This window comes from Isoalcanivorax indicus (assembly GCF_003259185.1).
In the GTDB taxonomy this organism is placed as follows: domain Bacteria; phylum Pseudomonadota; class Gammaproteobacteria; order Pseudomonadales; family Alcanivoracaceae; genus Isoalcanivorax; species Isoalcanivorax indicus.
Window position 1 is genome coordinate 111,598 of record NZ_QGMP01000003.1, and the last position, 56,805, is coordinate 168,402.

Annotated in this window: 53 protein-coding genes (2 of these 53 cut by a window edge); 30 read left to right on the forward strand and 23 right to left on the reverse strand. The window is 63.8% G+C overall.

The genetic code is table 11. From position 1 onward, the window contains the following. The 5 genes from aroB to hemE all read left to right on the forward strand — a co-directional run. Window positions 1-232 carry the end of a 3-dehydroquinate synthase gene (gene aroB / locus DKW65_RS13980; RefSeq protein WP_111658042.1) on the forward strand. 845 nt of this gene lie to the left of the window's left edge, so 232 of the gene's 1,077 nt are visible here — the last part of the coding sequence; the start codon falls outside the window, past its left edge; its stop codon occupies window positions 230-232. Beyond that, window positions 223-1,560 (forward strand): SPOR domain-containing protein, encoded by a 1,338-nt coding sequence (locus DKW65_RS13985; RefSeq protein WP_162925881.1) that lies wholly within the window; start codon window positions 223-225, stop codon window positions 1,558-1,560. The genes aroB and DKW65_RS13985 overlap by 10 nt, the downstream gene beginning before the upstream one ends. A gap of 153 nt (window positions 1,561-1,713) precedes the next feature. Further along, window positions 1,714-6,177 carry a glutamate synthase large subunit gene (gltB, locus tag DKW65_RS13990; protein ID WP_111658044.1) on the forward strand — a complete coding sequence of 1,488 codons (4,464 nt, stop codon included), beginning with the start codon at window positions 1,714-1,716 and terminating at the stop codon, window positions 6,175-6,177. Window positions 6,178-6,197: 20 nt separating this feature from the next. After that, entirely contained in the window at window positions 6,198-7,619 is a 1,422-nt protein-coding gene (locus DKW65_RS13995; RefSeq protein ID WP_111658045.1) for an FAD-dependent oxidoreductase, read from the forward strand. Window positions 7,620-7,691: 72 nt separating this feature from the next. Continuing rightward, window positions 7,692-8,753, forward strand: coding sequence for a uroporphyrinogen decarboxylase (gene hemE / locus DKW65_RS14000; protein ID WP_111658135.1), 1,062 nt, complete (start codon window positions 7,692-7,694; stop codon window positions 8,751-8,753). 14 nt (window positions 8,754-8,767) lie between these two features. On the opposite strand, the gene DKW65_RS14005 is transcribed toward hemE, so the two are convergent. Both DKW65_RS14005 and DKW65_RS14010 read right to left on the reverse strand, forming a co-directional pair. Further along, window positions 8,768-9,448 (reverse strand): acetoacetate decarboxylase family protein, encoded by a 681-nt coding sequence (locus DKW65_RS14005; RefSeq protein WP_111658046.1) that lies wholly within the window; start codon window positions 9,446-9,448, stop codon window positions 8,768-8,770. Window positions 9,449-9,452: 4 nt separating this feature from the next. Next, window positions 9,453-9,911, reverse strand: coding sequence for a YiiD C-terminal domain-containing protein (locus tag DKW65_RS14010; protein ID WP_111658047.1), 459 nt, complete (start codon window positions 9,909-9,911; stop codon window positions 9,453-9,455). A gap of 98 nt (window positions 9,912-10,009) precedes the next feature. Between DKW65_RS14010 and DKW65_RS14015 the strand changes: the two genes are divergently transcribed. Further along, window positions 10,010-11,092: a polysaccharide deacetylase family protein gene (locus DKW65_RS14015; RefSeq protein ID WP_111658048.1), complete on the forward strand. Its 1,083-nt coding sequence runs from the start codon at window positions 10,010-10,012 to the stop codon at window positions 11,090-11,092. Window positions 11,093-11,098: 6 nt separating this feature from the next. Here the strand turns inward: DKW65_RS14015 and DKW65_RS14020 are convergent, their stop codons facing one another. The 7 genes from DKW65_RS14020 to DKW65_RS14050 form a co-directional block, all read right to left on the reverse strand. Beyond that, on the reverse strand, window positions 11,099-11,887 hold the full coding sequence (locus DKW65_RS14020) for a glucosaminidase domain-containing protein (protein WP_162925882.1): 789 nt from the start codon (window positions 11,885-11,887) through the stop codon (window positions 11,099-11,101). Window positions 11,888-11,982: 95 nt separating this feature from the next. Then, the gene (locus DKW65_RS14025; protein ID WP_425451955.1) at window positions 11,983-12,318 is read right to left on the reverse strand and encodes a 4a-hydroxytetrahydrobiopterin dehydratase; all 336 of its coding nucleotides are present in this window, start codon (window positions 12,316-12,318) and stop codon (window positions 11,983-11,985) included. A gap of 46 nt (window positions 12,319-12,364) precedes the next feature. Continuing rightward, window positions 12,365-13,072 carry a hypothetical protein gene (locus DKW65_RS14030; RefSeq protein WP_111658050.1) on the reverse strand — a complete coding sequence of 236 codons (708 nt, stop codon included), beginning with the start codon at window positions 13,070-13,072 and terminating at the stop codon, window positions 12,365-12,367. 108 nt (window positions 13,073-13,180) lie between these two features. Next, window positions 13,181-14,425 carry an acyl-CoA dehydrogenase family protein gene (locus DKW65_RS14035; RefSeq protein ID WP_111658051.1) on the reverse strand — a complete coding sequence of 415 codons (1,245 nt, stop codon included), beginning with the start codon at window positions 14,423-14,425 and terminating at the stop codon, window positions 13,181-13,183. Between the two features lie 95 nt (window positions 14,426-14,520). After that, a complete protein-coding gene (locus DKW65_RS14040; protein WP_111658137.1) occupies window positions 14,521-15,195 on the reverse strand; it encodes a 2-phosphosulfolactate phosphatase in 675 nt (224 codons plus the stop codon). 34 nt (window positions 15,196-15,229) lie between these two features. Then, window positions 15,230-15,766 (reverse strand): hypothetical protein, encoded by a 537-nt coding sequence (locus DKW65_RS14045; protein WP_111658052.1) that lies wholly within the window; start codon window positions 15,764-15,766, stop codon window positions 15,230-15,232. Window positions 15,767-15,873: 107 nt separating this feature from the next. Further along, complete coding sequence (locus tag DKW65_RS14050) at window positions 15,874-16,563, reverse strand: ComFC family protein (RefSeq protein WP_111658053.1); 690 nt, start codon at window positions 16,561-16,563, stop codon at window positions 15,874-15,876. 128 nt (window positions 16,564-16,691) lie between these two features. Here DKW65_RS14050 and bioB point away from each other — a divergent pair, with 128 nt between their 5' ends. From bioB to DKW65_RS14085, 7 genes are all read left to right on the forward strand, one after another. Next, window positions 16,692-17,840, forward strand: coding sequence for a biotin synthase BioB (bioB, locus tag DKW65_RS14055; RefSeq protein ID WP_111658054.1), 1,149 nt, complete (start codon window positions 16,692-16,694; stop codon window positions 17,838-17,840). A 21-nt stretch (window positions 17,841-17,861) separates the two neighbouring features. Beyond that, window positions 17,862-19,037 (forward strand): 8-amino-7-oxononanoate synthase, encoded by a 1,176-nt coding sequence (bioF, locus tag DKW65_RS14060; protein WP_111658055.1) that lies wholly within the window; start codon window positions 17,862-17,864, stop codon window positions 19,035-19,037. Further along, window positions 19,034-19,861, forward strand: coding sequence for a pimeloyl-ACP methyl ester esterase BioH (gene bioH, locus DKW65_RS14065; RefSeq protein WP_111658056.1), 828 nt, complete (start codon window positions 19,034-19,036; stop codon window positions 19,859-19,861). The genes bioF and bioH overlap by 4 nt, the downstream gene beginning before the upstream one ends. 28 nt (window positions 19,862-19,889) lie before the next feature. Further along, window positions 19,890-20,711: a methyltransferase domain-containing protein gene (locus tag DKW65_RS14070; protein WP_245932522.1), complete on the forward strand. Its 822-nt coding sequence runs from the start codon at window positions 19,890-19,892 to the stop codon at window positions 20,709-20,711. A gap of 1 nt (window position 20,712) precedes the next feature. Further along, on the forward strand, window positions 20,713-21,378 hold the full coding sequence (gene bioD / locus DKW65_RS14075) for a dethiobiotin synthase (protein ID WP_111658057.1): 666 nt from the start codon (window positions 20,713-20,715) through the stop codon (window positions 21,376-21,378). Window positions 21,379-21,418: 40 nt separating this feature from the next. Further along, complete coding sequence (locus DKW65_RS14080; protein ID WP_162925883.1) at window positions 21,419-21,679, forward strand: helix-turn-helix domain-containing protein; 261 nt, start codon at window positions 21,419-21,421, stop codon at window positions 21,677-21,679. Between the two features lie 68 nt (window positions 21,680-21,747). Beyond that, complete coding sequence (locus DKW65_RS14085; RefSeq protein WP_111658059.1) at window positions 21,748-23,103, forward strand: hypothetical protein; 1,356 nt, start codon at window positions 21,748-21,750, stop codon at window positions 23,101-23,103. 7 nt (window positions 23,104-23,110) lie between these two features. On the opposite strand, the gene DKW65_RS14090 is transcribed toward DKW65_RS14085, so the two are convergent. After that, entirely contained in the window at window positions 23,111-23,902 is a 792-nt protein-coding gene (locus DKW65_RS14090; protein ID WP_111658060.1) for a TraX family protein, read from the reverse strand. A 234-nt stretch (window positions 23,903-24,136) separates the two neighbouring features. Here DKW65_RS14090 and DKW65_RS14095 point away from each other — a divergent pair, with 234 nt between their 5' ends. After that, complete coding sequence (locus tag DKW65_RS14095; protein WP_111658139.1) at window positions 24,137-24,910, forward strand: SDR family NAD(P)-dependent oxidoreductase; 774 nt, start codon at window positions 24,137-24,139, stop codon at window positions 24,908-24,910. A 6-nt stretch (window positions 24,911-24,916) separates the two neighbouring features. Here DKW65_RS14095 and DKW65_RS14100 read toward each other — a convergent pair whose 3' ends face one another. Together DKW65_RS14100 and DKW65_RS14105 are read right to left on the reverse strand one after the other, a co-directional pair. Beyond that, window positions 24,917-25,516 (reverse strand): OmpA family protein, encoded by a 600-nt coding sequence (locus tag DKW65_RS14100; RefSeq protein ID WP_162925884.1) that lies wholly within the window; start codon window positions 25,514-25,516, stop codon window positions 24,917-24,919. 197 nt (window positions 25,517-25,713) lie between these two features. Then, a complete protein-coding gene (locus tag DKW65_RS14105) occupies window positions 25,714-26,181 on the reverse strand; it encodes a flavodoxin family protein (protein WP_111658062.1) in 468 nt (155 codons plus the stop codon). Window positions 26,182-26,303: 122 nt separating this feature from the next. Between DKW65_RS14105 and DKW65_RS14110 the strand changes: the two genes are divergently transcribed. Further along, window positions 26,304-28,076 (forward strand): SLC13 family permease, encoded by a 1,773-nt coding sequence (locus tag DKW65_RS14110; RefSeq protein WP_245932523.1) that lies wholly within the window; start codon window positions 26,304-26,306, stop codon window positions 28,074-28,076. Here the strand turns inward: DKW65_RS14110 and cueR are convergent. Continuing rightward, a complete protein-coding gene (cueR, locus tag DKW65_RS14115) occupies window positions 28,058-28,465 on the reverse strand; it encodes a Cu(I)-responsive transcriptional regulator (protein ID WP_111658063.1) in 408 nt (135 codons plus the stop codon). The two genes, DKW65_RS14110 and cueR, sit on opposite strands and share 19 nt — an antisense overlap. Next, entirely contained in the window at window positions 28,462-30,738 is a 2,277-nt protein-coding gene (locus DKW65_RS14120) for a heavy metal translocating P-type ATPase (protein WP_111658064.1), read from the reverse strand. Before DKW65_RS14120 ends, cueR begins: the two co-directional genes overlap by 4 nt. A gap of 102 nt (window positions 30,739-30,840) precedes the next feature. On the opposite strand from DKW65_RS14120, the gene DKW65_RS14125 reads away from it, so the two are divergent. The 4 genes from DKW65_RS14125 to DKW65_RS14140 are packed head-to-tail and all read left to right on the forward strand — an operon-like array spanning window position 30,841 to window position 34,604. Then, window positions 30,841-31,200, forward strand: a complete 360-nt coding sequence (locus DKW65_RS14125; RefSeq protein ID WP_111658065.1) for a hypothetical protein — start codon at window positions 30,841-30,843, stop codon at window positions 31,198-31,200. 47 nt (window positions 31,201-31,247) lie between these two features. Continuing rightward, a complete protein-coding gene (locus tag DKW65_RS14130; RefSeq protein ID WP_111658066.1) occupies window positions 31,248-32,693 on the forward strand; it encodes a TolC family protein in 1,446 nt (481 codons plus the stop codon). Then, window positions 32,693-34,060, forward strand: coding sequence for a multicopper oxidase family protein (locus tag DKW65_RS14135; RefSeq protein ID WP_111658067.1), 1,368 nt, complete (start codon window positions 32,693-32,695; stop codon window positions 34,058-34,060). The genes DKW65_RS14130 and DKW65_RS14135 overlap by 1 nt, the downstream gene beginning before the upstream one ends. Before the next feature lie 25 nt (window positions 34,061-34,085). After that, the gene (locus DKW65_RS14140; protein WP_245932524.1) at window positions 34,086-34,604 is read left to right on the forward strand and encodes a DUF411 domain-containing protein; all 519 of its coding nucleotides are present in this window, start codon (window positions 34,086-34,088) and stop codon (window positions 34,602-34,604) included. Here the strand turns inward: DKW65_RS14140 and DKW65_RS14145 are convergent. The 3 genes from DKW65_RS14145 to DKW65_RS14155 all read right to left on the reverse strand — a co-directional run bounded on the left by DKW65_RS14145 (window position 34,588) and on the right by DKW65_RS14155 (window position 38,072). Next, entirely contained in the window at window positions 34,588-35,262 is a 675-nt protein-coding gene (locus DKW65_RS14145; protein WP_111658068.1) for an alpha/beta hydrolase, read from the reverse strand. The two genes, DKW65_RS14140 and DKW65_RS14145, sit on opposite strands and share 17 nt — an antisense overlap. Before the next feature lie 79 nt (window positions 35,263-35,341). Beyond that, on the reverse strand, window positions 35,342-37,405 hold the full coding sequence (gene roxB, locus DKW65_RS14150) for a rubber dioxygenase RoxB (RefSeq protein ID WP_245932528.1): 2,064 nt from the start codon (window positions 37,403-37,405) through the stop codon (window positions 35,342-35,344). Window positions 37,406-37,691: 286 nt separating this feature from the next. Next, entirely contained in the window at window positions 37,692-38,072 is a 381-nt protein-coding gene (locus DKW65_RS14155; RefSeq protein ID WP_162925885.1) for a hypothetical protein, read from the reverse strand. Window positions 38,073-38,165: 93 nt separating this feature from the next. Here DKW65_RS14155 and DKW65_RS14160 point away from each other — a divergent pair, with 93 nt between their 5' ends. From DKW65_RS14160 to DKW65_RS14170, 3 genes are all read left to right on the forward strand, one after another. After that, window positions 38,166-39,845, forward strand: a complete 1,680-nt coding sequence (locus tag DKW65_RS14160) for an alkaline phosphatase D family protein (protein ID WP_111658070.1) — start codon at window positions 38,166-38,168, stop codon at window positions 39,843-39,845. After that, window positions 39,842-41,893: a metallophosphoesterase gene (locus tag DKW65_RS14165; protein ID WP_111658071.1), complete on the forward strand. Its 2,052-nt coding sequence runs from the start codon at window positions 39,842-39,844 to the stop codon at window positions 41,891-41,893. Before DKW65_RS14160 ends, DKW65_RS14165 begins: the two co-directional genes overlap by 4 nt. A gap of 72 nt (window positions 41,894-41,965) precedes the next feature. After that, window positions 41,966-42,400, forward strand: coding sequence for a hypothetical protein (locus DKW65_RS14170; protein WP_111658072.1), 435 nt, complete (start codon window positions 41,966-41,968; stop codon window positions 42,398-42,400). Between the two features lie 52 nt (window positions 42,401-42,452). On the opposite strand, the gene DKW65_RS14175 is transcribed toward DKW65_RS14170, so the two are convergent. Together DKW65_RS14175 and DKW65_RS14180 are read right to left on the reverse strand one after the other, a co-directional pair. Beyond that, window positions 42,453-43,622: an alpha/beta fold hydrolase gene (locus DKW65_RS14175; protein WP_111658073.1), complete on the reverse strand. Its 1,170-nt coding sequence runs from the start codon at window positions 43,620-43,622 to the stop codon at window positions 42,453-42,455. A 120-nt stretch (window positions 43,623-43,742) separates the two neighbouring features. Further along, a complete protein-coding gene (locus DKW65_RS14180) occupies window positions 43,743-44,237 on the reverse strand; it encodes an Lrp/AsnC family transcriptional regulator (protein WP_111658074.1) in 495 nt (164 codons plus the stop codon). Between the two features lie 298 nt (window positions 44,238-44,535). On the opposite strand from DKW65_RS14180, the gene DKW65_RS14185 reads away from it, so the two are divergent. Beyond that, on the forward strand, window positions 44,536-46,209 hold the full coding sequence (locus tag DKW65_RS14185; RefSeq protein WP_111658075.1) for a 2-isopropylmalate synthase: 1,674 nt from the start codon (window positions 44,536-44,538) through the stop codon (window positions 46,207-46,209). A gap of 44 nt (window positions 46,210-46,253) precedes the next feature. Here the strand turns inward: DKW65_RS14185 and DKW65_RS14190 are convergent, their stop codons facing one another. The 4 genes from DKW65_RS14190 to DKW65_RS14205 all read right to left on the reverse strand — a co-directional run bounded on the left by DKW65_RS14190 (window position 46,254) and on the right by DKW65_RS14205 (window position 49,637). Then, window positions 46,254-46,970, reverse strand: a complete 717-nt coding sequence (locus tag DKW65_RS14190; protein WP_111658076.1) for a type 1 glutamine amidotransferase — start codon at window positions 46,968-46,970, stop codon at window positions 46,254-46,256. Between the two features lie 110 nt (window positions 46,971-47,080). Further along, entirely contained in the window at window positions 47,081-47,878 is a 798-nt protein-coding gene (locus DKW65_RS14195) for a hypothetical protein (protein ID WP_111658077.1), read from the reverse strand. A gap of 78 nt (window positions 47,879-47,956) precedes the next feature. Continuing rightward, window positions 47,957-48,664, reverse strand: a complete 708-nt coding sequence (mtgA, locus tag DKW65_RS14200) for a monofunctional biosynthetic peptidoglycan transglycosylase (RefSeq protein ID WP_111658078.1) — start codon at window positions 48,662-48,664, stop codon at window positions 47,957-47,959. 28 nt (window positions 48,665-48,692) lie between these two features. Beyond that, window positions 48,693-49,637: an alpha/beta fold hydrolase gene (locus DKW65_RS14205; protein WP_162925886.1), complete on the reverse strand. Its 945-nt coding sequence runs from the start codon at window positions 49,635-49,637 to the stop codon at window positions 48,693-48,695. 194 nt (window positions 49,638-49,831) lie between these two features. On the opposite strand from DKW65_RS14205, the gene DKW65_RS14210 reads away from it, so the two are divergent. The 7 genes from DKW65_RS14210 to DKW65_RS14240 all read left to right on the forward strand — a co-directional run. Continuing rightward, on the forward strand, window positions 49,832-50,416 hold the full coding sequence (locus DKW65_RS14210; protein ID WP_162925887.1) for a DUF2796 domain-containing protein: 585 nt from the start codon (window positions 49,832-49,834) through the stop codon (window positions 50,414-50,416). 11 nt (window positions 50,417-50,427) lie between these two features. Continuing rightward, window positions 50,428-51,141 carry an ABC transporter ATP-binding protein gene (locus tag DKW65_RS14215; protein WP_111658081.1) on the forward strand — a complete coding sequence of 238 codons (714 nt, stop codon included), beginning with the start codon at window positions 50,428-50,430 and terminating at the stop codon, window positions 51,139-51,141. After that, window positions 51,138-52,397: an ABC transporter permease gene (locus DKW65_RS14220; protein ID WP_111658082.1), complete on the forward strand. Its 1,260-nt coding sequence runs from the start codon at window positions 51,138-51,140 to the stop codon at window positions 52,395-52,397. The genes DKW65_RS14215 and DKW65_RS14220 overlap by 4 nt, the downstream gene beginning before the upstream one ends. A 16-nt stretch (window positions 52,398-52,413) precedes the next feature. After that, window positions 52,414-52,959 (forward strand): DUF3299 domain-containing protein, encoded by a 546-nt coding sequence (locus tag DKW65_RS14225; RefSeq protein ID WP_111658083.1) that lies wholly within the window; start codon window positions 52,414-52,416, stop codon window positions 52,957-52,959. A gap of 12 nt (window positions 52,960-52,971) precedes the next feature. Continuing rightward, window positions 52,972-53,709, forward strand: a complete 738-nt coding sequence (locus DKW65_RS14230; protein WP_111658084.1) for a sulfite exporter TauE/SafE family protein — start codon at window positions 52,972-52,974, stop codon at window positions 53,707-53,709. An 85-nt stretch (window positions 53,710-53,794) separates the two neighbouring features. Further along, on the forward strand, window positions 53,795-56,662 hold the full coding sequence (locus DKW65_RS14235; protein WP_162925888.1) for a PAS domain S-box protein: 2,868 nt from the start codon (window positions 53,795-53,797) through the stop codon (window positions 56,660-56,662). Window positions 56,663-56,664: 2 nt separating this feature from the next. After that, window positions 56,665-56,805, forward strand: partial view of a response regulator gene (locus DKW65_RS14240; RefSeq protein WP_111658086.1) — the start only. Its footprint extends 252 nt past the window's final position; only the first 141 of its 393 coding nucleotides appear in the window; it begins with the start codon at window positions 56,665-56,667; the stop codon falls past the right edge of the window.

A 56,805-nucleotide genomic window follows, 5' to 3' on the forward strand; every position in this document is an offset into this window, starting at 1 on the left:
GCCCCGGGCAGCGGTCACTGAGCTGGATCAGTTGTTGCGTCTGGCGGGCCTGCCGGTGGCGCCACCGCAGGGTATGGCGCCCGACGACTTCACCGCGCTGATGGCGCTGGACAAGAAGGTGCATGACGGCACCCTGAGGCTGGTGCTGCTCAAGGCCATCGGGCAGGCCGTGGTTACGGCGGATTTTGATCAGGCGACACTGAAGCGCCTGTTGGAGACGATGTGTCACTGAGCGCAGACGACGAAATGATCTTTTTCAGCGGCGCCGGTCGCGGCGACGCGCTGGATGTGCTGTGTGATGCGGGGCTGCGTGGCGGCCTGGCCGCAGTGTATGGCCCCCCGGGTGCCGGTGTTTCCACCCTGCTGGGGGAGGCGGCCATGCGTCTTGTGGATGCCGCAGCGGTGGTCCGGATCGATGGTAGTCAGACGCCATCACGCAACGCCCTGTTATCGGCGCTGCTTCTGCATTTCGGTGTCAGCAAGGAGGAGTTCGCGGCGGCGCTGGAGCGTGCACTGGCCAGTGAGCCGCTGGTATTGATTATCGACGAGGCAGATCAGCTCGGCGAGGAAGCCCTGACGACACTCGCCGCGCTGCGCCAGCGGCTTGGCGCCGGATTTGCCGTACTGCTGGGCGGCACCCCGGAACTGCCGTCGATGCTCGCTGAGGCGGGGTTGTCCGTGTCCGACGATGTGGCGCTGGCGCCGCTGGACCGGGACGAGGCTGCGCTGTTTCTGGACGACGTCACGGCGGTCGCGCTCGATGATGATGAACTGGACGCCCTGTGTGCCGATGACGGTGTATGGCCGGGCGCCCTCATGGAGGCCTTGCCCCCGCCAACGCTGAAACCGGGCCTGCTGACCGGATTCGCCCTGCCCTGGCGGCACGTGGCGGCGGTCGGTGGCCTGATTCTGGTGGTCGTGATCCTCTGGCCCCGGGATCGTGCGGCTGAGCAGGATGTGCCCCTGACATTGCCGGCACGGCCTGTGCCGGAAACCGTTACGGCGGCGCCGGACGAGCCGCCCGTGCGCGCCCCTGCCCGGCAGCAGGCGCCGGAACCCGAGCGCGAGCCGGAGCCGGCTCCGCGTCCCCGGCCGCAGCCTGAACCCGAGCCCGAGCCCGAGCCTGAACCTCCGCCACGCCAGCCTGAGCCGCAGCCAGAACCCGAGCCAGCGCCGCCGCCCGAGCCGTCGCCCGCCACGCCGCCGGTGGTGCGGGCGGACACGGCCCCGGCCATGTCCGGTATGGACGCCGAACTGGGGTATCGCCGTGAGGAGTGGTTGCTGACGGCGCCGCGCGACCAGTGGATGTTGCAGGTGACGCTGGCCACGACCGAGGATTCCGCCCGGGCCCTGGCAGACAGGCTCGGAACCGAGCGCAGTGCCTACTATCGCGCGCGCCGCAATGAGCGTAATGTCTTCATCGTCCTGGCTGGCCCCTATGCCAGTCGTGAACAGGCTGCGGCGGGCCGTGCTGATCTGCCGTCTGATCTGGCCTCGGCAGGGCCCTTTCCGCGCCAGATAGGGGCGATTCGCGACGAACTGGGTGACCGGGCGGACTGAGGTCCGTCCCGGGCAAGCCCACCCTTCACGCCAAGCGCTATTTGTCGGTCATGGGTCCAGTGTGTAAAATGATCGCCCTTTTCGCCGTCGCCGTTTTGCCGGTCGCAGATCGCCTTCGTCTAAGTCTCTGAATTTTCAAGAGGAAAGGTTTTGATGCAGCAGAATTCAACGCTGGTGCGGGGTCTCTATGAGCCCGGAGAATTCCGGGACAACTGCGGCTTTGGTCTGATCGCCCATACTGAGGGCCAGGCCAGCCATGAGCTCCTGCAGACCGCAATCGAAGCACTGACATGCATGACTCACCGGGGCGGCATCAACGCTGATGGCAAAACCGGTGACGGCTGTGGTCTGTTGCTGAAGAAACCTGATTCCTTCTTTCGCAAGGCGGCGGCCGATCTGGGCATCACGCTGACCGACAGCTATGGCGTCGGCATGCTGTTCCTGAGCCCGGATGCTGCGCGTGCCGCCGAGCAGCGTCAGATCGTGGAAGAAGAACTGGTGCGTCAGGATGTTGCCGTGCTGGGCTGGCGTGACGTGCCCACCGATCCGGACTGCCTGGGTCCGATTGCCCTGCAGAGTCTGCCCGGCTTTGCCCAGGTGCTGGTCGGTGTCGACGGCCTGTCTGATCTCGAGCTGAACCGTCGCCTGTTCTTTGCCCGTCGCCACGCCGAGCAGCGCATTGGCGCTGACGAGCATTTCTATGTCTGCTCGCTGTCGTCCACCGTCGTGTCCTATAAAGGCCTGATGATGCCGGTGGACCTGCCCGCCTTTTACCCGGATCTGGGTGACGAGGCGATGGAAACGGCGATCGTGATCTTCCATCAGCGTTTTTCCACCAACACGATGCCGCGCTGGCCGCTGGCGCAGCCGTTCCGCTATCTGGCACACAACGGCGAGATCAACACCATCCAGGGCAACCGCAACTGGTCCGTGGCGCGGACGCCGAAGTTCGCCAACGACCTGTTGCCGGGCCTGGACGAGCTCAAGCCGCTGGTCAATCGTACCGGCTCCGACTCCTCAAGCATGGACAACATGCTCGAGATCCTGCTGGCTGGCGGCATGGACCTGTTCCGTGCGGTGCGCATGATGGTGCCGCCTGCCTGGCAGAACGTGGAGACCATGGATGCGGATCTGCGCGCCTTCTACGAATACAACTCCATGCACATGGAGCCGTGGGACGGTCCTGCTGGCCTGGTGCTGACCGACGGTCGTTATGCCGTGTGTATGCTGGATCGCAATGGCCTGCGTCCGTCGCGCTGGGTCATCACCAACAACGGCTTCATCACCGTGTCGTCGGAGATCGGTGTGTACGGCTATGCGGCCGAAGACGTCGTCGCGAAGGGCCGTGTCGGACCGGGCCAGATCCTGGCGGTGGATACTGAAACCGGCGAATTGCTGCACACCAACGAGATCGACGACAAGCTCAAGGTGCGTCAACCTTACCGCCAGTGGCTGAAAGAAAAAGGCCTGCGCATCGAAGCGGATTATGACACCGAGGTGGAGCGCATCGACGAGGTCCAGCAAAGCGAGCTGCTGGCCTATCAGAAACTGTTCCAGGTGACCTTCGAAGAGCGCGATCAGGTGCTGCGCCCGCTGGCGGAAGCCGGCCAGGAAGCCGTCGGTTCCATGGGTGACGATACGCCCATGGCCGTATTGTCGACGCGCGTGCGCCCGGTGTACGACTATTTCCGTCAGCAGTTCGCCCAGGTGACCAATCCGCCGATCGACCCGCTGCGCGAAGCGATCGTGATGTCGCTGGAAACCTGCGTGGGTGCCGAGCGGAACGTGTTCGAGGAAGATGCGGCGCATGCAGATCGGGCCATCCTGTCGACGCCGATCCTGTCGCATTCCAAGTTCGCCAATCTGCTGAAGATCGAGCGCCCTGGCTATGCCCATGAGCGCCTGTCGCTGCATTACGCGCCCGAGACGGGTCTGAAGCAGGCCATCGAAGCACTGTGCGACAAGGCAGAGGCGGCGGTGCGTGCGGGCAAGGTGCTGATGGTGCTGTCTGACTACGGTATCCAGCAGGGCCAGTACACCATACATGCCGCCATGGCGACGGCGGCGGTGCATCATCACCTGACCGAGCGTGGTCTGCGTTGTGATGCCAACATCATTGTTGAAACCGCTACCACTCGCGATCCGCACCATTTTGCCGTGCTGTTCGGTTTCGGTGCGACAGCCGTCTATCCGTACCTGGCCTACGACGTGATCGCCGACATGGTCGGCTCCGGCGAACTGCTGGGCGATGCGGTGGAGCTGCAGAAGAATTTCCGCAAGGGCATCAACAAGGGCCTGCTGAAGATCCTGTCCAAGATGGGTATTTCGACCATCGCCTCCTATCGCGGCGCGCAGTTGTTTGAAGCCGTCGGCGTAGGCCGGGAAGTCGTGGACCTGTGCTTCCGGGGTGTCGCCAGCCGTATCGGCGGTGCGGACTTCAGTGATTTTGAAGAAGACTTCCGCCTGCTCTCGGTAGACGCCTGGAAGCAGCGCAAGCCGATTGATGCCGGTGGCGTGCTGAAGTTTATCTACGGCAAGGAATATCACGCCTTCAACCCGGATGTGATACACACCCTGCATGATGCCGTGAACAGCGGTGACTATGAGGCGTATAAAAAGTACGCCGCGCTGGTGAATGATCGCCCGGTGGCCACGCTGCGTGATCTGCTGGCCCTGCGTGATGACGTCGACCGCATCAGCATTGATGAGGTCGAGCCGATCGAGAAGATCCTGCCGCGCTTCGATTCGGCGGGCATGTCCCTCGGCGCGTTGTCGCCGGAAGCCCATGAAGCCATCGCCACCGCGATGAACCGGCTGGGCGGGCGCTCGAACTCCGGCGAGGGCGGCGAAGACCCGGCCCGTTACGGCACCGAGCGTGTGTCCAAGATCAAGCAGATCGCGTCCGGCCGTTTCGGCGTGACACCGCATTATCTGGTCAATGCCGAGGTCCTGCAGATCAAGGTGGCCCAGGGCGCCAAGCCCGGCGAAGGGGGGCAGCTGCCCGGCGGCAAGGTGAACGAGCTGATCGCGCGCCTGCGCCACTCCGTGCCCGGCGTGACCCTGATTTCGCCGCCGCCGCACCATGATATCTATTCCATCGAAGATCTGGCGCAGCTGATCTTTGACCTCAAGCAGGTCAATCCGGAAGCGCAGGTGTCGGTGAAGCTGGTATCGGAGCCGGGCGTGGGTACCATCGCCGCTGGCGTGGCGAAGGCCTATGCCGACCTGATTACCATTTCCGGCTACGACGGCGGTACCGCGGCCAGCCCGCTCACGTCGATCCGTTATGCCGGCTCCCCGTGGGAACTCGGTTTGTCCGAGGCGCACCAGGCGCTGCGCAGCAACGACCTGCGCGACAAGATTCGCCTGCAGACCGACGGCGGTCTGAAGACCGGTCTGGATGTGGTGAAGGCGGCGATTCTCGGCGCTGAGTCTTTCGGTTTCGGCACGGTGCCTATGGTGGTGCTGGGCTGCAAATACCTGCGTATCTGTCACCTGAACAACTGCGCCACCGGCGTCGCCACCCAGCGTGAAGACCTGCGCAAGGAGCACTTCATCGGTGCGCCGGAAATGCTGATTCACTACTTCACTTTCGTGGCCACGGAAGTGCGTGAACTGCTGGCTCAGCTGGGCGTGAAGTCGCTGGCCGAACTGATTGGTCGCACGGACCTGCTCGCCATGCTGGAGGGCAAGACGGCCCGGCAGAAGAAGCTGGATCTGCTGCCCATGTTGCGCAACGACAATGTGCCCGCAGACAAGCCGCAGTATTGCCAGGTGCGCCGCAACGAGCCGTTCGACAAGGGCGAGCTGGCGGAGCAGATGGTGGCGGATATGCTGCCCGCCATCGAAAACCGCAGCGGGGGGTCGTTCCATTACGACATCACCAACTGCAATCGCTCCATTGGTGCGCGGATTTCCGGTGAGATTGCCCGTCGCTACGGCAATCTGGACATGGAGAACGCGCCGATTCGGGTGCGCTTCGTCGGTACGGCGGGGCAGAGCTTCGGCGTGTTCAACGCCGGTGGCCTGCACATGTATATCGAAGGCGATGCCAACGACTATGTCGGCAAGGGCATGGCCGCAGGCAAGCTGGTGATCCGTCCGCCGAAAGGCAGTCCGTTCAAGAGCCAGGATACCTCGATCATTGGTAACACCTGCCTCTACGGCGCCACCGGCGGCAAGCTGTTTGCGGCCGGTCGTGCCGGTGAGCGTTTCGGGGTGCGTAACTCCGGTGCGCACGCGGTGGTGGAAGGCGCGGGCGATCACTGCTGCGAATACATGACTGGCGGTTGCATCACCGTGCTGGGCGATACCGGCTACAACTTCGGTGCCGGGATGACCGGCGGCTTCGCCTATGTGCTGGATCAGAACAACCAGTTCTTCGATCGCATCAACCCGGAGCTGATCGAGCTGCACCGGATCAGCACCGAAGCCACCGAGGCACACCGCAGCCATCTGCGCAGCGTGCTGCGCGAGTATGTGGAAGAGACCGGCAGCGAATGGGGTCACTATATTCTCGACAACTTCGATGCCATGAGCCGCAAGTTCTGGCTGGTCAAGCCGAAGGCCGCAAGCCTTGAGAACCTGCTCAAGAGCACCCGTGCCAACCCGGCCTGATCGACAGTGAGAGGTAGACAATGGCTGAGCGTCTGAACAACAGCTTCCAGTTCCTCGATGTTCCGCGTCAGGACCCGAAGAAGAAGCCGGCGGAGGACCGTCGCGTCAAGTACGAGGAAATCTATTACCCGTACGAAGTGCGTGAGGTCGAGCACCAGGCACACCGTTGCCTGGAGTGCGGCAACCCCTATTGCGAATGGAAATGCCCGGTTCATAACTATATTCCGAACTGGTTGAAGCTGATTTCCGAAGGCAACCTGATGGAAGCCGTGGAGCTCAGCCACCAGACCAACTCGTTGCCGGAAGTCTGCGGCCGGGTGTGCCCGCAGGATCGTCTGTGCGAAGGCGCCTGCACGCTGAATGATGGCTTTGGCGCCGTCACCATCGGCGCGACCGAGAAGTATATTACCGACACGGCGCTCGCCATGGGCTGGCGGCCGGACATGTCCAAGGTGGTATGGACCGACAAGAAAGTGGCGGTGATCGGTGCCGGCCCGGCCGGTATCGGTTGTGCTGACGTGCTGGTGCGTAATGGCGTCAAGCCGGTGGTGTTCGACCGCTATCCGGAAATCGGTGGCCTGCTGACCTTCGGCATTCCCGAGTTCAAGCTGGAAAAGCCGGTCATGGCCAAGCGCCGTGAAGTGTTCGAGGGCATGGGTATCGAGTTCCGCCTGAACACCGAGGTGGGCAAGGACATCACCATCGACGAGCTGCTGGAAGAATACGACGCCGTCTTCATGGGTATGGGCACCTATACCTACATGAAAGGCGGGTTCCCCGGTGAGGAGCTGGAGGGCGTGCACGACGCGCTGCCGTTCCTGATCTCGAATGTGAACCGCAACCTCGGCTTTGAAAAAGACGCGGCGGATTTCATCGACATGGCTGGCAAGCGTGTGGTGGTGCTGGGTGGCGGTGATACCGCGATGGACTGCAACCGCACCTCCATTCGCCAGGGTGCGGCCAGCGTGACCTGCGCCTATCGTCGCGATGAAGAAAACATGCCCGGCTCACGCCGTGAAGTGGCCAATGCCAAGGAAGAGGGCGTGCAGTTCCTGTTCAACCGGCAGCCGATCGAAATTGTCGGCGAAGGGGGCAAGGTGGCCGGTGTGAAAGTGGTGGAAACCCGCATGGGTGAGCCGGATGCCAATGGCCGTCGCCGTCCGGAACCGATTCCGGGTTCCGAGGAAGTGCTGCCCGCGGACGCCGTGATCATCGCGTTCGGTTTCCGCCCCAGCCCGGCGGACTGGTTCGAAGGCAAGCAGATCAGCATGGACGATTCCGGTCGTGTGGTGGCCCTCGAAGAGCAAGCCTTCCCGTTCCAGACCAGCAATGCGAAGATTTTTGCCGGGGGTGACATGGTGCGCGGTTCGGACCTGGTCGTCACCGCCATCTGGGAAGGCCGCGAAGCTGCCAAGGGCATTCTCGACTACCTGGACGTCTGAGAGACCGGCGTCACCGATGATCCTGATTCACGGGCCTGCCATGCAGGCCCGTTTTGCACTTGAGGCACGATGATGAGCTTTCCTGCACTGAAGAACGACCGTTTTCTGCGCGCGCTGATGCGCCAGCCTGTGGACCGTACGCCGGTATGGATGATGCGCCAGGCCGGGCGCTATCTACCGGAATACCGCGCCACGCGCGAGCAGGCGGGCTCGTTCATGGATCTGTGCATGAATGCGGAGCTGGCCTGCGAAGTCACGCTGCAGCCGCTGCGCCGTTACGCCCTGGACGCGGCCATCCTGTTTTCTGACATCCTGACCATTCCCGATGCCATGGGGCTGGGGCTGTACTTCGAGGCCGGCGAAGGTCCGCGTTTCCGCAAGACCGTGCGCACCGAAGCCGATGTCGCCGCATTGCCGGTGCCGGATGCCGAGCGTGATCTGGATTACGTGATGCGTGCGGTCAGCACCATTCGCCGCGAGCTGAATGGCCAGGTGCCGTTGATCGGCTTTTCCGGCAGCCCCTGGACGTTGGCCACCTATATGGTCGAAGGCGGTTCGTCGAAAGATTTTCGCCACCTCAAGGCGATGGTCTACAGCCAGCCCGAGCTGGCGCATCAGTTGCTGGACAAGCTGGCGCGCAGCGTCACGGATTACCTGAATGCGCAGATTCGCAGTGGCGCCCAGGCGGTACAGATTTTCGATACCTGGGGCGGTGCCCTGTCGGCAGAAGCCTACAAGGTGTTTTCCCTGCGTTATATGCAGCAAATTGTGGATGGCCTGATTCGCGAGCACGACGGTCGCAAGGTGCCGGTTATCCTGTTCACCAAGAATGGCGGTTTGTGGCTTGAAGACATCGCCGCCAGCGGCTGTGACGGCGTCGGCGTGGACTGGACCATCAATATTGGCGATGCACGTCGTCGTGTCGGTGATCGGGTGGCGTTGCAGGGCAATATGGACCCGGCCGTACTCTACGCCTCACCCGCTGCCATTCGTGCAGAAGTGCAGCGTATTCTGGATGACTTCGGACCGCACAATGGCCACATCTTCAATCTGGGTCATGGCATTACGCCACAGGTAGACCCGGCCCATGCCGGGGCCTTCATCGAAGCCGTCAACGAGCTCAGCACCCGCTGAGCCCGTCGCGTCGCTCAGGTGGGCCAGTCGCTGATCCGCGCCAGCGGGAACGTCATCCGGAACGATGACAGGTAACCGCCGGTGAGCGCTTTGCCTGCCTGAATCTCGGGGAAGTGTTCGCCATCGGCCCAGCCATCCAGCAGTGTCCCCAGGCCCAGCCGACCACTGGCGCCGGGAGTGTAGAGGAACCGCTTGCCGTCACGCACCTGACCCAGCGTCCGCAGCCGGGCCGGGATCAGGCCGCCGGGTAGTGGCACACCCAGTCGGCCACGCTTCAGCGTCAGTCGACAGAAGACCTTGCCTTCGCGCGCCACGCTGATGTGTTCCACACGCCCCGCCTGCTCGACGCTGAACTCCGCCTGATCTTTCGGGATGCCCCAGTTGAGGCGACCGTTGATGACGCTGTCGTGGCTGGACACATAGATACGACCGATAGAACGATGGCGCTCACGGCGACCGCTATCATCCGGGCCCAGGTCATAGGTGCCGGGAATGAACAGCAATTCGTGATAGGGCCCTACGTCGGAATCACTGTAATCCACGAACATCATTACGCTGTAGCGCCCGCGTGGCGTGCCCAGCGTTTCGGGCACACCGGACTGCGCGATACGCTGGGTATCGGGCAGGCGCAAAGGGATCGCGTAGGCGCGTCCGGTCAGGGTCCACGGTGGTGGGGCGGGGTGATAGTCAGTCATCGGTTTACATGCCGATCTTGCGCAGTTGATACAGGTTGCGAGAGATCGCCACGACCTCACCACTGGCGTCTTTCAACTCGCACTCCCATTCATAATCCGCCTTGCCATTGGCGTCGGCTTCGGCCTGGATGCGCTGGACCTCTTCCTCACTGATACGCACCTCCACGGTAATGTCGGTTTTCGCCGGGCGCCGGAAGCGGATCTGCATGTCCTTGACGATCGGGTAGTAGTGGCGGGTGTCAAAGCTGGACAGGAAGATCACGCCGCCCGGGAGTTCGGCCAGCGTAAACAGCGCACCGGCGTACATGGTGCCCACGTGATTGACGTTGGGCTCGAACGGCATGCGCATCCGGCAGTAGCCACGTTCCAGTTCCTCCACCGTGGAACCGCAGCGGGTGGCAAACGGAAACGGCGTGGAGGCCGCCGTCTTGATGGTGTCGAGTTGTTCCTTGCTCAGGGACATGGCAGGCTCCAGACTGATTATGCTGCTCGGGTTTCGGGTGTGCACAGGATGCTAGCACCCGGCCACTGCAGGCCACACTAACCGAAACTGACAGGTGCATGATGCAAACCATCAAACTGAGGCTGGCGAGTCTGCTGGTGCTGGCCCTGGCGCTGACATTGTCACTCGCGCTGACCCTGCCGCGTCCGGCGCAGGCGGCGGTTATCCTGCTGTATCACCATGTCAGCGAACAGACCCCGGCAGCAACCTCCGTGACCCCGGATCAGTTCCGGGAGCATCTTGACCGTCTTGATAAGGAAGGCTTCGAGGTTGTGCGTCTGGACGAGCTGGTCGAGCGTGTCCGTGATGGTGCTGACCCCCGGGAAAAGCTGGCCAGCATCACCTTCGATGATGCCTATGTCAGCATCATCGACAACGCCATTCCGATGCTTGAAGCGCGCGGCTGGTCGGCTACGGTCTTCGTGGCGACAGCGCCGGTGCTGGAGCGCCGCCGCCCGATGATGAGCGTGGCTCAGGTGAAGGAACTGCATGAACGCGGGCATCTGGTGGTCAACCACAGTCATACCCATCTGCACATGGTGCGCCGCCAGGACCGTGAGTCGGCACGCGCCTGGCGAGCGCGTTTGCGCGGCGACATCGAACGGGCTCAGGCACTGCTTGAGGAATGGACCGGGGCGTCCCTGCCGAAATTCTTTGCCTACCCTTACGGTGAGCATGACCCGGCCGTGCGAGCTCTGCTGGCCGACATGGGCTACAAGGGGTTTGCCCAGCGAAGTGGTGCACTGGACGGTAACGTCGACTGGCTTGATGTGCCGCGTATCCCGGTGAACCGGCAGTTTGCCGACTGGAACGGCCTGGGTGACAAGGTGCGCGCACTGCCCATGCCAGCGCGCGGGATCACGCCGGAGAGCGGCATCACGGATGAGGCTCGACCGGCGTTTACGCTGACCTTGCCGGCAGGATGGCACCGGCGCGGGCTGAACTGCTTTGCCCGTGGGGCGCCTGCAGAGCTGGACTGGACGCGGGGTGAGGAGCAGGACCGGGTACAGGTGAAGCCCGCGCGGGACCTGATGCCAGGGCGCAGCCTGATAAACTGCACCGCCAGTGCGGGAGAGGGTCGCTTCTACTGGTATTCGCACCTGTGGATGCGCCGTGACAGCGGGGGCTGGTACAGCGAATGAGCGCGCTCAGATATCGCTGAAGGCTTCCAGATCGTTGGCGCGGATAACGGAACGGATGTGGCGGATATAGGTGTCGCCGATTTCCGCGTAACCGCCCAGGCCTGCCGCCAGCGTGCGTCCGCTCGGCTTCAGCCCCTCTTGTCGCTGGCGCTCGCGCAGCAGGCGCAACTCGCGGTAGGTCGGGTGGGTATTCAGGTTGCGCATATAGCTGGCCACCGCATCCTCCACGGTGGCGAATTTTTGCACTTCATAGCGCGCGCCCAGCGGCCGCCTGGCGGGCACCACGCCGCAGCCGGGGCGGAAGCACCACTGGCCGAAAAGGTTGTTGGCCTCCTCGGCAAAGCGCGAGGTGCCCCAGGCGGATTCCAGCGCGCCCTGGGCCAGCGCCAGATCCGCGGGCACGATGTCGAGACGGCGTAGCAAGGTGTCCAGCCAGGCTTCGCTCATGTCATCCAGGTGGTCCGGGGCTTCCAGTCGGTATTCCGTGGCACGGGCCTGCAACCAGCCCAGTTCGGCCTCGGTCAGCGTACCGTCTGCGATACGTCCGCGTAACGCCTGAGCCTGCTCCCGCTCGGCCAGCAGCTCGCGGTTGCGTGCCTGAACGACGGGTAAAAGCATATTGATGAACACCGCCTTGCGCGCAGCGGTCTCGTCGTCCGGAATAGGCCAGATAGGCGGTTCCTCGGGTTCCGGCTGGTAATCCAGCTGAATCTGGCAATGCAGGATCAGGGTGGGCGCGAGGGCGATCAGGCCCAGCGCCAGCAGGACGGACAGCGTCAGCAGCAAGCGTTTCAAGCAGGCACTCTCGTTGTTGTTGGTGCGTTGTTGTTGATGCGTTGTTGGTGCGTTGTGTGGATGGCGTTGGGGCGGCGCCGGGTGGGGCGCGGCCCTCAGCCCGCCAGCGCGTCGGTCCTCGCGGCGCAGATGAAATCATTGCGATGCAGGCCATGGATCTTGTGTGTCCACCAGATCACCGTCACCCGGCCCCACTCGGTGACGATGGCCGGGTGGTGGCCTTCGGCCTCTGCCAGGTCCGCGACCTGCTGTGTGAAGGCCATGGCCTCGACAAAATTGCTGAAGTTGAAGCGACGCTCCAGTTTCTGTACGCCGTTCTCTTCGATCAGCTTCCACTCGGGCAGTTCCTGACGCCAGTCGCGGATCTCGGCGTCTGTGGCGCGCGGCGCGTCTGCACGGCAGGCTTCGCATGTTTCCTGTGCCAGCGGCATGATACCTCTCCTGTGTCGGTAGGGTCCTTGGCTACAGTGTAACCGCTCAGCCCGCGTTGCACAGGCGGGCGGGCTCCCGTTTGCCGCCGGGGGCCATGCGCGCCAGGACGCGTCGCAACCGCTCCAGATCCGTTTCGTTGCGGGTCCGGCCGGGGATCTCCATGGCATCCGCCAGACGCAGCAGTACCGCCTTCATCTTCTCCGGCATCATCACCGGCTGGCGGTGCTGCACCACATAGATCAGTTCCCCCTGCTTGAACAACAGGAAACCGTAGTAGTGGGTGCCGCTTACGGCATTTTCCGAGGGGGCCAGACTGCCGTCCACATCCAGGCTGACGATGGCGAACAGGGAGCGCGGTTCGGCATCCTGCAGAAATTCCCGATGGGCGGCCTCGACGGAGGTCACCATGGGGGCAGGTGCAATGCGGTCGCGCAGGTAGTTGTTCAGGACCAGGTTGAACAGCGTCAGATCCGACGCAAAGCGCGGCACGGTCAGTTCAGGATTGCCTTCGGCCTGATGGTAATCGACCCGGAACATGCGCCCGCTGCCATCCCAGAAGGTGGTGGACCCGGCGTGCGGAGTGCAGGTTTCCTCCAGGCTGACCTGTCCCCGAAAGGTGTTTACGGACAGATCTATGGCGTAGGCCCCGCCGGGAGAGTAGTAGATGTCGCCGTCGCGTTCGCCCTGAAGTGTCTGGCAGCCGGTCAATAGCGCGCACAGCAGCAGCCACAGGGGGGTGTGGGTTGTTTTCATTATTCTCACCCTGACTTGTCTGGTTAGCCGGGCAAGCATACCACGCTGAGGCAAGGCTGCCAGCGCCTTGCCGCCCCGGGTTGCGGGCGGCAAGGCAAGCCAGAGGCCTCAGTCGCGGGCCAGCAGGTCGCGGGCGATGGCGATGATCTGCATCTCGTCGGTGCCAGCGTAGATCTGCAGGATCTTGGCATCACGCATCAACTGTTCGACCCGGGACTCGCGCATATAACCGTAGCCACCGTGGATCTGCACGGCTTCCGTGGCGACTTCCATGGCGGTCTGGGCGGCATACAGCTTCATGGCCGACGCTTCCGCCATGGTCATCTGCTTGCCGGAGGCGACGGTTTCGATATAGCGGAAGACCATGTTCTGCAGGTTCATGCGCGCCACTTCCATCTTCGCCAGCTTCAGCTGGATCAGCTGGTTCTGGCCAATGGCGCGGCCGAACTGCACCCGGTCCTTCGCGTACTGCACCGACAGCTCCAGAGCGCGCTCCACCATGCCCAGGGCCATGGCGGCGACACCGGCGCGTTCCTGCATGAAGGTGGCCTTGGCGCCGGAGCGGCCGTAGCCGTCTTCGCTGCCGCCCAGCAGGCGATCAGCGCCCACGCGCACATCGCTGAGGAACAGCTCACCGGTGGGTGAGGAACCGATGCCCATCTTCTTGAAGGGTTTGGACTGCTCCAGCCCGGGCATGCCGCTGTCCAGGATGAAGGACACGATCTTGCGGTCCTGCGGCGCCACGCCCTCGTCGTCCAGTTTGCAGATCAGCACGATGGTGTCGGCGTAGGGACCGTTGGTGATCCAGGTCTTGCTGCCATTGATGATGTAACCGCCTTCGCCGTCGCGCTTGGCCAGCGTCTTCATCTGACCGAACGCATCCGAGCCGGAATTGGGCTCGGAAATGGCCCAGGCGCCGACTTTTTCCAGCGTCAGCAGCGGCAGGGCCCAGCGCTCCTTCTGCGCGGTGGTGCCCTTGCTCATGATGGCGCCGCCGGTGAGCCCCATGGACACGCCCATGGCCGTCACCAGCCCCTGGGCATGGCGGCACAGCTCGATGATGGGGATCATGGTCATGGCGGCCTGCTCACCGGCAGCGGCGGACGCGCCATCCTTCTTTTTCTTCTCTTCCACCGGCTCACCGGCGGCGGCCGCTTTTTCGCGGGCGATCTGCTTGTCGAAGTTCTGCTTCGCCATGACGTCCATGCCGAAGGTCTTGATCATCTTGCGCAGGATGTCGTACGGCGGTACGCCGTTGTATTCGATGTCGTCGATATGCGGCACGACTTCCTTCTGCACGAAATCCCGGACCATGCCCTGGATCATGCGCTGCTGTTCATTCCACTCGATCATGGGAGGCGCCTCTTCACGCTACAATAAAATCAAACAACCGTTTGATCATCAGACTACAGCAGCGACCCGTGAAGGCACATGACCGGAACGTACAGTCAGATAGGGCAGGGCAGTATGGTCAGGGGCTCGTCACCACGGACCTCCATGGCAAAGCCGGTATCCATACAGCGCGAGGCCATGTCGATATCGGCCGCGCGCAGGTAGGCGCTGCGCCCGTCCATGAACTTGATGGCGGCGCGGGCCTGGCGAGTGCGCGCCTCGGCGGCATCGGCGTCAATGCCGGGGCCGCCCAGCAGGCCGCGCAGGTACTCGGCACAGGCCACGTCTTCATCGCCGCTGGGATGAGAGGCCACCAGCACCACCTTCGACGGCTTGCGCGCATGGATGGCCCGGGCGGTGGCGCGGGCGCTGACCAGGCCGGTCACAAACAGCCCGGCACAGGGCCGGGCATGCAGTGTGGCCTTCATGCCATTGGTGGTGCGCATGATCAGGGTACGGCCAGCCAGCGCGGCGTGGTCCACCTCCCTGGGAGAGTTACCGAAATCGAAGCCGTCGATGGGCAAGGCATTCACCTCGCCCGCCAGCAGCGCGTTCGGGTGGTGCTCGCGCAGCCGGAAGGCCTCCTCGACGGTTTCCACCGGCAGGATGCGCTCGACGCCGCCCTTGAAAGCGAAGTGACTGGTGGTAAACGCCCGGATCACGTCAATGATGACGGTGATGCCATCGGGGTTGGGTGGCGGGTAGTGCCCCTGGTGAATCTCGATCTGCAACACGCACCTCGGTCAGTCGCGCCACCCGGCATGCTCAGAACAGCAGTCCGACACCCCAGGTGGCATTGTTGAACACATCATCCTTGCCGCTGTAGCGCTCCACCGAGACGGTGAAGGTAATCCGGTCGGCCAGCGTCATGCGCTGTGCGGGGGTGCTCTGCTGACTCAGGAAATCAACGATCGAACGGAAGTTGAAATCCGAGCGCAGGCGCAGCAGCTCACCCTGGTTCCCGTAACCGCCCTGGAACTGGATGATGCGACCGAAGCCGACCCCGGCGTAGACGTTGTTGACGCGCTTGTCGGAAACCCGCTCGTCTTCTTCGGTGGGCCCGCCGCTGCGGAACGGCGATTCGCCGAACTTCTTGGTGGCGATGCCGGCGTTCAGTGCCACGCTGGTGTAGTTGGCATCGACAAAGAAGCCGGTGCCCACGCTGGCGCTCGGGTCCACGCGGCCAATGGACAGCACGGTGCCACGGATCAGGTGCACGCCTTCGTAACGGTCGGCGGCCTGCAAGCCGGTGCTGACGCCCAGCAGGGCGAACAGGGCGATAGTGGTTATTGTTGTTTTCATTGTTCACAAACCCCCGGTACAGCGGGCCGGCTCCGTGCCAGCCCTCACAGCTGGGCATTATGCCTGCCCCCACGGCCTGGAGGCGAGGGGCCTGACGAGAACGCCGGTCAGGCCGAGGGCAGGGTCCTGGCCAGGGCCCAGACCTCGACCCGGGAGGCGCCGCCGTCCAGCAGCACCTGACTGGCCACGCGCGCGGTGCTTCCGGTCGTCACGACGTCGTCGATCAAAGCGATATGCAGCCCGTCGATGGGCTGCGTTATGCGTAGCGCCCGGGTCAGATTGCGCCGCCGGGCGGCGGCGGTCAGCCCTTGCTGCGAGGGCGTGGGCCGATGCCGGGCCAGCACCGGGCGGGCGGGGATGCCCAGCCTGGTGCCGGCAGCGTGGGCGAGTTGCCAGGCCGGATTGAAGCCGCGCCACCAGAGCCGCCGCCAATGCAGCGGCACGGGGACCAGCAGATCCGGACGCTGGGCGCCGGGCAACGGCAGCAACCGGTTCCACAGCCACAGGAAAGCGCGCTCCATGGGCGGACGGCGTTGCTGCTTGTGGCCCAGAATCACCCGATCCAGCGGGAAGGCATAGGCCAGCGGTGCCAGCAGGCGCTCGAACGGGGGCGGTGAGTGCAGGCAGCGCCCGCAGAGCGGCGGTAACGTGCCTGGCGATGGCGCGGTACCCGGGCAGGGCAGGCCGCACCGGCACAGGGTATGCCCGGGCCGGGACAGTGGCGGCATTTCCGTCTGGCAGCCGCTGCACAGGGCACTATCGGCGGTTGCCGGGAGGCCGCACAGCACGCAGCGCACGGCAAGCAGTCCAGCGGCGGATCGGTTAAAAATTGTCCATTCGTAAACTTTTGAGAGGTTCATCTGGTTGACATGTCTCGGGCGGCTACCTAGTCTGCGATCAGATTAACCGCCCCGGAGCAGGCCCCATGACCGCCATTACCGCCAGTTCACCGACGACATCCGCCTCATCTGCCGTCAGCGCAGACCGACAGGCGACACGCCATGACTGGCGCCGTGACGAGGTGGAGGCCCTGTTTGCCCTGCCCTTCAATGATCTGCTGTTCAAGGCGGCCAGCGTGCACCGGGCGCATTTCGATCCCAATGCGGTGCAGGTATCCACGCTGCTGTCGATCAAGACCGGCGCTTGCCCGGAAGACTGCAAGTACTGCTCCCAGTCCGGCCACTACAACACCGAGCTGGAGAAGGAAAAGCTGCTCGAAGTGCAGAAGGTGATTGCCGAAGCGCAGCAGGCAAAGGAAAAGGGCGCCTCACGCTTCTGCATGGGCGCTGCCTGGCGCAGCCCGCGCGGCAAGGACATGCCCTACGTGCTGGAGATGGTGCGTCAGGTCAAGGCGCTGGGCATGGAAACCTGCATGACGCTGGGCATGCTCGACAAGGAGCAGGCCGACGCGCTGGCCGACGCCGGGCTCGACTACTACAACCATAATCTGGATACCTCGCCGGAATACTACGGCAAGGTCATCACCACGCGGACCTATGACGACCGCCTCAACACGCTGGCGCACGTACGCGATGCCGGCATGAAAATCTGCTGTGGCGGAATCGTCGGTATGGGCGAGGGCCGCCAGGACCGCGTCGGGTTGTTGCAACAACTGGCCAACTTGCCCCATCACCCCGAATCCGTGCCAATCAACATGCTGGTGAAAATCGAAGGCACGCCGCTGGCGGAGGTCGATGATCTCGACCCGTTCGAATTCGTGCGCACCATTGCGGTGGCGCGCATCCTGATGCCGCAATCCTTCGTGCGTCTGTCCGCAGGTCGCCAGGAAATGAACGACCAGACCCAGGCGCTGTGCTTCATGGCCGGGGCCAACTCGATTTTCTACGGCGAGCGCCTGTTGACCACCGACAACCCCGAGGCGGATCACGACCGCCAGTTGTTCAAGCGTCTGGGCATTCACCCGCTGGCCCTGGATGGCGACTATTCGGATGAAGCGGCCGAAGCCGCGCTGCAACAGCAAATCGCTGAGCAGGCTGCGGAAGAACAGGGGCAGTTCTACAATGCCTTGAACAAGAGCGCGCCCAAGCCTGTGCTTAACAAGCGCAGTGCCTGATGCAGCGCTCGACTGAATGCCATGCCGTTTGATCTGGCGCCCGCCCTGGCCGAACGGCGTGCGCAGCACCGCTACCGGCAACGTCTGACCCAGGAAGCGGCCGTGGGCCGTCAGGCGCGGCTGGGCGATGGCACCCTGCTGAACTTTTGCAGTAACGACTACCTCGGGCTGGCGTCGGCGCCGCCGGTGATTGAGGCCCTCCAGGCTGCGGCGTCAGAGTACGGCGTGGGCAGTGGCGCCTCACACCTGGTGTGCGGCCACAGCCGCCACCACCAGGCTTTGGAAGACGCGCTGGCGGCGGCCATCGGCCAGCCCCGCGCGCTGCTGTTTTCCACCGGCTACATGGCCAACCTGGGCGTGATCAGCGCGCTCATGGGCGCTCACGACGCAGTGCTGGAAGATCGCCTGAATCACGCCTCCCTGATCGATGCCGGGCTCGCCAGTGGTGCCCGTTTTCGCCGTTACCGGCATAACGACCCGGCCAGCCTGACTGCGCAACTGGAAAAAAGCGGCGCCGCCCGGCGCCGTCTGGTGGTGACCGACGGCATCTTCAGCATGGACGGCGACGCGGCGCCCCTGGCGGCACTGTGCGATGCCGCCGAGGCGCACGACGCCTGGGTCATGGTGGACGATGCCCACGGTTTCGGCGTGCTCGGGCCGGGCGGTGCGGGCACCCCGGCAGCGCAAGGCGTGGCCGGACGCATCCCGGTGTACATGGGCACCCTGGGCAAGGCGCTCGGGACTTTCGGGGCCTTTGTGGCGGGCAGCGACGAACTGATCGAGACGTTGATTCAGTTCGCGCGGCCCTATATCTACACCACGGCGCTGCCGCCGGCGGTGGCCGCCGCCACGGGCGTCAGCCTGGCGCTGATGCAGCAGGACAGCTGGCGCCGCGACAAGCTGGCCGCACGCATCGACCAGTTTCGTCACGGCGCGGCGGCCCTGGGGTATACACTGATGGACTCGGCCACCGCAATTCAGCCGCTGGTGGTGGGCAGCGATGCGGCCGCCCTGGCGCTGAGCGAGCGGCTGCGTCAGCACGGCTGCCTGATTTCTGCCATTCGCCCGCCCACCGTGCCGGAGGGCACTGCGCGACTGCGCATCACCCTGTCGGCGGCCCATGAGCACGAAGATGTCGAGCGACTGCTGGCGGCGCTGGCCGACGCGCGTGATCTGATACCGGAGGCCTCCCCATGAGTGCCCTGAAGCCGTTCCACAATATCTATCGCAGCACCGCAGCGGACCCTGAGCAGGCGCCGGATCTGGTGCTGTTGCATGGTTGGGGCCTGCATTCGATCGTCTGGGACGACATCATGCCCGGCCTGCTGGCGCATTTTCGTGTCACCGTGATTGATCTGCCCGGCATGGGGCAAAGCCCGCTGCCCAATGACGAGTACACGCTCGATTTTCTGGTCAACCGGATGCTCAGCGTGATGCCGGAAAAAGCGCATGTCATGGGCTGGTCTCTCGGCGGCCTGGTGGGGATCGCTCTGGCCAATGCGCATCCCGAGCGTGTCCAGTCGCTGGTCACGGTGGGCACCACGCCGCGCTTCACGGCCAGTGACGACTGGCCTGCCGCCATGCCAGCGGAGATCCTGGGCAAGTTTGCCGAAGTCTTTGAAGAGGATCAGGAAGGCACCCTGATCCGTTTTCTCGCACTCAACTGCAAGGGCAGCGCCACGCTGCGTGAGGATGTGCGGCGCCTGAAGGACATCCTGTATTTCTGTGGCCTGCCCGCCGGGCGCGCCCTGCGTGGTGGCTTGACCATTCTTCGTGAAGCGGATTTGCGCAGCACCCTGGCTCAGGTGAAACAACCCCTGCTGATGCTGTTTGGCGAGAACGACAACCTGGTGCCCGCCGCCGTGATCCCGGATATCCAGGCCCTGCATCCGCAGATGGATTGGGCCTTGCTGGCCGACATGGCCCACGTACCCTTTATCTCGGCTCCTGACCTGTATCTGCAGGCCCTGCTGGATTTTTATCGTGAGCAGGAGATCGTGCCCTGGGAGGACGGGGCATGAACCCGCCGGTGTTAGCGGAGCGTGCGTTATGGGCAGCATGAATCGCCCCGCGCCGATAGTCAGCGCTGCGCCTGGCGACCCGGTCGCCCGCCATTTCGGTGGTGCAGCCCGCACCTACGATGCTTATGCCACGCTGCAACTCAGTGCCGCGCGGGCGCTGCTGGCGCTGTTGCCGGATGACGTCCGGGCGCACCGCGCGCTCGATCTGGGGGCTGGCACTGCGCCCATGGCCCGGCGCCTGCAAACGCGCTTTCCTGACACTCGCTGGCTGGGTCTGGATCTGGCCCTGCCGATGCTGGAAGAGGCGGCTGAGCGCGGGCGGCTGAACGACCTGTACCGGGGGGTGTGTGCGGACGCCACCCGCCTGCCGTTGGCAGACCAGAGCCTGGACCTGATCTATTCATCCTTCGCCTTGCAATGGTGTCGTGACCTGGCCCCTCTGGCCGCCGAGTTGACCCGCGTCAGCCGTCCCGGTGCCTGGTTCGCCCTCTGCGTGCCGCTGCCCGGCACCTTGCAGGAACTGCGCGACAGCTGGGCGCAGGCGGACCAGGGTCAGCACGTCAATCCGTTTCACGCGCTGGTGGCCTGGCAGGCTGCGTTCGCCGACCACGGCTGGCAGGTGGAAACACAACACCAGTGGCAAGTGCGTCAGCATTACCCGGACGTGCGCGCCATTGGCACCATGCTGCGTGCCACGGGCGCCCATCATGTCTTCCGCGACCAGCCTGCCGGTCTGACTGGCCGTCGCCGGTTGCTGGCCATGGTCGAGGCCTACGAGCAACAGCGCACGATGGAAGGCTTACCCCTGACCTGGCAGATCGGCCAGCTGCTGCTGCGCCGTGGAGAATGACATGACAGACCCGCGCGTGCCCCGAGGGCGTTTTTTTATTACCGGCACCGACACCGAAGTCGGCAAGACCTGGGTGGCCTGCCGCCTGCTGGAACAAGCCAGCGCAGCCGGGTTACGCACGCTCGGCCTGAAGCCAGTGGCCGCCGGGGCGGACCCCGCCCCGTCACCCTGCGGGACCCATGACGGACCGACCAACGAGGATGCCCGGGCCCTGATGGCCGCTTCCAGCATCAAGCTGCCCTACGACCAGGTGAACCCGGTGCTGTTGCAGGCCCCCATGGCACCGCACCTTGCGGCGCAACAGGAAGGCCGCCGAATGAATGTGGCGCGGCTGGCGGGCTATGTGCGCGGCGCCCTGCTCAGCGACGCCGCGCGGGACCCGGACCTGCTCCTGGTGGAAGGCGCGGGCGGCTGGAAGGTGCCGGTGAACGACCGCGAAAGCCTGGCTGATCTGGCCGTCGAACTGGACCTGCCCGTGATTCTGGTGGTCGGCATGCGGCTGGGCTGCCTCAACCACGCCCTGCTCACCGCCGACGCCATCCGCGCCAGCGGCCTGCGCCTGGCCGCCTGGGTGGCCAACGTGCTGCCGGGGCAAACCATGGCTGCCCTTGATGACAATATCGCCACGCTGGAGCAATGGCTGCCCGCGCCGCGCATTCTCAGATAGTGTCGATGTCATAATACCGATCGGTAATAGTGGGTGGCGTATGGTTCAGAACGATGTATCGCAAACACTGACAGACACCCGGGCCTTCGGCCGGGCGGTGCGCGCTGCCCGCAAGGGGCTGAGGCTGACCCAGCAGGATCTGGCTGACACGGCGGGCGTGGGCGCCCGCTTTATCTCTGAGCTCGAGCGCGGCAAGGAGACGGTGCGACTGGGGCTGGCACTGCACGTGGCAAGGTTGGTCGGGCTGGAGATCACGGTGACCTGGCCAACGAGCGATGTGCTGGATGGAGTCTTGCCGTGAGTCCGGTTGAGCGCAGGCTGGGGGTCTGGTTCGAAGCGCGCCGCGCGCGTTGAGGGACTGGTGATGCCATGTTCATTCTGAGACGTGAAGGGGACTTCCGGATTCGCTTCACGCGGATCCTCAAGGAGCCGGGGCCGCATCAGGTGGAGATGTACCTGTTTGTGCCGCACGATCTGGATCTGACGGAACAGACCTTGCCCGAGCAGCAGTTCTTTCATGCCAGCCTCAGCCATCGTTTTCGTCTGGTGGGCCAACCGGCCCGTGACCGGGCGACAGCGAAAGACCCTTCGGCGTCGCTGTTGTCGCCCTATTATGAAGTGACGTTCGGCACCTGGTTTGCCAGTTACAAGGCCTCCATGGACCGTTTGCGGGTGCGGCTGGATGACCAGGAAGAGCTGGCCAGCGCGCTGGAACGCGCCATGCGGCAAACGGAACGCTTCGCCCAGCGGCTGCGTGCGTCGCATCTGGACGATGAAAAGAAGGATCGTTATTTCCGCCATCTGGATGTGTACTTTTCCTGGTATGCGGAGCAGTGGTTCCTGCGTGCCATGACCTTGCCAGGGTGGGCGGCCCTCGAACCCGAGGCGCGTCAGCCGGTGCTTGATTTTCTCGCGGAGGAGCGCACTCGACGATCAGCCAACAAGTACGAACCGGAGTATGAAGGGGACCCGGTCAAGGTGTGGAACCGCATGCGCCTTTACAGCAAGCTGATCGAGTACCCCGTGCTGCTGCGGCCGCGCGTGACGGAGCTGGGCACCGGCACGCAGAAGCTGGTGAAAGCGGCGACCACCATGCTGGTGATGAGCCTGTTTACCCTGCTGATTTTCCGCACGCGCGAGTCTACCCACGAACTGACGCTGGCCTTGCTGCTGATGATCGCCTTCATCTATGCGCTGCGTGACATTCTGCGTGAGGACTTGATCAAGGCGGTGACGCGGCGGCTGCGCCGTGGCCGCCCCAAGTGGCGCATCAGTCTGCTGCGGCCCTATACCAGTAAATCCATGGGGCGCCAGCGTGTCTGGATGGATTACAAGAAGCTGTCGGAACTGCCTGAACTGGTACGGGAAAACCGTGGCAAGTGGTACATCAGCGAAGAGCGTCAGGTGGTCTGTTATCGCGTGGAAACCACGCTGGATGAAGAGGCCATGGCGGATGATCAGGTGCAGGAAAGTCTTGGCCTGGATTGCCATGCCCTGAGCGAGATGATCAACGATGCCCGGGATCATCTGTTGGTCAGTGATACTTTTCCGCCGACACCGGAAAGCATTCAGCAGCACACCATCGAGAAGCATCACTTCTTCAATCTGTTGCTGGTGAGGCGGGACGCCACTGGCGACCAACAGGCGGCCCAGCGCTGGCGCCTCACCTTGTCCGGGCGCGGCGTGGTGGCGTGTGACGCTAAAAAAATGCTGGTCAAGCGTTGAGGTCAGATCAGAGACCACCCACGAACCACAGCCATACCGCGATCAACGCAAAGTGGCCGGGGTACCAGCTCAGCCACAGCTTGCGTGGCATCACCCATGCCACCGGCGGTACGCGTCGCGCCGCGCCAGCGGCCAGCAGCAACACCAGCACGCAGGTGGCCACCGTAAACCCCTTGGCAATGTCCGAGACATTCAGTTGCCCGGCCGCAAACAGCACCGGCAGGGTACTCAGCAGCGCCAGGGCGCGACCGCCCGGATCGCTGGCCGCGTTATGCAACTGGTACAGGGCCAGCATCATCAACGGAATCAGCATCAGACCGTAGAGGCCGTACTCAACCCATTGGCCGGCCAGGAACATGGCCAGCGTTGACCCGGCAACGGCCAGGAGCAGCGCAACCGGCGCCAGTTGGTCATCGCGGTAGCGGGCCAGCAGGGTGCGCAACCAGGCCCCCCACATCAGGCCCAGTGACAGGGTAAAACAGACGTTCAGCAGCAGCGCATCCGATGCCCGTGGCATGAGCATGAACGGAATCTGTGCCGCGAGACCGATGATCAGGATGCGACGCGCATAACGCATCGGGTCGCGGGTATTGAACAGGCCATGCCAGGCCACCATGGCCGCAAACAACGGGAAGGCGATACGGCCCAGCGTCACCTGAGTCCATTCCAGCCCATGGTCGGCGGGCAGCACATGGCGACTCATGTGATCAATGGTCATGGTCAGCAGCGCCAGCCACTGTCCCCAGCCGGTCCAGTGCGACACCGGGCGCGCTTGCCGGAGGGCCTGTTCCTGATGCATCCACTCTCTCCCTGCATTCCTGACAGCAGCATGGACCAAGGCCTGCTGCACGGGTTCCGGCTGCGCCCGGCCTTGCCGGGCCTGCCAACATCCGCCCGGCCCGCCACCACACGGCCTCCGGGGGAACGTAAAAATGCGGAAAAGAGCGCAGGGCCGCTTCTTGATCTGGCGCAATGCCTGGCCGTACCGGCTGCGCGAGGATGACAGTAACGTGGCGCAATGGAGGTGACGGACATGAAACGCTTACAGGACAAGGTGACCATCATCACCGGAGGATCCGGTGGTATTGGCAAGGAGACGGCAAGGCTGTTTCTGGATGAGGGCGCGCTGGTGGTGCTGGTGGATATAGACCAGGACGCGCTGGATCAGGCAGCGGTAGAACTGGGCGGTGGTGACACCCTGCTGACCGTGGCGGCGGATGTCAGCCGCGAGGAAGAGGTTCAGCATTACGTGCAAAGTACGCTGGATCATTTCGGCAAGCCGGATGTGTTCTTCAACAATGCCGGTATTGAAGGGCGGGTGGCGCCGCTGATCGAGCAGTCGATAGCGGATTTTGACCGCGTGATGGCGGTCAATGTGCGTGGCGCGTTTCTGGGTATGAAGTTTGTGCTGGCCGAAATGATGAAGGCGCGCTCCGGCAGCATCATCAATATGTCGTCGGTGGCGGGGCTGTCCGGCAGCCCGGGTGTAGCGCCTTACGTGACCTCCAAACATGCGGTGGTGGGTATGACGAAGTCCGCCGCGCTGGAAGCGGCCGTGGCGCAGGTGCGGGTCAACTCCGTGCACCCGTCGCCGATCAATACCCGCATGATGCGTTCGCTGGAGGAAGGCTTTGATCCGGGGCAGGCGGAACAGGCGAAGGCCCTGTTTGAGCAGAAAATACCGCTGGGGCGTTACGGCGAATCCCTGGACGTGGCCAGCATGGTGCTGTTTCTGGCGTCAGACGAAAGCCGGTTCATCACCGGCGCCCAGTTCCGCATCGACGGTGGAATGGGCGCGGCGATGTGACCTGGATCAGCGTCGTACGGTGCCGTCCACGTTGATCTCGACACGACGGTTCTGGGCGCGGCCCTGTGTCGTGTTGTTGTCCGCGATGGGCTTGGACTGGCCGTGGCCAACCGTCGTGATCAACTCGGCGTCAACGCCTTTCTCGACCATGTAATCCTTCACGGACTGAGCGCGCTGTTCAGACAGGCGCTGGTTCAGCGCTTCGCCACCGGTGCTGTCGGTATGGCCTTCCACGGTGATGGCCGTCACGTTGGTGCCGGGTGCCTTGAGCTGTTCCACCAGCACATCCAGTTCGCGTTTGCCGTCGTCGTTCAGTGTGGCACTGCCCACGGCGAAGGTCGTGCCGGACGCCAGGGTCACCTGATGTAAACGCGGCGCTGGCGCAGCCGGGCGCGGCGGCGGTGCGGGTTCAGCGCGAGGGGTTTCGGCTCTGACCAGATCAGGGTCGCACTCGGCGATGGCCTGGCTTTCGCTCCAGGTGCCGGTGCGCACACAATTGCCATAGCCATCGCGCACCAGTTCGTTGTTACTGTCGACCCAGTAAGCGGTCTGGGCCTGGGCAGCCCCAGCGGCGGCCAATACGATGATAGGAAGCATCCGTTTCATACCAGAACTCCGTCTGCATAAGTGATGGGAACACAAGCACGAACGTGCATCCGCAGCGCGGCGTGAAGAGCTCCCGGGTCCCGACGGCATGCTGCCGCCCATTGCCTGCAAGGCTCTCTCATGATGCCGCCATCTGCGCACCCAAAGTGTAAAAAACGGCTATATTTCCGGTGGGTTTTGTAAGTGAGGGACGGGCGTCAGAAAATGCCTGCTTCCAGGCCCGCAGCCATGTACAGCCCCAGTTCCTGACATACTTCTGTAAAGTTTTCCTGCCAGTCGCCGCGACACACCACGATGTCCTGCACCAGCTTCCAGCGCAGGCCGGTCAGGATGCTCTCCAGGGCGCGTTGTGTGCCGGTGCCATCGTGGCCGGCGCGAATATACACGGCGCAGGGCAGCCCCTGCTTTTCTTCCAGCACGGGATAGTAGCTGCGATCGAAGAAGTCTTTCAGTGCGCCGCTCATGTAGCCGAGATTTTCGGTGGTGCCCAGAATGATGCCGTCACAGCGGCGAACATCGTCGGGGCCGGCGTCCAGCGGTGCGATCCATCGGGTTTCGACACCGCTGATGTCTTCATGGCGGGCGCCGCGCAGCACCGCCTCCACCAGCTTGCGGGTGTTGGGGGAAGGGGCATGGGCGACCACCAGCAGTTGTTTGGATGACATGCGCTGTGCTCCCGCGGTACATGACGTGCGATCAGTTTCACAGTGTAAATTGATTGGCCTGTTATCTCGACCGCTGCGCCGTGGGGCGTCATGCTTGTCGCACCACCTGAACAAGAGCATGGATGATGACGACCGCCCAGATTGGCATGTTGGCCCTGTTGCTGGCGATTCTGGTGTTGTTTGCCTGGGGGCGCTGGCGTTACGACGTGGTGGCGCTGATCGGCATGTTGGCGGTGGTCATGGCCGGCTGGGTGAATGCGGACGATGCCCTGGCCGGGTTTGGCCATCCGGCGGTCATCACCGTGGCGGCGGTGCTCACGATTTCACGCGCACTCAGCAATGCCGGCACTGTGGATCTGCTGACGGCGCGTGTCATGCCGTTGACCGGGCCACGCTACGCCCATATCGGGCTGCTGTGCCTGGTGGTCGGTTTCGCCTCGGCGTTCATGAATAACGTTGGCGCCCTGGCCCTGATGCTGCCGGTGGCGCTGGCCTCGGCACGCAAACGCGAGCGCTCCCCCGGGCTGCTGCTGATGCCGCTGGCGTTCGGCTCGATCCTGGGCGGCCTGGCCACGCTGATCGGCACGCCCCCGAACATCATCATCGCGACCTATCGCGCGGACGTCACCGGCCAGGCGTTCACCATGTTTGATTTCACGCCGGTGGGTGGCCTGGTGGCGGTGGTCGGTATCGCTTTTCTGACGCTGGTGGGCTGGCGTTTCCTGCCGCGGGGTGTCGGCGCGCGCGACAGCAGTCACGTCGAAATTGACAGTTACATCTGCGAACTCCGGGTGATGGAAGCAAGCCCGCTGATCGGTGAGCGTGTGGGCGATTTGCCAGAGGTGTTTTCCGATGACGCCATGGCGGTCGGGCTGGTGCGAGGGAAGAACCAGTATCTGCATCCGCACCCCTGGCGCGTGCTGGAGGAAGGCGACCTGTTGATTGTGCGCACTGACCCGGAAGCCCTGCGGCCCCTGCTGGACAAGGCCGGGCTGGAACTGGTGGCGAGCAAGCTCAGCGGGCTGGAGAACATCAAGGCCGAGGATCTGCGTCTGGTGGAAGCAACGGTGCCACCGCGCTCGGTGCTGGAAGGGCGCGACAGTGCCTACCTGCGCCGCCGCACCGGGCAAACAGTCAGTCTGGTGGCCATGGCGCGGGAGGGGGCATCGATTCGCTCGCGGCTGCGCGATCAGACGTTCCGTGCCGGTGATGTACTGTTGCTGCAGGGCGAACCCGACAGCATTGACGACAGTATCGGGGATCTCGGTCTGTTGCCGTTGGCAGAGCGGGATATCAAGGTCAACCGGCCCATGCGCGCGATCACCGGGTTGCTGGTCTTTGCCGGCGCGCTGGTGCTGGGCGCCACGCTACTGCCGCTGGCCATCGCCTTGCTGGCGGCCGTGGTGGTGTATGTGCTGATCGGCTTGCTGCCTGTGCGCGAGATGTACCGCGATATCGACTGGCCGGTGCTGGTGTTGCTGGGCGGCATGATGTCAGTGGGACAGGCCCTGCAAGCCACCGGCACCACGGATCTGGTGGCAGGCAGTATTGTTCAGCTTACCGGGGCATTGTCACCGATCTGGATTCTCACGCTGGTACTGGTGGCCACCATGTTCCTCTCGGATCTGGTGAACAACGCCGCCACGGCCCTGATCATGGCGCCCATTGCCTACGGCGTATCGCAACAGCTTGGTGTGAATCCTGATGCGTTCCTGATGGCGGTTGCGATCGGGGCCTCCTGCGCTTTTCTGACCCCCATCGGGCACCAGTCGAACACGCTGGTCATGGGGCCGGGTGGGTATCGTTTTGGCGATTACTGGCGCATGGGGCTGCCTTTGGAAATCGTCGTGATACTGGTGGCCGTACCCGCCATCAGTTATTTCTGGCCGCTCTGAGTGTCGCTCTCCAGCGCGTCCAGAATCGGGCAGTCGGGGCGCTCATCACCGTGGCACTGGTGGGCCAGGGTGCTGAGCGTATCCACCATCGCCTGCAAATCAGCGATGCGCCGCGTCAGATCGCGAACATGTGACTGCGCCAGTGCCTTGACGTCGGCACTGCTGCGTTGATCGTTGCGCCACAGGTCGGTGAGGGTGCGCAGTTGTTCCATGGAGAACCCCAATGCACGGCCGCGCGCGATAAAACGCAGCATGTGCACGTCCTGTGCGCGGTAGTGACGGTAGCCGCTTTCGGTGCGCGGCGGTGCGTCGATCAACCCTGCTTTTTCATAGTAACGAATCATGCGTGCACTGACGCCGGAGGCGTGGGCCGCTTCGCCAATATTCATGCCGTGGTCTCCTGCAGTAACCGCGCGGGCAGTCGGTAGCGCCGCAAGCGCAAGGCATTGCCCAGTACAAAGAGGCTGGACAGCGCCATGGCGCCCGCGGCAAACACCGGCGACAGCAGAATGCCGAAGGCCGGATACAGCAGCCCGGCCGCCACCGGAATCAGGGCCGTGTTGTAGGCAAATGCCCAGAACAGGTTCTGCCGGATATTGCGCAGCGTGGCACGCGACAGAGCGATGGCGCGCGGCACGCCCATGACGTGTGCCGACATGAGCACGGTATCGGCGCTCTCGATGGCGATGTCGGTGCCGGTGCCCAGCGCGATACCGACATCGGCGGCGGCCAGGGCCGGTGCATCATTGATGCCGTCACCGACAAAGGTGACGCGCTGGCCGTGGCGGCGCAGCCTTTCCAGTGCCTCGACCTTGCCGTCCGGCAGTACCTCGGCAATTACCTCGTCGATACCCGCCTGTGCGGCGATGGCCTCTGCAGTAGCGCGCCGGTCGCCGGTGATCATGACGGTCTTCACCCCCATGCGGTGCAGCAACTGAATCGCGTCGGCGGCATCCGGCTTCAGGGCATCGGCCACCGCGCAGACGGCGACGGCCTGCTGGTCGATGGCCACGAACAACGGCGAGCGCGCCTGCGCTGACAGCGCCGCCGCGTCCGCCTCCAGAGCAGACAGGTCAATGCCCTGCTGCGTCAGCCAGGTGCCGTTGCCGATCCTGATCTGCTGCCCGTTCACCGTCGCGCTGACGCCGCAACCGGGCGTGGCGTCGAAGTCCCATGCAGCGGGCAGATCCAGTCCCGCGTCGCGGGCGGCCTGCACCAGCGCCTGGGCAAGAGGATGCTCCGAGGGACGCTCGGCGGCAGCGACCTGCGCCAGCAGGGTGTCCCGATCCTGGCCGGCGACCACAATGAAATCGGTCATGTGCGGCGCCCCGTCCGTCAGGGTGCCGGTCTTGTCGAAGGCCACCACATCCGTGTCGCGCAGCGCCTGCAAGGCCTGGCCGTGGCGGAACAGGATGCCGAGCTCGGCGGCGCGTCCGGTGCCGACCATGATGGAGGTGGGTGTGGCCAGCCCCATGGCACAAGGGCAGGCAATGATCAGCACCGCCACCGCATTGACCAGCGCGAAGGTCAGCGCCGGGGCCGGGCCGGCGAACACCCAGACCAGGAAGGTCAAGGCGGCGGCGACCATCACGGCGGGTACAAACCACAGGGTCACCTTGTCCACCAGTGCCTGAATCGGCAGCTTGCTGCCTTGCGCGGCCTCCACCATGCGCACGATACCGGCGAGCACGGTATCCGCGCCGACCTTTTCGGCCCGGAAGACCAGGCTGCCGCGCTCGTTCACGGTGCCGCCGGTGACCGGGTCGCCGCTGCTCCGTTGTACCGCGACAGGCTCGCCGGTGATCATGGATTCATCCACGAAAGAGCGGCCTTCCACCACCACACCGTCCACCGCGATGCGCTCGCCCGGACGCACGATGACCAGGTCACCGGTTTGCACCTCGGCCAGCGGAATATCCTGGTCCCGGTCGTCACGCCGCACCCGCACGGTGTCCGGTTGCAGTTGCATCAGGTGACGGATGGCCGCGCTGGTGCGGCCCCGGGCGCGGGCCTCCAGATAACGCCCGAGCAGAATCAGCGTGACGATCACAGCCGCGGCTTCGAAGTAGATATGCGCGGTGTCTTCGGGTAACCAGTGTGGCGCAAAGGTGGCCACCATCGAGTAGCCCCAGGCGGCCGAGGTGCCCAGCGCCACGAGTGAATTCATGTCCGGCGCGGCCCGCAACAGGGCCGGGACCCCCAGACGAAAAAAGCGCAGCCCGGGCCCGAACAGCACCAGCGTGGTCAACAGGGCCTGGAGCAACTGGCTGTTGCGCAGCCCGACGTTGTGCATGACCCAGTGATGCATGGGCGGAAACAGATGGCTGCCCATTTCCAGGATGAACACCGGCAGGGTGAGCAGGGCCGCAAACCACAGGCTGCGGCGCAGCGCGGTGGCGTCTTCATCCCGGGCCTGCTGCGCCCGGGATACGCCCGGGCCAGTGTCTTCCACCGGCGTCGCCTTATAGCCCGCCTCGGCCACGGCGGCTTGCAGGCTGGCGAGGTCCGTGTCGCTGGCCAGCGTCACCCGGGCGCGCCCGGTGGCCAGGTTGACGGCGCTGTCACGGACGCCCTGCACACCGGAAAGCGCCCGCTCCACGCGGCCCACGCAACCGCCACAGGTCATGCCACTGATGTCGAGGTCTACCGTGTGCTCCGTCATGATGCGCACTCCGCTTGATTCAGGTCAGCATAACGCTGAACCCTGACATCATGACAAGGTCAAGCCGGTGCCAGCACAAGGAAGTGCTGCTATGCTGACGGCATGTGGAAATGTCTGGCCGTGACGTTGCTGTGCCTGCTGACCCTGCCGCTGACCGCGCTGGGGGATGGCGGCTGTCCGCAGCATACTGTGGCCATGACCGACCCGGAAATCGCGCAGGACACGCACCGTGGCGGCCATCATCAGGATGCTCCGCAGCCCGCCGCTGACCTGCCGCCTCAGCATGGCAGTGACTGCGACCTGCTCTGCCTGAGCCTGTGCAGCACGGCCAGTGCACTGATCACCCCCACCTGGCAATGGCTGCCTGCCACACCGGCACAATTCAGCCTTGCCGCCGGGCAACCGGCCAGCCCTGCTCACACCCTGCCATTGCTGAGACCTCCCGCACACGTCATCGCCTGACCTGGCATCTGTTCGTTTATTGACGTGATTCATCAGGGAGAAGCACCGTGTTGACCCTTACCCCCCCATGGCGGCTGGTGTGCCTGCTGCCGTTATTGGCGGCCTGCGCAAGCACGCCGCCGGACGATGCGCCTGCGCGCATCGATGAAGCCTTGCAGGCGTCGGGCCTGAACACCGACGCTGCAGCGCATGACCGCCTGCAGGGCGAGATCGAACTGGATCAGGCGCTGTGGCGGGCGCTGACGCACCACCCCCGGGCGCGACGTGAATATCAGCGCCTGGATATCACCCACGCCGAGATCGTTGCGGCCAGTGAGTGGCAAAACCCCACCCTGTCATTCTCCTGGTTGCGTGCCGAAGGCGGCGGCCATGAAAGTGGATTCGGCCTCGCACAAAACCTGTCTGCGTTGCTGATGCGTCCGGCACAGCGGCGCATGGCGAGCGCCCGCTACGACAGTGAGCAACAGCGCGCGGTGGCGGCGCTGCATCAGTTGGTCGCCGATACCGAGAGCGCCTGGTTTGCGCTGGTGGCGGCAGAACAGTCGTTGGCGGTGCAGACTCTGGTGACCCGTGCGGCCACGCTGTCGGCAGAACTGGGCCAGCGCTTTCGCGAAGCGGGCAATATCAGCGGCCTGACCCTGGCACAGTTGCAGAGCGAGGCGGCGCATGCGCGCCTGGCATTGCTCGCCGCTGAGCGCGAACGCGCCCAGCGACGCGCGGAGCTGGCGGCTCTGCTGGACGCGCCGGACGACGACTGGTCTGTGCCGACGGCGCTGCCCAGGCCGCCGCGCGAACTGCCCCCGGCGGAGGTGTTGATGTCGCGCGCCCTGGAAACCAGGCCGGATCTGCGGGCGCTGGACAAGGACGAGACCTGGCTGACGGAGAATGTCGAGCTGGTCCATCGTTACCGCTGGCTGGGGGAGGTCAGTGTGGGGGTGCGCCATGAACGGGAAGCCGATAGCACCCGGCTGACCGGGCCGACCCTGTCTTTCGGTCTGCCGTTGTTCCATCGCAACCAGGGGGCACTGCGGTCTGCCCAGGCACAGCGTGACCAGTGGCAACTGACCCGCGAACAGTATCGTCAGGCGGCGCTACACGACGTGCGTCGTCTGCATGATGTGCTGGCGATACTGGGTTCTGAAATCAGTCTTCGCGAAGAAGCCCTGTTGCCGGCCAAGGCCGATGTGGTGGCGCGTCGACAGGAGCGGGTCAACTTCATGTTTGACGGGGTGTTTGATCTGCTGGCGGCGAAGCAGGATGAGCTTTACGCCTGGCAGGAACAGGTGCAGGCGCTGGGCGATTACTGGCAACTGCATGCCCGCTTGGTGCTGGCGACCGGCGGCGAGCGCTTTGATATTGATGCGCTGCCGTTACTGGACACCTCCGTGCTGGAGCACGACGCCGAGGCGGCCGCGCATGAGTACCACGAACACCACGAACACCACGAACACCACGAACACCATCGCCACCATCATCATGGAGGGCATCACTGATGAAGCGCAGAGATTTCATGCTGGCGGCGGGCGCCCTGCTGCCTGCTGCGGCACTGACCCGCGCCCTGGCCGATGCCGGGCATGAGCATCATAACCACGGCGAAGCGACCTCCGGACGACGTCATGAACAGGGTTATATGCCGGTACACACGCCCAACGGCTGGACGCTGCCCTATCGAATGAACAACGGCGTCAAGGAATTTCACCTGGTCGCCGAAGAGATCGAGCACGAATTTGCGCCCGGCTCGAAGGCCCGCTGCTGGGGTTATAACGGCACCACACCCGGGCCGACGATCGAGGCCGTGGAAGGCGACCGGGTGCGTATATTCGTGACCAACCGGCTGCCGGAATACACCTCGGTGCACTGGCACGGACTGATCCTGCCGTCCGGCATGGACGGTGTCAGCGGTGTCACCCAGCCGCCGATTCAACCGGGCGAGACCTTTGTTTACGAGTTCACCCTGCAGCAGCACGGCACGCACATGTACCACCCGCATGCGGATGAAATGGTGCAGATGGCCATGGGCATGATGGGCATGTTCATCATTCACCCGAAGGCGGGTGAACAGGTGCCGGTGGATCGTGACTACGCCATCCTGTTGCATAACTGGGCGTTGCATCCTGACACCTCTCGACCCGATCCCTCGGTGATGCAGGACTTCGATTTGTGGAGCATGAACTCGAAAGTGTTCCCGGCCATTGATTCGCTGGTGGCCAGGACAGGTGAGCGCGTGCGTCTGCGTATCGGCAACCTGTCCATGTGGAATCATCCGATGCATGTGCATGGGGTCAAGTTCGAGGTGACGGGTGGCGACGGGGGGCGCTGGCCGCGCAATCTCTGGCGCCGGGAAGCGACGGAAATTGTGGCGGTGGGCCAGGCTCGTGACTTCGAGTTCGAAGCGGTGCCGGGCGACTGGGCGTTCCATTGCCACATGTCACATCACGTGATGAATCCCATGGGGCATGATATTCCCAACACGCTGGGTGTGCGGCAGTCCGATCTTGAAGCACAGATCAGGACCCTGCTGCCAGACTATATGGCGATGGGAAAGCATGGCATGGCGGAACACCAGGCGCACACCGACAGCGGTCACATGAAAGGCCCGGACAACACGCTGGCGATGATGATGGGGCAGGGCCCTTTCGGGAATATCGGCATGGGCGGCATGTTCACGTTGATCAAGGTTCGGGACGATCTGTCGCCGGGTGATTTTGCCGACCCCGGCTGGTACCGGCATCCGGAAGGTACCGTGGCGCGCAAGATAAGCAGCGACCCCGCATTCGGTTCGCCACCGCGTCGTGGCAAGCTTGCGGGGGCCCAGACACCACCGTTACCGGTGCCTCGCCGCGACCACTCTCACCACTAGCGTTTACTGCTCAGGAGTTGTTGTCATGTTGAAGACCAAACAAACACATCAGCAAGGTGTCGCCATGCTGATTTTCATGGTGCTGGTGGTCATGCTGATCCTTGGTACGGCAGGCTGGTTCCTGGCGCCGCGCGGCGACGCTCCAGCGCCCGAGTCGGCAGAGGAGTCGTTGCCTGCGATCACCGTGTGGCAAAGTCCCACCTGCGGCTGTTGCGGCGACTGGGTTGCGCATCTGGAAGAAAATGGCTTTACGGTGCAGACCCTGCTGCGGCACAACGTGCCGATGATCAAGTACCGCCTGGGCTTGCCGCCGGACATGGCGTCCTGCCATACGGCCATGGTTGAAGGCTACATCATCGAAGGTCATGTGCCGGCCGCCGATATCAAGCGGCTGCTGACAGAGCAGCCGTTTGCCCGTGGCCTTGCCGTGCCGGGCATGCCAGTGGGTTCGCCGGGCATGGAGATGGACGGGCGCGTGGATGACTACGCCGTGCTGCTATTCGATGCCGACGGTGAGACCCAGGTGTTCAATCGCTATCCGTGATCAGGCAACGGCCGATAAACCCGGCGATGTCGCGAATCTGTGGCAGGCAGACTTCGTGCCCCATGGGGTAGCTTTGCCACGAGGGCTCCAGCCCCATTTCCCGCAACTGCACGGCGGCGCGCTCGCCCAGCATCATGGGCACCATGGGGTCGGCGCTGCCGTGATAGATGCGCACCGGCAAGCGCCGGTTGGCGTCGCTGGGGCGCGTGATGTCCGGCGTGGCCAGATAGGTGGATAACGCCATCAGGCCTGCCAGGGGTTTTTCAAACGTGAGGGCAGCGTGGTAGGCCACCGCGCCGCCTTGTGAAAAACCGGCCACGATAATGCGGCGGCTGTCGATGCCGCGTGCGATTTCCCGCTCGATCAGATCTGTGGTGCGACGCGCGGATTCCAGCAACTGCGCTTCGTCCACGACCCGCTCCAGATCCATCGCCTTGATGTCGTACCAGGCGGGCATGCGCATGCCGCCGTTGATGGTGACCGGGATTTCCGGCGCGTGCGGAAAGACGAAACGCACGGCCAGCGAGTCGGGCAACTGCAGCTCCGGCACGATGGGCTCAAAGTCGTGACCGTTGGCACCCAGGCCATGCAGCCAGATGACGGTTGCGTCGGCGTCGCGGAGGTCCGGGTTTATCTCCACGCAGGGTAGATAGTTCATTACACAGGCCCGAGGCGATGACAAGGCGTGGCAGTGTAGCATGCTCAATGGCGGGACGTAGCCCTCCCCGCCATTCAGTCTACAGGGTCTTCAGGTACTCGATGATGGCCAGGCGCTCATTGTCGCTCAGCACGCTGTTGAACTCGTGGCCATGGTTGCTCTGGCCATACATGTGGGTGTTGTAGATCTTGCGTTCTTCCATCTGTTCATTGGTCAGAATCGGTGGGAACAAAATGTTCCACGCCAGGGCGAGATTGCTGTAGAGCCCGGCGACAACACGCTGGAACAGCGGGTCCTGATGATCATCTCGCGGATCACAATTGATATAGGGGGATATCGTTGGGCTCCACCAGGTGCGACGGCGACACTCGATGGCGTCGTAGCGCCAACCCACTCTGTCCTGATCGAAAGCGCGCTGGAGATCCGTGTCGAAACCCATCACCACGCGATGGCGCTGATCGCTGCGTGGCGGTGTGGAAACCCGGCGCCATAGCGGTGGGCGATCTTCCGGCTTGAGTAGACTCCACAGGTCAGGAACGGAGCCGTTATGTAAATAGGGCGCCGTTGCCCAGATGCCGTAAAGCGGTGGGGCCAGATAACCCAGCTCCCGGTCTCCGCGTAGCGCCTCGCGGTTCTGTGGGCCGCAGTCCTGATCTGTACCGAACGTTGGAGGGTAGCCAAAGAAGTTTTTCGCGCCAGCAGTCTGAACGGCCTCGTTGTTGGTCATTGCCCGCACGGGCGACGTGCCAATGATGTCCAGTGGCACGATGTAACCGGCCAATCCCTCCATGTCCGGTGACTCAAGGAACCCGGGGTCTTGAGTGTAACGGCGGGAATAGGCGCCGTGGCAGCTGGCGCAACTGCCGTTGCCCTCTGGGCGTGGCAGAGTGTTCTGGCGTTCTTCTGACCACATATCAAGAGTATGAAAGAGTTCGGCGCCCTCGTGCGCCAGCTGCTCATCGACATCGAAGGGATAGGGCGGCGATTTGAGGGTCTCGACATAGCTGTTCAGATCAGGGCCATGCTCGCGCATCCAGCGTTTTCCGGCTTCGCTGACAGGGCCGCCAATGGAACCGAAAAGACCCGCAAACGGCGTGTAGAAAACCATATCGACGCGTGGTGCATCCATGGGGAATACGCCGTCAACGAACTTGGCGGGGCGGTGTCCCATGTTCCACCAGGCGGGCGTATCCATCCCGGCAGTGGAGCCGGATGTGACGAGACCCAGCACTTCTGAAGGTGTCAGGTATCCCTGGTCGGGGAACAGGAATGCCATATTGATGAGGCTGGCATTGTTGGTGCCCCGTGTACGATTCAGGTTGAGCAGCGTGGCCGCCGACGCCGGATATCCAAGCGGCAGCATGTCACGGAGAAACAGGTTCAGATCGGCCAGAGAACTGCCGCTGCCAAAAGTCAGACCCAAGCCCTCGCCATCCTCCGGCGTGCCGATTACGCCGCTGTGGCAGGCATGACAGGTAATACCGATGCGTCCGGTCCAGCTACCGTCGTCGTCCCGCAACTGGGTAAACATTTCGGGCAACTGCCCCGAGCCACCGTCGGTCCGATTCGGGTCTTCGAAGGGTAACGGGTAAGGATTGCGTGCCTGTTTGAAACCGGAGCCATAGCGCTGTGCGACCAGTTCATCAAAGTTGTCCGGGCGTAGCATGAAGCCGCCCCAGATGCGCCAGAGCTGGTTGTACTGACTGGCGGTGAAAGTCGAAATTCCGAACCCGGACTCCAGTGACATGGGCTTGGTGCCGGCGAACAGGGCGCCTACCTTCTCGCCGCCAGTGCGCAGGAGCTCGCGGCCTGCCTGTACGCGCTCGCGCAGCTCACCGCATGTTTCGGGCTGGCCCCGTTCCTGTACGGCCACCGGATCAACATGGCAGTCTTTCCAGAAGGTATTGAAGTGTACGGCCAAGCCGTCGTTAACGCCGGGTTGCAGCAGCATGCGAGGATCAGTGGGCAGCGGCGTGCTGTCCGGTAACGCGTCCTGTTGACAGAAAGCCCAGAGTCGAGAGCCGCCATGAAAACTGCCCAACAGATCATCGTCGCCGTCGTATGACGGAATATCAGAGTACGGTTGAGCGTAGGCGAGCATTGACGCGCACGCCAGGCCCAGGGCAATCAGATAGCGCAACATGTTCTTCTTCTCCTTATAGCCGAGCATGCTGAAGCTAGGCCCGCCCTTCAGGAAAGGCAAATGCAGCCTCTGGAATGGATGATTCTGAATGGCGGAATCAGGGAGGATGTTATTGTTTGCCGGGGACAGTTCATGTCATGGCGGGACAGCTCGGGAGAATGCTTGTGCGCAGGCCGATTCGAATATGGCCCGACCGGCACACAATGCGTCCTTTTATACTAAATAAAAAAAGTTTTGTTTGCTTATTGTAGCCGGGTGCGCTGAGTCACATTTCATGCGGCTACTGCTACGGCTGAAATTGCCATGCGCCGTCGATGAGCCGGAACGCCAGAGTTGCTGAGACAGTTTTCATATCACCTTGTTCGAAATCGCCAAACCGGTGCGTCATTTCGGCAACAGTAATGCTTTCGCTCGCATCACCCAGCCGGGATTCAAGAGTTTTTCTGCTGGTCAGCATTTCCACATGAAGCTGGCATCTGACTGTGGCGTTGTCGCTCTGTATCCTGCCCCGACACTGATCGATATGGGCAATGACGCTGTGTCTCGCCTCCCCCTGTTGTGTCAGGGCGTTGTAGGCCAGCGCATTCCAGTCCGGTTCATTTTTCTGACATGCCGCGGTCATCAGGATGACTAATGTAACCGCTAAGAAGCGTACGTTAGTTTTCATTGCTGCTACCCAAAGTAACGTGATTGATACGTTCGTCCCAAGTGTATGGGCATAGCATAGCGCACAGAAACCATCTTCGGGGAAGGACATATCATGAGCGTTGACCGGCGCCTTGTGCTCAAGGGGATTGCGGCAGTGTCCGCCACTGCCGTGGCGGGGTGCGGTGGCAGCAGTTCGGTGGCGGAGCCGGGTGCTCCACGTGGCGGTGACGGGGTTGCGTTTACTCACGGTGTCGCCTCTGGCGATCCGCTTGCTGACCGGGTGATGTTATGGAGCCGTGTCATACCCACCAACGGTGAGACCCCGGCAGTGATTCCGGTCACGGTCACGGTGGCGCGTGATGCCGGGTTGAGTCAGGTGGTGGCGACCTACGTCGGGCAGGCGCGGGCAGCGCAGGATTACTGCGTCAAGGTAGACGCCACAGGGCTGCAACAGGACCGCTGGTATTACTATCAGTTTTCAGCGGGCGGGGCGCGTTCTCCGGTGGGGCGTACACGCACCTTCCCTGCGGCCGGGCGCTTTGTCGACCGGGCACGCTTCGCGGTGGTGTCCTGCTCCAATCACGCCTTCGGGTTGTTCTCGGTATACCGTGCGGTGGCCGAGCAGAGTGATCTGGATTTTGTGCTGCATCTCGGCGATTACATTTACGAGTATGGTCCGGGTGAGTATGGCAACTTCCCGGATCGGGACCCGTTGCCGCCGCGTGAGATCATCAGCCTTGCGGATTATCGCGAACGCTATGCCCAGTATCGCGCAGACATCGACCTTCAGCGGGTGCATCAGCAATTTCCGATGATCTGCGTCTGGGACGATCACGAAAGTGCCAACGACAGCTGGACGGGAGGCGCTGAGAATCACCAGCCCAATACCGAAGGCGATTGGCCAACACGCAAACGCGCCTCGCAGCAGGCGTACTTCGAGTGGTTGCCGATTCGCGAACAGTCGCCGGGGAATATCGAGCGTATCTGGCGGGATTTCCGGTTTGGTGATCTGCTCGATCTGTTCATGCTGGATACTCGGCTCGAGGGCCGCGACGAGCCGCTGGACCTGCCTTTTGACCCGGCGCGCAATAGCAGCAGTAGAAGGATGATCAGTGAGGCGCAGTCCGGCTGGCTGCTGGACGGCTTGCAGCAGTCGCAGGCGCGCTGGCGTGTCATCGGCCAGCAGGTGATGTTTGCGCAGATCAATATTGCCGAAATTCCCAGTGTTGACCCGCGCGTGCCGGAACTGCGGGGCAACCTGCTGGCCATCAACATGGATCAGTGGGACGGCTATGCCGCCGAACGGCTGCGCATTCTCAATCATATTCGTGACCACAATATCGACAACGTGGTGATCCTGACCGGCGATATTCACAGCTCCTGGGCCAACGAGGTGTACCGGAACCCGGTGCCGATTACCGGAGAGCTGTTTGCCCAGCCGCTGGCGGCAGAATTCATTACGCCGTCGGTGACCTCGCCAGGATTCCCGGAGGGGCTGTCGGAACTGGCAGGCACATTGCTGCCCCTGGTCAATCCGCATATTCGCTATTTTGAAGGCAAGTCGCGCGGCTTCATTCTTATGGATGTCAACCGGCAGCGCGCCCAGGCCGAGTGGTATTACGTGCGCAGCATCAATGACTTTGATCTGCGCGGTCAGCTGGATCATGGCCGCACCAAGGCCATGAAGGTGGACAGCGGCAGCAGTCGCCTGATCCGCGATCCGATCCTGTCGCGTCCGCGCACGTTGCGCACGGCGCTCTTTCATCCTGATACGCCGGAGCAAACCGTATGAGCAAAGTGCTGCCTTTGACATTGTTGTTGTCGCTGGGCCTTGCCGCGTGCGGTGGGGATTCTTCAGTGGGCGGTGGCTCTGCGCCGCCGGGAAGCACGCCGCCGCCAGGCGTGCAGCCGCCAACGGGCGACGGCCCGGCACGGGTGCGTTTCATTGCCATGGGCGACTCGGGCACCGGTTCGCCGCAGCATTATGCCGTGGCGCGCGCCATGGCCGATGTGTGTGAGCGCAAGGCTGCGCTCGACAGCAGCGGTCATCCCGGTTGTGAATTTGTGCTGGGGTTTGGCGACAATATTTACGAGTCCGGGGTGTCGCACGTTTACGATCCGCAGTTCGAGGAGAAATTCGAGCTGCCGTTTGCGCCGGTCGAGCTGCCCTTCTACATGGTGCTGGGCAATCATGACAATACCGGCTTTATCGGTGGTGATGGCGCCGGTAATGCGCGCGGTGAGTTTCAGGTGGATTACCACTTCCGCACCGACCGTATGACAGACCGTTGGCAGATGCCGGATCGTTACTATCGCTTCAGTTGGGGTGAAAACGCCGCCGGGGAACCGCTGATCGAATTCTTCGGGCTGGATTCGAACCAGATCGCCGGCGGCTTCGCCGATGCCAACTACAATTATTCCTACCAGCGCTATGGGCTGCTGCAGTTGTCCTGGGCAAAAGAATCCGTTCGTCAGTCGCAGGCCACCTTCCGGGTCGCCATGGCGCATCACCCGTATCTCTCCAACGGGCTGCATGGCAACGCGGGCAACTATGACGGCATTCCCGGGGCGCTCTTGCCCGTGCTGGCCGGCCAACGCTGGCGGGATTTTCTGGAAGAGGCGATCTGTGACAAGGCCGATTTCTACATGGCCGGGCATGATCATGATTTGCAACAGCTGAAAGCCGTAGAGCGTTGCGGGCGCACGGAATTCATTGTCAGCGGCGCAGCGGGCAAGACCCGTGGGCTGACCGATACGGAGCGTAACCCGGCGTGGTTCCAGGTGGGGGATGTGTACGGCTTTTTCTGGATGGAGGCGGTCGACGCTGACCCGCTCCGGGGCTTGCCGGCACGTCTTTGCACGGAAGCCTATATCGTGGATCCGGATCAGGAAAACGGCCTGGGGGTGGTGGCCGAAGGTCAGCTGCAACCGGCCTATCGTCACTGCTACGACCAGCAGCCGCTGGCGGGCCTGCAAGCACCGAATCGTTTTTCTTCCGTGCCTTTCGTCGGTCCGGCTCTCAAGGAACTGGCGGGCGACAGCACGGGCTTTGATCCGGCATTCAGCGGCCCGTTGCAGGCCTTCCAGTCAGCCTTGACCTCCGGCCTGAATCTCGCGGCGACGGAGCTGCCCGACGGCCCGCATCAGGAAACCATCTCGGCGTTGATCGGTGGCCTGGATGTGTTGTTCAACAGCCTGGACAGTGTGGCGGCCCTGCTGGGCGGTGATGACGAGGATGCGGCGGAGCAAAGCCTGTTGTCGGTGATCGAGGCGGCCAATGTGCTCAGCGGGATAGACACGTCTGCGTTGCCCGCGCCATTCGATCAACTGGGCGCGGCCTTTGACGCGCTGGCCGCCGGGGTGGGGGGTATGGACCGTGAGGGCAGCAGTGCGCGTGATGATCTGGTGCTGATTGCGGGCCCGCTGCTGCAACTCTCGCGCAATATCGAGAATATTCTCGAAGGGGTTGGTACCCAGACGGCCGAGGTGCCCGTGCTTGCAGGCATCACCAAGGTACTGGGTACTGTGGCCCAGGGGGCGGCGATCGCTGTGGCTGATGTGGTGCATCTGGATTCCAGTGCAGCGGTGGCGGCGCTGGTGGGGCACCTTCAGGCCACCCTGGATACCATCGTCAGGGATGTGTTGTTGCTGGATATGTTCTCGGAAGACGCCGGTGATGTGGCCGTGTTGCCAGGGCAATTCCTGTCGGCGGGGCTGTTGTCCGTCACGCGCGAAGTGGCGTTTCACCTGGATCAGTATGTGCTGTCTCCGGTGGGAAGCATCCTTGAACTGCTGTCGCCGATCACCAATCTGCTGGCGGGGTTATTCGGTCGCGGCTGACCTCGCCACAGCTGGCATGTATCATGCAAAGGCCTCGCGCGATGGTGAGGCCTTTCTGGTTGGAGAGCGGTAATGAATGAAAATGAGCGCGTGATACGCGTCATCGAGTTGCGTCGTCGCATGATGCTGATCATGTTCGTGGTGGCGATCCTGATAGGCCTGTTCCTGGGCGCTGCGGCGCTGGGTTGGTTGCCGCTGGATCTGGAGGCGCATCAGCAGTTGTTCCAGTCACTGATGCTCGCCTATTTCGCCTCGGCGATGTCCTCGCTGGTGTTCATGGGCATGATGATGTTCATGGTGCGGGGCGCGATCTGGGGCATCGGTATGGCGGTGTTGGGCCTGGTCGCGCTGATGGGCGCGATACCCTTTGTGGCCGCCATCGTGATCATCGTGGCCAACCGCATGGCCGAGCAGCGCATCAAGGCGTTGCGCGATGCGGAAGCTGAAAAAGTGGCCGCAGCACAGCGTGCGGCCGAGCAGGACGCGGAGGAAGACGCGGCCTCCTGATGCCCGGCAGGGCGCCGGGCGTGTCGGGGCGGGTCTGTTCAGGCCGCTCTGTTCAGGACGCCTGGCGCGCTGGCGGCGCAGCATCCTCTTCAATGCGCGGGTCAACGCGTGCGTCACGGCACTGACGGATCAACCAGTCCGCCACCACCGGCCAGTTGTCACGCGGCGCCTGGCTGCCCCCGAGAATACCCATATGGCCACCGCTCACCTCGTGATGCGTGATCGGCGCCAACGGCATCTGCACGCGCAGTGCCAGGCTGCATTCCCGTGTCACGATGGTGTCCTGACGCCCGGTGACCAGCAGGGTCGGCACGGTCACCGCAGACAGGTTGCCGCGCGGATGACGCATCGGCAGGCGTCCGCGGGCCACGCAGTTGTCGGTCCACAGATGGCGCACGATGTCCTGAATGACGGCGCCGGGGTACGCGTACATGTCGTCGAGGAACGCCGCGTTGGTGGCGTGGCTGCTGACGTAATCGCGATCCTCCAGACGGCGCCACAGATCCAGATACCCCTTCAGCGTCGATACCGGCGTAATCAGCTTGAAACTCAGTGCATTGACCCAGCCCGGCGAGCGCAGCAGGGGCGCGGGCAACTGGTGTACATGGCGCCCGGTGCGCCGCTTGAGCCAGCGCAGCTGCTGTGACAGGCGCCGGTACTGCACGCCCAGCGCGCCGTTGGCATGGTAGTCGCCGGGGGCGCCGACCAATGCCAGCGCGGCGATATCGGGGTCCTCACCCAGCGCGGTGTAGGCGTAGCTGAACAGGGCGCCGAAACTCCAGCCATGCAGTGCCAGACGGCGCTCACCGCTGTGGGCGCGCACCTTGTCCAGCAAGACGGGCAGGTGTTCCGCGAAATAGTGCTCCAGCGACCAGTGATCGTGGCGACGGCCCGGCCGCCCCCAGTCAATCAGGTAGACCTCGAAGCCCCGGGCGCGCAGGTAGCGCACCAGACTGCGTTCTTCAAACAGGTCGTACAACAAGGTGTTGGCGGCCAGCGGCGTGACCAGCACCAGCGGCACCTGCTGCCGGGTCCGGCTTACCGGCATCTCGTGACCGTCCACCGTGATGTGTTCGCTGGTGAGCGGCGGGTAATAGCGCAGGCGAATAATGTCCTGTTCGTGGATGACCTCGAACGGCGTGCGGTTGGCCTGGATCAGATCCTTGGGGCGTCGCAGCCAGTCGCGCGCATTGTCGTAGCGGCGACGCAGGGAAGACAGCATGGAAGCACTCCTGTTGATCAATAGCCGGGGACCCTGGAATCGGGCGGCAGTGTAGCGGCCCGTCGGGTCAGGCCATTGGCCGGGGCGCCCGGGTCAATCCTGGCTGTGCGCTGGAGGCATTCACTCTGGCAGATAGCCCAGCGGCAGGGCGGTGGAATCGATCACCTTGCGCATCACGAAACTGGAGTGCACCCCGGTCACGCCCTCGATACGGGTAATCTTGCCCAGCAGGAACTGCTGATAGGCGTCCATGTCCGGTACCACCACCTTGAGCAGGTAGTCGGCGTCCTGGCCGGTGACCAGGTAGCACTGCTGCACCTCCTCGAAACTGGCCACGGTCTGCTCGAAGCGCTCGAAGCGTTCCGGCGTGTGCCGGTCCATGCTGATCTGGATGATGGCCGTCAGGTCCAGTCCCAGCGCTTTCTGGTTCAGCAGGGTCACCCGGTTCAGCAGCACGCCGGCTTCCTCCAGCTTCTGGACTCGCCGCGAACAGGGCGAAGGCGACAGCCCCACGCGTTCGGCAAGCTCGAGATTGGTCAGGCCGCCATCCTCCTGCAGGGCCTGAAGGATGCGGCGGTCAGTGCGGTCCAGTTTGTGCGGAGCAGTAACGGGCATGGGGTCTCCACAGGTCGATCACCGGATTATCCTGTTGCGGTGCGCAGCAGAAAGGGTGAAATATATCGTAGTTTATATGATATGCGAAATAAATAGCCCTTTTCGGCGTAAACCAGGGCAATTCCGCAAACCCATTGCTCGGCCACGCGCCTAGACTATGCCTTGTCGCTGGTCCACAAGCCCGGCGGCTTCCCCGGCCCCTTCGCTCACAAGGCGGCCGGTGCCGGGGAAAAGCCCCCGCCCATCCGGCCCGGGCCACACACGTTCAGGGCGCAACCGCGCAATTCAGGAGTACGACATGGCGTTCGATCATCGCAAGTACCAACCCTTTACCCCCGTGCAGCGTCCCCAGCGCCGCTGGCCGGAGCAGGTCATCCGCACCGCACCGCACTGGTGTGCCGTGGACCTGCGCGATGGCAACCAGGCTCTGGTCAAGCCAATGACCGTGGCCCAGAAGATGCGCCTGTTCGACCTGCTGGTGAAAGTGGGCTTCAAGGAAATCGAGGTGGGTTTCCCGGCCGCCTCACAACCGGATTTCGATTTTGTTCGCGCCTTGATCGAGCAGGACCGCATTCCCGCCGATGTCACTATCCAGGTGCTGACCCAGGCGCGCGACGAACTGATTGCCCGCTCGTTCGAGTCCCTCAAGGGCGCACGGCGGGCAGTGATGCATCTGTATAACTCCACCTCGCGCACCCAGCGCGAGAAAGTGTTCCGCATGGACGTTGCCGGCATCCGCGACATCGCCGTGCGCGGCGCCGAATGTGTCGCCCGCCATGCCGCACAGCAGCCGGATACCCAGTGGGTATTCCAGTATTCGCCGGAGAGCTTCACCGGCACCGAACTGGATGTGGCGGTCGACGTGGTCAACGCCGTGGTCAATGTCTGGCAGCCTGCCAAGGGCCAGCCGGTGATCATCAACCTGCCGGCCACGGTGGAAGTGAGCACGCCGAATGTGTTTGCCGACATGGTCGAGCACATGAACGATCACATTATCCAGCGCGAGCATCTGCAGATTTCCGTGCACACCCACAACGACCGGGGCTGTGCCGTGGCCGCCGCCGAGCTGGCGGTGATGGCCGGTGCGGATCGGGTGGAAGGCACCCTGATGGGCAACGGCGAGCGCACCGGCAACATGGATCTGGTCACCATGGCCATGAACCTGTATAGCCAGGGCGTCGACCCGAAGGTGGATTTCTCCGGCATGCGCGAGATCATCGAGACGGTGGAAGCGGTCACCGAGATCAGCACGCACCCCCGTCATCCGTATGCGGGCGAGCTGGTGTTCACCGCCTTTTCCGGCAGCCATCAGGACGCCATCCGCAAGTGCCTGGTGTTGCAACAGCCTGACGAGAAATGGGACGTGGCGTATCTGCCCATCGACCCGCGCGATCTGGGGCGTCGCTACGAGGAAGTGGTGCGGATCAACTCGCAGTCCGGCAAGGGTGGCGTATTGCATGTGCTGGAGCGCGATTACGGCATCACCTTGCCGCGCTGGTTACAGATCGAGTTTTCCCGCGTGGTCCAGCGTCAGGCGGAAGAACAGGCGGGTGAAATCGACGGCGCTGCGATCCATGCCCTGTTCGAACAGCACTACCTGGCGTCACCCAAGGGCTGGGAGCTGCAAGGCTACGATGTGCATCGCGAAGGCGATGTCGTGCGGGCCTCGGTGCGCATCGGCACCAGTGCCGTGGCCGAAAGCCTGGAGGGCGAGGGCAAGGGCGTGGTCGATGCGCTGGTCGCCGCGCTGATGGCGCGCACCGGCCGCCGTATCACGGTCGAAAGCTTTGATGAAATGGCCCTCAGCGAAGGCACCCAGGCCAGCGCCATGGCCTGTGTCCGGGTGCTGATTGATGACGAACCGGCCAGTGCAGCGGCACTGGCGGATGACACCACCTCGGCCACCTTGCAGGCCGTGTTGTCGGCGGTGGGGCATCGCCAGGGCAGCGCCGAGGTGCGTGCCAGCGCCTGAAACAAAACGCCCCCGCATCGCGGGGGCGTTTTTCCTCAGGGCCATCACGGCACGGGCGGGTTATCGCCGGGCGGGTTGGCCAGCCGGTTGAGCAGCCGATACAGACGCTGGTGCGTCGCCACCAGAATCGCTTCTGACACCATCAGCTTGTGCGGCGGGTCCACCCAGGTGCCCGGCACGATCTCGTCAGCGCAGTGCTCGCACAGGCCTTTCAACGTCTCCATATCGCATTCCAGATGGCATTGCAGCCCCATCACCCGGTCTTCCAGCAGAAAGCCCTGCTGTGTACAGGCGACACTGGAAAACAGGTGCCGCGCGCCCTTCGGCAAGCTGAAGCCTTCGCCGTGCCAGTGCAGCACCGGCGGTGAGTCGGCGAACATGCTGGCGATATCCGGCGGGCAAGTCGGCGCCGGGGTGATCGTGAACCAGCCGATTTCCGGGGCACTGTTGCGGTGGATATCCGCACCCAGCACGCTGGCGATCAGTTGCGCCCCGAGGCAGATGCCGACCACCTTGCGGTCAGCCTCGATGGCCTGACGGATCAGACGCTTTTCCTCGCGCATCCAGGGCAGCTTGCCGTCGTCGCGGGCACTCATTGGCCCGCCCATGACGAACAGCCAGTCGAAGTCATCGGGGCTGGGCCAACGGGTAACCTGGCGAGCTTCGATCACCTCCCAGGTGATCCCCTGGCGGTCCAGCCAGGTGGCGATGGCGCCGGGGCCTTCGAAGTGCACGTGCTTGATGATCAGGGCGCGCTGCATAGATGGTGTCTCGTTCTGGTTTCATCCTTCACGTATTGTGACGCAAGTCATGCTGCTGCGCCAGTCGCAAAGGTTTTCAGAAAACGATGGCGAATTCGCTATGCGAGCGATCAGTCGCTGGCGGCGGGCTGTCCCCGGGCCAGGCCGCGTGGGGCCAGGACCAGCGTCTGGCTCTGCTCCGTCACCGGGGCCAGGCGGATGGGGTCATCGCTGGCGTAGTGCGCCGCCCCATCGACGATGATGGTGGCCTGCAGCTGCAATGGCTTCGTATCGTCCACCGCACGGGCATCGTAATACAAGCGGTAAGGGATGTGCGTCAGCCCTGCTTCCAGTGGGCGCACCTTGCGCTGGATATCGGTCACGTCCGGATCGCGGACATCGCGTGGTTCGATGTGCAGCGCCAGCACGGCACGTTCGGGCACGCTGTGCCCGTCGGGCAGCAGCAGTTCGCCCTCCACCCGTGCGGCGGCCTGGTCATTACGCCGCCACGGGCCGAGTACGCCCTTGTCTGTGGCGGTATCGTGTTCGCCGTCCGGATCGAGCTCGGTCAGCGTCAGGGTATGGCGGTGCAGGGTGTAGCCCACGGCCAGGGTTTGTGAGTCACCGCGGTGGCGGGCCAGGCTGTGCAGTGTCAGTGTCTGCTCGTCGGCCTGCCAGCGCTGGCCCTGCCAGGGCCCGTTGGGCAGCCAGTGCAGTGAGCCGTCGCGGCCCAGGACCATAACCCGATAGGTGCTGTCGTCTTCCAGCACCCAACTGCCGGCCAGCGGCAGTTGCTGCGCCGCCGGGGCGGCGGGGCGGTTGTTGTCGCCGACGGTCGGCACCCCGTCGGGAGCGGTGACGGGCGTCGGATCGGGCGTGTCGCCGCAGGCACTGAGCAGGGCAAATAGCGGGATGATCAACAGGCGCATACTGCTGGGGGGCTCCGGCTGATGGCAGGTGAAGAGGGGCTCAGGGCGTGTTTGAGGGTGTCAGGCCGGAGAGGTTCCTCACGGTGGCGCAACCTGATCCATGCGCGCCAGAATGATCTGTCGATACTGCAGCAGCCAGTCCGTGCGCCCGTGCTGATGGTAGTAGCGGGGCCGGGGCAATCGGGCGGCGAGGTCGGCGGCTTCCAGTGCGGTGAGTGCGGCGGCAGGCTTGCCGAAAAAGTGCTGTGCGGCGGCCTCGGCGCCGAAGATGCCTTCACCGAATTCGGCCACATTCAGGTACAGCTCCAGGATGCGCCGCTTGTCCAGGATCTGCTCCAGCATCAGGGTGATGGCCGCCTCTTGCGCCTTGCGTGGCCAGGATCGGCGCGGTGACAGGAACAGGTTGCGGGCCAGTTGCTGGCTGATGGTCGAGCCGCCCGCCACGGTATCACCCGCCGCCCGGTTGCGCTCCAGCGCGTGGCGCACGCCGTCCCAGTCGATGCCGCCATGCTCCATGAAGCGGCTGTCTTCTGCGGCCAGCGCGGCGCGCTTCAGATGCACCGAGATGCGCTCGTAATCCACCCAGGTGTACTGCAATCGCGCGGCGGCATTGTCTGCCTGCAGGCGGTCCAGCTCACGGGCCATGAAGGCCGTTTCCAGGGGCGGATGGGTGCGGTACCACGCCAGCCAGGCGGCGAACCACAACTGCAGGACCAGGGCGGCCGCCAGCAGGACGGCCGGTACCCAAAACAGCAGGCGGCGCAGCAGGGAGGGGTGAGCAGGCATAGGGCAGGGTCCATCCGCAGAGGGGTGGCTATTGTTGCGCGTGGGCTCCTTGCTGACCAGCCCGCTGCTGATCCTCCAGCCACATCAGGATGTCGGCGGCGTAGTGGCCCCAGTGAGCGCCTTGCAACAGCAGATGCGGCGCCTCGGGATAGAAGCGGTAGGTCAGGCGTGGCGCCAGCTGGTGGCGCAGGCGCTCGATGGAGACCCGGGGAATCAGGTCATCGTTGCCGCCGTATAACAGCAGCGACGGGTAGGCGATGTCCGCAGCGCTGTTCGATGCCCGATCGGTGAAGCGGATCAGGTCGCGGTAGGTGTCCATGCGCACCTGGCGCAGCACCTGCGGGTCTTCGGCCAGCCGTGCCGCACTGTGCGGGGTGTAGCGCGGGTCCTGCGGGTCGCGCGTCAGGGTGAAGGTATAGCCGGGCGTCAGGGTGGCGCCAACGGCCAGCGCGCCATTCCACAGATAGCGCGTGCGCAGCCCCGCGCGCACCGACGGTGCGGCCAGGATGGCGCCGGCCACGGGCAAGTCGCTGTCGCTGGCCAGCACGCGCATGGCGACGCCGCCGCCCATGCTTTCACCCAGCAGATAGAGCGGGGCGTCATAGTCTGCGGACCGCTGCCGGATACTGTCCCGGAGGTCGCGCAGCAGCGACTCGTCACCAGGCCAGTGACCGGCTTCGGGATGGCTGCCGAAACCGCGCTGATCGGCGGCGTACACGGCGAAGCCCCGTTCGGCGAACCAGGGGCCAAGGTGATCGAAGGCTGCACGGTAATCCCCGAAACTGTGCAGGGCGATGATCACGCCGCGCAACTCGCCCTCCGGCTGCCAGACCGTCATCGCCGGGGCGTCATGATCTGCGCCCGCCGCAGGGCCACGGGCACAACCGCAAAGCAGCATCAAGACCAGTACACCGGCCACGATCAGGGGAGGACAGGGTGACGGGCGAGCGGGTGCAACGGTGGAAAGGGGCATGATGGGTCCATGACTGGCGTAACATGTGCACGTAACATCCATGCAGTACAAGAGGTCAGTGTTCCGGATGCGCCATGGGGATCGAGTGAAGGTCGTCATTTTTGTTATGTTATAACGCATCACGGCGAGCCGAGACCATTTGCTGGAACTCGGCGTGTGCTGTCCGGTTCATAGTCCTCTCAAGGAGAATGCCAATGACGTCTGTATTCCGACCTGTTGTGCCTGCCCGTCTGGCGCTGGGCGCTTGCATGCTGATGGCCCTGGTGCCGCTGGCATCCGCCCATGGCGCACACGTGCATGGCCAGGGCCATCTGCAAATCGTGCGTGAGGGGGGCATGTTGCATGCCGAACTGACCGTGCCGGGGATGGATGTGGTGGGCTTTGAGCGGGTGCCCGAGGACGAGACCGGGAAGCAGGCCGTGCGTGACGCGCTGGCGTTGCTGGAACTGCCGGCCAATGTTCTGCGTACGCCGGCCGAAGCAGGTTGCACCCTCACCGGGAATCAGGCCGACACCGGGCTGCTGGCGGATGACCACGATCACCACGACCACCATCACGATCACGACCATGGCCACGGCGACAATCATGACTCGGGGCACGCCGACTTTGTCGCCGCCTACACCTTCGATTGCAGCAACAGTGCCTCTCTGGACGCCCTGGACATCACCCTGTTCGATCATCTGCCCGGACTGGAGCGGCTGATCGTGCAAATGGTGTCGGATGACGGCCAGCGCGAGCAGCGTCTGCGTCGTGGTCAGCGCACGGTCGCCTTGCCTTGATGACAGCCTCGATGACAGCCCCCGTTCTTGCGCTGACCGACGTCACGTTCCGCTGGCAGCCGCGCATGCCGGATGTACTGTCGATCCCGGCGTTCGAGATGGCCCAGGGCGAGCGGGTCTTTCTGGCGGGGCCCAGCGGCAGCGGCAAGAGCACCCTGCTGGCGCTGATCGCGGGCATTGCCACCCCGCGGGCGGGCCATGTCCAGGTGCTGGGCCAGCCACTGGGGGCCATGCGCGGCGCCGCCCGCGACCGGTTCCGCGCGGACCAGCTGGGCATCATCTTCCAGATGTTCAACTTGCTGCCGTACTTGCCGGTATTGCAGAACGTTTTATTGCCCTGCCGCTTCTCGCGGTCCCGGCGCGAGCGCGCCATCGCCCGGGACGGCAGCCCCGAAGCCCAGGCCCGGCGATTGCTGGGCGCCCTGGGGCTGGAGGCGGATGATCTGCTGCGGCGGCCGGTCACGGCGCTGTCCGTGGGCCAGCAGCAGCGGGTGGCGGCCGCGCGCGCCCTGATGGGTTCGCCGGCGTTGGTGATTGCTGATGAGCCCACGTCAGCGCTGGATGCGGACCGACGCCTGGAGTTTGTCGACCTGCTGTCGAGCGAATGCGATGCCTCGGGCGCGGCGCTGTTGTTTGTCAGTCATGACCAGACGCTGGCCTCGCATTTTCCGCGCCATGTCAGTCTGCTGGATATCAATCATGCCGGTACCGAGGTGAGACCATGACAGTGTTGGCCCTGGCCCGGCGCAGTCTGTGGAATCGGCGCGGCACCGCCGCGCTGGTGGTCTGCTCCGTGGCGCTGAGCGTGGCCTTGTTGCTGGGCGTTGAACGGCTGCGCACGGAGGCGCGCGAGAGTTTTGCCAATACGCTGTCCGGCGTGGATCTGATCGTCGGCGCCCGCAGCGGCCCGATCAATCTGCTGCTGTACAGCGTGTTTCGCCTGGGTGACCCGGTCAACAATGTCAGTTGGGCGAGTTATCAGCGCATTGCGGACCATCCCCAGGTGGCCTGGGCCGTGCCGCTTTCGCTGGGCGACTCCCTGCGCGGCTTTCCGGTGCTCGGCACCAGCCAGGCCTACTTCACCCATTATCGCTATGGCCGCGACCAGAGCCTGCGTCTGGCGCAGGGCGAGATTTTCGACGGCATTTTTGATGCGGTGCTCGGGGCGGAGGTGGCGCGACGGCTGGGTTACGGGCCGGGCGATCAGATTGTGCTGGCCCATGGCACCGGCGCTGTCAGCCTGACTCAACATGACGACAAGCCGTTCACGGTGGTGGGCGTGCTCGAGCGTACCGGCACGCCGGTGGACAACACGGTACACATCAGCCTGGAAGGCATGGAGGCGATCCATGTGGACTGGCGCGGCGGCGCCCCGATTCCCGGGTTGTCCATTTCGGCGGAGCGGGTCAGGAACATGGACCTGACGCCCGATTCGGTCACGGCGGTGATGGTCGGGCTGACCTCACGCCGGGCGGTGTTCCAGGTGCAGCGGCAGATCAATACCGACCGCGATGAAGCCCTGATGGCGATCATGCCCGGGTTGACGCTGCAACAACTGTGGGACCTGATGCGCGTTGGCGAAAACGCCCTGCTGGCGGTGTCGGCACTGGTCATGCTGGTGGCGCTGACGGTGATGCTCACGGCATTGCTCACGGGCCTCAATGAGCGCCGCCGGGAGATGGCGTTGCTGCGTGCGCTGGGGGCCAGGCCGTGGCAGATCTTCGCGTTGATCATCGGTGAATCGCTGCTGCTGAGTGTGCTGGGTGCGCTGTTCGGCGTGGCCCTGCTCCAGGTGCTGGCACTGGGCGCCAGTGGCTGGGTCAGTGGCCAGCTCGGGCTGACGGTTACCCTGTGGCCGCCGACCCTGCACGAGATGAAGATGCTGGCGCTGCTGTTTGCCGGTGGCATACTGGTGGGCCTGTGGCCTGCCTGGCGGGCCTACCGCAACGCACTCACCGATGGCATGGCCATCCGCATGTAACCGAGGCTTCCTGTTTATGATTCGCTCGCTGTTCCGATCCCTGGGCGCAGCCGCGCTGCTCGCGCTGGCCATGCCGCTGTCTGCGGCGGATATCACCCTGGAATGGGATGACATGATTCCCGAGGGCTGGCCGCCCGCCGAACTGTTCGAAGGCATCAATATCGACGAGTTGCAGGATGACGACCCGGAAGCCATCGAGTTCTTTGCCAAGATCGAGCAGCTGTGGGATGAAGCCCCCATGGTCGAGTCGCTGGACGGCAAACGGGTACGCCTGCCCGGCTACGCGATTCCCCTGGAAGGGGACAGTCGCTCGGTGACCAGTTTCCTGCTGGTGCCCTACTTCGGGGCCTGCATTCATGTGCCGCCGCCGCCGCGCAACCAGACCGTGCTGGTGAACATGGCCGAAGGCAAGACGGCACGAATCCGCCATGCCTTCTTCACCGTGTGGGTGACCGGCACCATGACGGTGGAAACCAGCGAAACCGATCTGGCCCTGACCGGCTATACGATTACCGCTGACAAGGTGGAGCCCTACGAGCCTGATGACAGCGCCGGTTACTGAGACGCCCCCGGTATGGACCCTGTCTGGTGGCTGATACTGCCCGCCGCATTTCTCGGGGGTGCACTGAATGCGGTGGCCGGCGGCGGCAGCTTTCTGACGCTGCCGGCGTTGCTCTGGGCCGGTGTGCCGCCGGTGGCCGCCAATGCCACAGGGACGCTGTCGTTGCTGCCCGGTTATCTGGCCAGTTGTGCGGGCTACCGTCGCGAGCTGCGCCGGGTGTGGCAGGACTGGCCACTGCCGGGGATCCTGCTGCTGACGGTAGCGGGCGGTGGCCTTGGGGCCGCCTTGTTGCTGCTCACCAGCGATGTGCTGTTTCGCGCCCTGGTGCCCTGGCTGCTCGGGCTGGCCACCGTGCTGTTTCTTCTGGCGCCGCGCTTGCTCGGGGTGACGCGTCGCCTGCCATGGGGGGCGCTCGCGGTCGCGCTGTTACTGGTGTCGGTATACGGCGGCTACTTCAATGGTGGTCTGGGTATCATGCTGCTGGCGCTGTTCGTGCTGGCGGGGCCGGGTGATCTGCACCAGGCCAACGCCCTGAAAAATGTCTGTTCTGCCTTGCTCACCCTGATGGCGGTGCTGGCCTACGCTCTGGGCGGCGCACTGGTGTGGCGCCTTGGTGTGCCGATGATGCTGGCCGGGGCTCTCGGGGGCTATGTCGGCGCGGCATGGGGACGGCACCTGCCTGTCGCGGTGCTGCGCGGGCTGGTGATCTTCACCGGTGCGAGCATGACCCTCTGGTTTGCCGTGACCTGATACGCGCCGTTGCACAGTCAGGGTGCAACCCGGTCCCGGGATGGCGTAGGCTCAGGGGTGTACCCTCAATCTGAGGGGAGACTCAGTGCGCAGGGACAGCATGGTGTTCAGACAATCCTTCGGCCGGGCTCTGGGCGTTGCCACCGCAACCCTTTTCAGTGTCCCGGTGGCCGCAGCACACGATAGCCAGCCCCTGGTGGACGATCTGCGTCTGCTGTATATCAGCGCAGTGATCATTCTGATCCTGTGTCTGTCTGTGGTCTGGGCGCTGCGTCAGGCGCGCAAGCTGATGGATCGGCGTATTCGCACCGCCAATGCGAGGTTGCGTGCTGAACGCGACATGCTCGCCGGGGAGCGTCAGCGACTGGATAACCTGATGCATACGGCGCCCGCCGTCATCTACAGCGCCCGGCTTGGCGATCGTGAACTCACCTACCTGAGCCCCAACTTCACTACACTGCTGGGTTATCCGGTGACCTCCGAAGTGCTGGAGGTGCACTGGTGGAGCCATCGCTTGCACCCGGAGGATTCGCCACGCGTCGATACCCTGGAATGGGATCGCTGGGACAACGATCAGTATGTTGGCTATTACCGTTTCCGCCATGCCGATGGCAGTTGGCGCTGGATCGAGGACCGCTGCCGACTGATTCGCGACCAGGAGGGCACGCCGCGCGAGCGCGTGGGCAGCCTGGCGGATATTACCGAGCGGGTTGAACTCGAAGGGCGGCTGGAGCGCGAGCAGCAACGTGCCAATCTGGCGCTCACGGGTGCCAATCTGGGCCTGTGGGAGTGGCAGCTCAGTACCGATGACGTGGTCTTCAATGATCGCTGGGCGGCGATGCTGGGCTACAAGCCCGAGGAAGTCGTGCATTCCATGCGCGATGCCGCCCAGCTGGTTCACCCCGAAGATCGTCGCCATGTGCGCGAGGCGCTGGTGCGGCATCTGACCGGCCAGACCGACCACTATCAGGCGGAATACCGGATGCGTCACCGCGACGGGCACTGGGTCTGGGTGCTGGATCGCGGACGGGTCATGGCGCGCGACCGGAACGGACATGCGCTGCGGGCCAGCGGCACGCATCTTGATGTCACCGAGTTGTATCTGTCGCGGGAACTGCTGCGGGAAAACGAGGAAAAATTCCGCTCTCTGTACGAGTACGCTCCCATCGGCATCATGCTCAATCGCATGTCGGACGGGCGTTTTGTGGAAGTCAACGAAGCCATCGTTCAGATGACCGGGTACAGCCAGGAGGCCCTCCTGGCGATGAACTTCTGGGACCTGACGCCGGAAGACTATGTGGATGAAGAAGCGGCGCATTTCGAAAGCCTGAGCAGCACCGGTGTGTACGGTCCGTATGAAAAGATGCTGCAGTGTGCGGACGGCAGGCGCTTGCCGGTGCAGGTCAATGGCGCGCTGATACTGGACCGCCATGGTGAAGCCATGGTCTGGATGCTGATCCAGGACATCAGCGAACGACAGCGTGCCGAGCGCCTCAAGAGAGAGTTTGTGTCCACGGTCAGCCATGAGTTGCGCACCCCGCTGACCTCCATCAAGGGCGCGCTCGGGCTGCTGTCGGGCGGCGCCTTTGGCACCATGCCCGATGCCGTGCGGCAACTGCTGGATATTGCGGTCAAGAACAGTGACCGGCTGACGCTGTTGATCAATGACCTGCTGGACATGGAGAAGATTGCAGCGGGCAACATGCGGTTCGATATGCAGCCCCATGCCCTGCAGCCCTTGTTGCAACAGGCGCTGGAGAGCAATCGTGGCTATGCCCAGCAGTATCAGGCGCGGCTGGTCTTGCGCGATGACGCGCCCGGCGTGCATGTGCGGGTGGACGGTGACCGCTTCCTGCAGGTCATGGCCAACCTGCTGTCCAACGCCATCAAGTTCTCACCTCCCGGGGGCGAGGTGGAGGTGCGCATGGTGGCGCGCGGCAGGAAGGCGGTGCGGATCATGGTCACCGATCAGGGGCCCGGCGTGCCGGAAGATTTCCGGCAGCAGCTGTTCGGGCGCTTTACCCAGGCAGACAGCTCGGACACGCGCCCCAAAGGTGGCACAGGGCTTGGTCTGGCCATCACCAGAGAGCTGGTCGAGCGTATGGGGGGGCGTATTGCGCTGGCGGATCACGAAGGCTCCGGCGCCTGCTTTTACGTGGAATTGCCCAGCATTGTGGTATCCGACGATAACGAGGTCGAGGCGGACAGCTTGCTGATAGTGGATGACCGGGCGGACGTGGCCATGCGCCTCACCGCGTTGTTGCACGACGCCGGTTATGTTGCTGAACGGTCGCCGGACACGCAGGACGCCTTGACCAGGCTCCACAACGAGATGTTTGCGGCCGTGATCGTGGATGTACACCTGGAGGGCGTGCTCGATTTCCTGCGGGACACGCGGGCAGATGAACGACTGTCGCAGTTGCCGGTGGTCATCGTCGCGGCGTCGGTGGAGGACGGCCACTTGCGGCTGTCTGCAGATCTGGAAGCGCTCGACTGGTTGCCCAAACCGGTGGACCGTCAACGGCTGCGTGATGCGTTACGGCTTGGCCTGCCTCATCCCGGGCAGAATGGGCGGCCCCGGGTGCTGCATGTCGAAGATGACATGGATCTGAGCAGGGTGCTGTCGCTGGTCGGGCGTGAACTGGCGGATTTCGACGTGGCGCCGACCCTGGCAGAGGCCAATGCCTGCCTGGCCCGCCATCACTATGACGTGGTGGTGCTCGACCTGACCTTGCCGGACGGGAGCGGAAGCAGTCTGTTGCCGGTCATGAGCCGGATGTCACCCGCGCCCGCTGTGGTTATCCTGTCTGCCTCGGATGCTGATATTCAGGACAGTGAGGCGATGCAGGCCGACGTGGTGGCCGCGCTGGTGAAATCCCGCGCCTCGAATGCCTCACTGCTGGAAACCTTGCGCCGCGCCGTCGATCATGCGCGGGCAGACCAACGGAGATGATGATGGCCGAACTCAAACGCATCCTGTATGTGGAAGATGAACCCGATATTCGCGCCGTTGCAGAACTGGCGCTGGAGACCGTGGGTGGCTTTGAACTGTGCAGTTGCCACAATGGCGAGGATGCCCTGCGCAAGGCGGAAGCG

Bases quoted from the DNA above. Each gene is read 5' to 3' on its own strand.
- gltB (WP_111658044.1), top strand. From the start codon at position 1,714: ATGCAGCAGAATTCAACGCTGGTGCGGGGTCTCTATGAGCCCGGAGAA.
- DKW65_RS13995 (WP_111658045.1), top strand. From the start codon at position 6,198: ATGGCTGAGCGTCTGAACAACAGCTTCCAGTTCCTCGATGTTCCGCGT.
- hemE (WP_111658135.1), top strand. From the start codon at position 7,692: ATGAGCTTTCCTGCACTGAAGAACGACCGTTTTCTGCGCGCGCTGATG.
- DKW65_RS14005 (WP_111658046.1), bottom strand. From the start codon at position 9,448: ATGACTGACTATCACCCCGCCCCACCACCGTGGACCCTGACCGGACGC.
- DKW65_RS14010 (WP_111658047.1), bottom strand. From the start codon at position 9,911: ATGTCCCTGAGCAAGGAACAACTCGACACCATCAAGACGGCGGCCTCC.
- DKW65_RS14015 (WP_111658048.1), top strand. From the start codon at position 10,010: ATGATGCAAACCATCAAACTGAGGCTGGCGAGTCTGCTGGTGCTGGCC.
- DKW65_RS14025 (WP_425451955.1), bottom strand. From the start codon at position 12,318: ATGCCGCTGGCACAGGAAACATGCGAAGCCTGCCGTGCAGACGCGCCG.
- DKW65_RS14030 (WP_111658050.1), bottom strand. From the start codon at position 13,072: ATGAAAACAACCCACACCCCCCTGTGGCTGCTGCTGTGCGCGCTATTG.
- DKW65_RS14035 (WP_111658051.1), bottom strand. From the start codon at position 14,425: ATGATCGAGTGGAATGAACAGCAGCGCATGATCCAGGGCATGGTCCGG.
- DKW65_RS14045 (WP_111658052.1), bottom strand. From the start codon at position 15,766: ATGAAAACAACAATAACCACTATCGCCCTGTTCGCCCTGCTGGGCGTC.
- bioB (WP_111658054.1), top strand. From the start codon at position 16,692: ATGACCGCCATTACCGCCAGTTCACCGACGACATCCGCCTCATCTGCC.
- bioF (WP_111658055.1), top strand. From the start codon at position 17,862: ATGCCGTTTGATCTGGCGCCCGCCCTGGCCGAACGGCGTGCGCAGCAC.
- bioH (WP_111658056.1), top strand. From the start codon at position 19,034: ATGAGTGCCCTGAAGCCGTTCCACAATATCTATCGCAGCACCGCAGCG.
- DKW65_RS14070 (WP_245932522.1), top strand. From the start codon at position 19,890: ATGGGCAGCATGAATCGCCCCGCGCCGATAGTCAGCGCTGCGCCTGGC.
- bioD (WP_111658057.1), top strand. From the start codon at position 20,713: ATGACAGACCCGCGCGTGCCCCGAGGGCGTTTTTTTATTACCGGCACC.
- DKW65_RS14080 (WP_162925883.1), top strand. From the start codon at position 21,419: ATGGTTCAGAACGATGTATCGCAAACACTGACAGACACCCGGGCCTTC.
- DKW65_RS14085 (WP_111658059.1), top strand. From the start codon at position 21,748: ATGTTCATTCTGAGACGTGAAGGGGACTTCCGGATTCGCTTCACGCGG.
- DKW65_RS14090 (WP_111658060.1), bottom strand. From the start codon at position 23,902: ATGCATCAGGAACAGGCCCTCCGGCAAGCGCGCCCGGTGTCGCACTGG.
- DKW65_RS14095 (WP_111658139.1), top strand. From the start codon at position 24,137: ATGAAACGCTTACAGGACAAGGTGACCATCATCACCGGAGGATCCGGT.
- DKW65_RS14100 (WP_162925884.1), bottom strand. From the start codon at position 25,516: ATGAAACGGATGCTTCCTATCATCGTATTGGCCGCCGCTGGGGCTGCC.
- DKW65_RS14105 (WP_111658062.1), bottom strand. From the start codon at position 26,181: ATGTCATCCAAACAACTGCTGGTGGTCGCCCATGCCCCTTCCCCCAAC.
- DKW65_RS14110 (WP_245932523.1), top strand. From the start codon at position 26,304: ATGATGACGACCGCCCAGATTGGCATGTTGGCCCTGTTGCTGGCGATT.
- cueR (WP_111658063.1), bottom strand. From the start codon at position 28,465: ATGAATATTGGCGAAGCGGCCCACGCCTCCGGCGTCAGTGCACGCATG.
- DKW65_RS14120 (WP_111658064.1), bottom strand. From the start codon at position 30,738: ATGACGGAGCACACGGTAGACCTCGACATCAGTGGCATGACCTGTGGC.
- DKW65_RS14125 (WP_111658065.1), top strand. From the start codon at position 30,841: ATGTGGAAATGTCTGGCCGTGACGTTGCTGTGCCTGCTGACCCTGCCG.
- DKW65_RS14135 (WP_111658067.1), top strand. From the start codon at position 32,693: ATGAAGCGCAGAGATTTCATGCTGGCGGCGGGCGCCCTGCTGCCTGCT.
- DKW65_RS14140 (WP_245932524.1), top strand. From the start codon at position 34,086: ATGTTGAAGACCAAACAAACACATCAGCAAGGTGTCGCCATGCTGATT.
- DKW65_RS14145 (WP_111658068.1), bottom strand. From the start codon at position 35,262: ATGAACTATCTACCCTGCGTGGAGATAAACCCGGACCTCCGCGACGCC.
- roxB (WP_245932528.1), bottom strand. From the start codon at position 37,405: ATGTTGCGCTATCTGATTGCCCTGGGCCTGGCGTGCGCGTCAATGCTC.
- DKW65_RS14155 (WP_162925885.1), bottom strand. From the start codon at position 38,072: ATGAAAACTAACGTACGCTTCTTAGCGGTTACATTAGTCATCCTGATG.
- DKW65_RS14160 (WP_111658070.1), top strand. From the start codon at position 38,166: ATGAGCGTTGACCGGCGCCTTGTGCTCAAGGGGATTGCGGCAGTGTCC.
- DKW65_RS14165 (WP_111658071.1), top strand. From the start codon at position 39,842: ATGAGCAAAGTGCTGCCTTTGACATTGTTGTTGTCGCTGGGCCTTGCC.
- DKW65_RS14170 (WP_111658072.1), top strand. From the start codon at position 41,966: ATGAATGAAAATGAGCGCGTGATACGCGTCATCGAGTTGCGTCGTCGC.
- DKW65_RS14175 (WP_111658073.1), bottom strand. From the start codon at position 43,622: ATGCTGTCTTCCCTGCGTCGCCGCTACGACAATGCGCGCGACTGGCTG.
- DKW65_RS14180 (WP_111658074.1), bottom strand. From the start codon at position 44,237: ATGCCCGTTACTGCTCCGCACAAACTGGACCGCACTGACCGCCGCATC.
- DKW65_RS14185 (WP_111658075.1), top strand. From the start codon at position 44,536: ATGGCGTTCGATCATCGCAAGTACCAACCCTTTACCCCCGTGCAGCGT.
- DKW65_RS14190 (WP_111658076.1), bottom strand. From the start codon at position 46,970: ATGCAGCGCGCCCTGATCATCAAGCACGTGCACTTCGAAGGCCCCGGC.
- DKW65_RS14195 (WP_111658077.1), bottom strand. From the start codon at position 47,878: ATGCGCCTGTTGATCATCCCGCTATTTGCCCTGCTCAGTGCCTGCGGC.
- mtgA (WP_111658078.1), bottom strand. From the start codon at position 48,664: ATGCCTGCTCACCCCTCCCTGCTGCGCCGCCTGCTGTTTTGGGTACCG.
- DKW65_RS14205 (WP_162925886.1), bottom strand. From the start codon at position 49,637: ATGCCCCTTTCCACCGTTGCACCCGCTCGCCCGTCACCCTGTCCTCCC.
- DKW65_RS14210 (WP_162925887.1), top strand. From the start codon at position 49,832: ATGACGTCTGTATTCCGACCTGTTGTGCCTGCCCGTCTGGCGCTGGGC.
- DKW65_RS14215 (WP_111658081.1), top strand. From the start codon at position 50,428: ATGACAGCCCCCGTTCTTGCGCTGACCGACGTCACGTTCCGCTGGCAG.
- DKW65_RS14220 (WP_111658082.1), top strand. From the start codon at position 51,138: ATGACAGTGTTGGCCCTGGCCCGGCGCAGTCTGTGGAATCGGCGCGGC.
- DKW65_RS14225 (WP_111658083.1), top strand. From the start codon at position 52,414: ATGATTCGCTCGCTGTTCCGATCCCTGGGCGCAGCCGCGCTGCTCGCG.
- DKW65_RS14230 (WP_111658084.1), top strand. From the start codon at position 52,972: ATGGACCCTGTCTGGTGGCTGATACTGCCCGCCGCATTTCTCGGGGGT.